This window comes from Desulfofundulus thermosubterraneus DSM 16057 (assembly GCF_900142025.1).
Lineage (GTDB): Bacteria > Bacillota > Desulfotomaculia > Desulfotomaculales > Desulfovirgulaceae > Desulfofundulus > Desulfofundulus thermosubterraneus.
On sequence record NZ_FQZM01000032.1, the window covers coordinates 1 to 44,243 of the forward strand.

The following is a 44,243-nucleotide window of genomic DNA, read 5'->3' on the forward strand; positions in this document are numbered from 1 at the left end:
TTTCAACCCATTTATCTGTGTAAACCTTACCACATGAGGGACAAAATCTGCTTTTGCAAGTAAATGGAACGATCTTTTTTTCTTTGCCCCCGCAATCTAAACACCAGTATTCAGCAAACCCGTTTTGGGGGTCCCCACATCCAAGGACCTTAGTGACAGCTTCCTTTTCGCATTCACGGATAGCCGCTGAATACTTCGCTTCAAACTCAGGCCATTTTAACTTCAGTATTTCTTTAATTTTCGACGAGTACCTCATGTCTAAATATTACCATAATATGGGCTCATTGGGTACCCCTATAAGAGCCCCCCAAAAAGTATACTTTCCTTAACAACAAAAAAGCACACGTATGGCTACGTGTGCCTGCAATCCGTATTTCACCTTCCCGCAATTACGCTGTCTCTTCCTTTTTCTTTTTGCGATCTAAGGCCACCACCAGCGGTTTTTCCTTTTTCAGGATGGTCTCCCTGGTGATGATCACCTTGGCAATGTCTTCCCGGGAGGGAATTTCATACATTACGTCAAGCATGATGTCCTCCAGGATGGCCCGCAGTCCCCGGGCGCCGGTGTTGCGCTTGAGGGCCTCCTGGGCCACCGTCCGCAAGGCGTCGGGATGGAATTCCAGACTCACTCCATCCAGCTCGAACAGTTTTTCATACTGTTTGACCAGGGCATTCTTGGGCTCGGTGAGGATGCGGATGAGGGCCTCCTCATCCAGGGCGTCCAGGGTGACGATAATGGGCAAGCGACCTACAAACTCGGGGATAAGACCGTATTTTAGCAGGTCTTCCGGCAGGATCTGGCTTAAGATTTCCCCAATTTTCTGGTCCCGCTTGCTCTGGACTTCGGCGCCAAAGCCCAGGCCCTTTTTCCCGATGCGGTTCTGGATGATTTTCTCGATGCCATCAAAGGCACCGCCGCAGATAAACAGGATATTGGTGGTGTCCAGCTGGATGAACTCCTGGTGGGGGTGCTTGCGACCGCCCTGGGGCGGCACGCTGGCCACGGTACCCTCCAGGATTTTTAAGAGAGCCTGCTGCACGCCCTCGCCGGACACGTCCCGGGTAATAGACGGGTTTTCCGACTTGCGGGCAATCTTGTCGATTTCGTCAATGTAGACGATGCCCTTTTCCGCCTTCTCCACATCGTAGTCGGCCGCCTGGATGAGTTTTAAAAGGATGTTTTCCACGTCCTCTCCCACGTAACCGGCCTCGGTCAGGGATGTGGCATCGGCAATGGCAAAGGGAACATTGAGCAACCGCGCCAGGGTCTGGGCCAGCAGGGTTTTACCGCAGCCCGTAGGCCCCAGCATGATGATGTTGCTCTTTTGTAGTTCCACATCGTCTATCTTACCACCCAGATTGATGCGCTTGTAGTGGTTGTAAACCGCCACGGCCAGGGTTTTCTTGGCCTGCTCCTGGCCGATGACGTACTGGTCGAGTATTTCTTTAATCTCCTTGGGCTTCGGGATGTCCCCCAGGTCAAGCCCAAGGTCCTCGCTCAGTTCCTCTTCAATTATTTCGTTGCAAAGCTCAATGCACTCATCGCAAATGTACACCCCGGGACCGGCCACCAGTTTTTTGACCTGGTCCTGGAGTTTGCCGCAGAAGGAGCACTTGAGCTGACCTTTGTCATTAAACATAGCTAAACACCTCTTTTATTTTGGCTTGCGATAGGTCAACACCTCATCGATGATACCATATTCCTTTGCTTCTTCAGCGGACATAAAGAAGTCCCGATCAGTATCCCGGGCAATTTTTTCCCTGGGCTGACCCGTATGTTTGGCCAGCAGTTCATTCAAGATATCCTTTATGCGCAGGATCTCCCGGGCATGGATCTCAATCTCCGTCGCCTGACCCTGCACCCCGCCCAGGGGCTGGTGCAACATAATGCGGGCGTAGGGCAAGGCATAGCGCTTACCCTTGGCGCCGGCAGCCAGCAAAAAGGAGCCCATGCTGGCGGCCTGCCCAAGGCAGATGGTGGAAACATCTGGTTTAATATACTGCATGGTATCATAAATGGCCAACCCGGCAGTGACCACGCCGCCGGGGGAGTTGATATAAAAATGGATATCCTTTTCCGGGTCCTCGGCCTCCAGGAAAAGCATCTGGGCAATAACCAGATTGGCCACATGATCGTCTATGGGTCCGCCAATGAAAATAATCCGGTCCTTTAAAAGACGGGAGTAAATATCGTATGCCCGCTCACCGCGGTTGGTTTGCTCAACGACAATTGGCACTAAAGTCGACATGATAATACTACCTCCTGCGTAAAGGATGGATTATTATTACTACAGCGATCACAAGCGGGAACTTATTCCGTCGCCGGTTGCCCGTCCTGCGCGACTATATTAGCCTGATCCACTAAGAACTGGATTACCTTATCCCGCACCAACCCCGTTATGACCGCCTCCAGCTGACCCTGGCCCTCCACCACTTTACGCACTACCGCGGGATCCTGCTGCATTTCTTTAGCCATCCGCTCAATTTCCGCCTGTATTTCTTCTTCGGTGACAGTGATGTTTTCAGCTTTGGCGATGGCATCCAGCACCAGCATGGTCTTCAGGCTCTCCCGGGCATCCGGGCGGAGGCGTTCTTCCATTTCCTCCACGGTGCTGTTTGAGTACTTCAAGTAGTTTTCCAGGGTGAGGCCCTGAACCATCAAGCGCCGCTCCAGACTTTGAAGCATTTCCTTCAAACGGGTTTGAATCATTTCCTCAGGGATGTCAACCTGTGCATTTTCCACCGCCTTCTTCAGGACAGCCTGACGGGTTTCGGCCTTTGCCCTGGCTTCAGCAGCTTGTTTTAATTTATTCTCCAGGTCCGCCCTTAATTCCTCCAGGGTATCAAACTCACTCACGTCCTTGGCAAACTCGTCATCCAGCGGAGCCAGCTCCTTGCGCTTGATGGCCTTCACGGTAACGGTAAAAACGGCTTCTTTGCCCGAAAGCTCCGGCTTGGGGTAGTCTTCGGGGAAACGAACCGTGATCTCCTTCGTCTCGTTGATGGCCATCCCCAAAAGCTGGTCCTCAAAACCGGGGATTAACCCGGCGTTCCCAACTTCCAGGGTATAATCGGTAGCCTGCCCGCCCTCAAAGGGCTCGCCATCCACCCGGCCTTCAAAGTCGATAGTAACCAGGTCTCCTTGCTGCACCGTACCCTCGTCAAGGCTCACCAGCTTGGCATGACGGTTTTGCAACCGTTCCAGTTCTTTTTGTACATCCTCGGGCGTTACTTCCGTACTGGGTTGGGTTACTTCCAGAGCCTTGTACTGGCCCAGTTCCACTTCAGGCTTTACCACTACCCTGGCCTTAAAAACCACCGGCTTACCCTCTTCCACCTGGACCAGCTCCAGCTGTGGCTGGGCCACCGGTTCGATACCCGTATCTTGTACTGCTTTAAAATAGGCTTCCGGAATCAGCATTTCCACTGCTTCATCCAGTAATGCCTGTTTGCCGATATGCCGCTCCAGGATAATCCGGGGAGCTTTACCAGGCCGGAAACCGGGCACGTTAACCTTTTTGGCCAGCTTCCGGTAGGCCCTATCCATTGCCTGGGAAAATTGATCGGCATCTACCTCTACTTCCAGTAAAACAGTATTTTTCTCTATCCTTTCCGCGTTAGCTTTCATCTATGCTCCCCCTTATAAAGCTTTTTAAATAACCAAATTTAGCTCCTTTTGCCATTATAGGCCGAACAGTATTATAGTGTAACCATATTTTAAGGTAAATACTTAATTCTACGGCTCAAGGATATTTCCTCCAGAAAAAAGGCCTTTTATCTCCCAACCCCCAAAAAATTTATGGTAAAAATTTTCCCAAAAAAGCCCTTGTTGGCCCGATATATGCATTGTACACTAGTAAGGTATTTTACCTGAAGAGAGCCAAAACTGCAATATGAAATTCTGTCAAAAATTAAAACACCGAAAAGTCCCGATAGGCTAGAGGTATTGCGGGCTCCGGGCGGCACCGGAAAAGCGGGAAAAAGTATACCTTTCTAAAAACTAAGAGAGCATGTCTTCTGGTATTTAGAATTTTGAATATTCTTTTTAGAAAGGGGTGTTGTATTTCTCTTCTGTATACAATATACTGTTTGTTGAATACAATAAACAAAAATTGGTTATTCTTCAACCGGCTGTTCTCACAAGGTTATTACCGGGGGATTTTAAGCGGGGTTGATGAAAGCGGGAATTTAAAAGCGGGAATTTATAAAAATTAAAAAGGGGGTTAATAAAATGATCGACTGGACTAATGCTGTGGTAGTAGCCATCAGCGGTATTGTTTCGGTGTTTTTGGCCCTGGGCATACTAAGCGCGGTGGTGAGCTTTTCCGGCTGGCTTTTTGCATACAGCGCCAGGAAAAAAGCTGCCGCCCAACAATCCCAGCAGGCACCTGCTCAGGGAAAAACAGTTGCAATTCACTAGGAAAGGGGGTTCTGTAAGTGGCTACTCCGGTCAATTCACCCATGGTGGGCAAGCTGATTTCAGTTGATGTTAAAGTGGGGGATCAAGTGAAGGAGAATGATCCCGTGGCCACTATTGAAGCCATGAAAATGTATGTCAAAATCTATGCTCCGGCCAGTGGTGTGGTCAAGGAAATTAAAGCCAATGCGGGTGACGTAGTCAACCCGGATACGGTAATCTTAACTTTGGAGTAAAAGAAGGTGGAACCTGGCTATGCTGGAGCAGTTGACCGAGGTCATCAACAGCACGGGGCTCCTCAGTTTGACCCCGGGCAATTTAATCATGTGGGCCGTTGCCTTTGGTCTCATGTACCTGGCCATAAAAAAAGGGGTCGAACCCCTCCTGTTGGTGCCGATTAGTTTTGGTATTTTTGCAGCCAATTTTCCCCTCACCGGACTGATGGAACCGGGAGGGCTGTACTACTTGTTCTTCCATAACGGGATCCAGAACGAGTTAATTCCTCCCCTGATCTTCCTCGGTCTGGGAGCCATGACCGACTTTGGTCCGGTAATTGCCAATCCCAAGACTTTACTGCTGGGTGCGGCCGCCCAGCTGGGAGTTTATGCGGCCTTCTTCACCGCCCTGTTATTTGGTTTTAGCGTTGCCGAAGCGGCCGTCATTGGCATTATCGGCGGTGCGGACGGGCCCACCACCATCTTCCTTTCGGCCAACCTGGCTCCGCATCTGATGGGGGCAGTTTCCGTGGCTGCTTATTCCTACATGGCCCTGGTGCCCCTGATTATCCCGCCGGTGGCCAAGTTGCTGACCACACCCAGGGAGCGGGCCATGGTCATGAAACAAATGCGCCCGGTGAGCAAGGGAGAAAAAATCCTCTTCCCCTTGCTGGCCAGCCTGGTGATTATCCTGCTGGTGCCTAAATCGGCGCCCTTAATCGCCATGTTCATGCTGGGCAACCTGTTTATGGAATCGGGTGTGGTCCAGCGCCTCACCGACGTTTCGCGGAATGAGCTGATGAACATCGTAACCATCTTTTTGGGCCTGGGTGTTGGCGCCACCATGTCGGCGGAAACTTTCCTTAAACCCCAAACCATTTACATCTTCATTCTCGGTGTCTTGGCTTTTGCCTTCGCGGCTGCGGGCGGTATCCTGATCGCCAAGATCATGAACTTGTTTACGACGAACAAGGTCAACCCGCTGATCGGTGCGGCAGGAGTATCCGCAGTTCCTATGGCCGCCCGGGTGGTGCACCAGCTGGGCTCGGAAGCCAACCCGCAGAACTACCTGCTCATGCACGCCATGGGGCCGAACGTAGCCGGGGTAATCGGTACTGCCGTAGCCGCCGGAGCCTTCATCACGGCCATCCATTAAGGCGAAAACCCCTTTGGCGCGCCGGGGAACTCAGTGAAGTTTCCCGGTTTTTTTAATTAAGGGACTGGAGAATGTTGATGCCGCAGCAACCGGCGGCTAAGGAAAAGCAGGAACAGTAAGGCCAGGCCGCCGCCCAGGGCGAACCCAGCCGGAGCACCCCAGAGGTGGGCCACAGTACCGCTGAAAAAATTGCCCAGCGGCACCAGCCCGATAAAGACCAGGGAATAAACGCTCATCACCCGGCCCCGCAGGTGGTCGGGAATGTTCATTTGGACGGTGGCGTTGGCGGAAGCACTAAAGGTGCTCACAGCAAAGCCGGCCAGGCACAGCAGCACCAGGGCCAGGGGGTAGTAGCGCACCAGGGCCAGCAATAGCTCGCACAAACAAAAGCCTGAAGCGGCGGCCAGGAGCAATTTGACCCGCGGGCCGCGGTTGCTGAGGTAGGCGAGGGTAAGTGCGCCCATAAAGGCCCCCAACCCCGTAGCAGACATGAGAAAGCCAAAGCCCTGGGCCTCCCTGTGCAGCACCTCTCGAGCAAAAACGGGCACCAGCACGTTAAAATTGATGGCCAGGGTACTCATACTGCCTACCATGGCCAGTACGGTGAACACTGTTGGGTTGGAACGAATATAGGCAAGACCCTCCCGTACATCTTCCCACAGCTTTTTATGCCCCTCCCGGACATCCTTATCCTCCTGTACTTGGATCAACAAAAGCCCGCCCAGCACGAACAAAAAGCTGGCCGCGTTGGCCAGGAAACAGGCCGCAATCCCCACGGTGCTGATCACCAGGCCGGCCACGGCCGGACCAATGATGCGCGCCCCGTTGAATACAGAGGAATTGAGGGCAATGGCGTTCATCAGATCATCCCGGCCTACCAGCTCGATGATAAAGGCCTGGCGTGCCGGCATGTCCAGGGAATGCATGGTCCCCAAAAGAAAAGCCAGCACCGCCACGTGCCAGTACTGCACCACGTTAAAAAGGGTAAGCAGGCCCAGAACAAGAGCAATGAGCATAGACATGCCCTGGGCAAACAGGAGCAGGGGTCGCTTGGGCAGGCGGTCGACCACCACCCCGGTAAACAGGGCGAAGAGGAGCAACGGGATGAACTGCAAGGCCCCCACCAGCCCCAGCAGAAACGGGGAACCGGTCAGTTCCAGCACCAGCCAGGATTGAGCCATATTCTGCATCCAGGTGCCCACCAGGGAAATGCACTGGCCGGTCCAAAAAAGGCGAAAATTCCGGTGGCGCAGGGATGAAATAATGGCTTTAAATCCCGGGCTCTTTTTTTGTTCCGGATATGGGAGTGTTCGCATGTCTTTTGGTGAACCATCCTTAAAATTTTGGCTTTAAATTCCGGCTACAGGTCCAATTCTCTGCAAGCCACCCTTTTCCCTGCCCTTTAAAAATCAGGGGAACTTTTTGCCAGGCTATTTCGCCCGGTAAATAAAAATCAACCGGAGGGCATTAAACTAAAGGGGAGGATAGCTCACAGCAATAACGCTCCCGTGGGAGCGGGTGAAACCACGCCGGTCAAAAGAGCGCTGTACATTGAAAACGTTTTGTGTACCGTCTCGGATCACTTGATTAAAATGAACGACCTCAATAGCTTGAAGGAAATCAACCGGCTCCGGATTGACAAGTGACGTGGCCGGTAAAAAAGCGGGCCGCCCCAAAGGCAGGCCCGCCTTCTCTTTGATTCTCCTTTACTCCAGCCTGAACTGGCTGACCATTTCCTTCATAGAACCAGCTATTTTGTTTAGCTCGGCGGCTGAAGCCGCAACTTCTTCCATGGCCGCGGTTTGCTCTTCCGTGGTAGCCGCCACGTTTTGAACCGCTTCGGACATCTGCCCCGCAGACACAGCCACTTCCTGTGCCTTCTGGCTGAGCTCCTTGACCAGCTCGATAATAGACATCAGGGACCGGCCCACTTCCTCCACCACCCGGCTGCCTTGGACGGTTTTTTCCTTGCCGCTCTCCATAATTCTTACGGCCTGGGCGGACTGTTGCTGCACCTCGCCGATGATGGAGCTTATTTCTTTTGCGGAGCGGGCGGAGTTTTCCGCCAGCTTGCGCACTTCTTCCGCCACTACGGCAAACCCCCGGCCGGCCTCCCCGGCCCGGGCCGCTTCAATGGCTGCATTTAAGGCCAGGAGATTGGTCTGTTCGGCAATATCGTTAATGGCACCTACAAAGAGCACTATTTTTTCTATGGCCTGGATTAACGTTTCTACAGACCGGGCCGCTTCTTGAGACGACTGCTCAATTTCCTGCATGGTATCTATCACCCTGTCGATATTCCGCTGGCTCTGGTCGGCCTGCCGGCCGGCTTCCGCCAGTTGGCCGGAGACGGCTTTTATGTTTTCAGCCACGTTATCCACCGTAGCGGCAATTTCACCAACGGTAGAGGCATTTTCTGTAGCCGCACTTGACGTCTGATCCATCTGGGAGGAAAGTGCCGCCGCGGTGTTGGAAACCTGGGCGCTTCCCTGGCTGATGCCCTGAATCAACTGCCGCAGCCCCTGGCGCATCTGCTCGAAGGCGTGGGCCAGGCGGCCTATTTCATCGCTGGAGCTTATAGATACTGCCGCCGTGAGATCACCCCGGGCCAACCGCTCCGCCGCCACCACCATATCGCTTACCGGCCGCACAAAACGCCGGGCAAAGAAGACTGCAAGCAAAACGGCAAGCACCAGACAGCCCAGAAGCGAAATGACAACCGCCAGCACCACCTGTCCGACCCTTTTCATGGTTTCCTGCCTGATCATGGCCGCTTCCTTCTCGATATCGTCCACATATATGCCGCTTCCAATAATCCAGTTCCATGGGCCGAACAGCTTCACATAGGAAATCTTGGGGTAACCCACCGAGGGGTCTTCACCGGGCTTGGGCCAGTAATAGGCCACGGTGCCCTCGCCCTTTTCGGCACAGAGGCGGTTCATTTCCGCAAAAAGTTTCTTCGCCTTCACCCGCTCCTGGACTTCCGGGGCATCCTTGGTATAGATTTGTCCCTGGTAAAATATGGAGCGTACCAGGGCCAGGTCCTCATCGGCGGCCATGTCCTTACCCTTCAATTCCGGTTTAATGGGGTGCATCAGCATTACCGCCCGTTCCCCCGCGGTGTGGATCCAGAAATAGCCTTGTCCCTCGTCGTAAAGCATGTGGCTGATGCGTTTAAACGCCCGCTCCTGTGCCTCTTCCACGGAAAATTCGCCTTTCTGGGCGCGCTGCAGGTATTCATTGAGAAGGTTATGTGCGCTTTCAACCAGGCTCTTTAGCTTTCCCTCCCGCTCCGCCATCATGTGTTCGCGGGTTTTTTCCATATCGCTTTCCCCAAAACGCTTGATCTGCCACACGCTCAAAGAACCAACGATAAAGGCTGCCACAGTGATAAGGCCGACCACCAGCAGGACCACCTTGCCCTGCATGCTTTGAAAACCCCGGGACATGACCATACCCCCTTCGTCAATTTAAGGGGCTATTTTTCGTCAAAATATTCATAATTTCCTGCTGCAAATTGTCTTGTCGGCTCTCTTTTAACTAGATTTTGTAACAAATTGCCCCCGGCGCGGGTGAAACTGTATATGAAGCCTGATAAATGAAGGTTCTTGACGCAATTCCTTTAAAGGCACTGCAATGTACAGCCTGTATTTTTTAGAAACCTGCCCGGCGGGTCACCCATTTTAAAACTAAAAATTTTTCCCCGGGTTATGATCCCACAAGCTTAAGGAAAAACAAAAAGCCCGTAAGTTTTTTTCGGGCCGCTTGAAATCTCCTTATTTCAAGCTTTCCGGCTGATCCGCTGAAGAATTCCGAGACGAACAGCCTGGTTATCCTGTGTAGCCGCAGCCGGCGCAATTTAATTGAATATATCTTCCAGCTTTATGATCAAATCTTCGAAAATTCCAGGCGTGACCCCTTGCGTGCTGCCATATACTTCTGGCTTTCCACAATCACCATTTTTTTGCAGCCTATAGGTTTCACCCCCTTCCGGGGTAATTTCTGTGCTTCGATATACTTGCGGATGGTTTCAGAGCTTACATTGCCGGCTGTGCCCTGCCGGTGATTACCTTATGTCGTATTTTGGGCAAAACACGATATGGTAATTTATTTGTTTTTCCTCTCATGGTTCAATTATACCATAAAAGCAATGATTGGGCATATTTTTATCGCCCTAACGGGCGATGCCCCTTTCATCTCACGGCACAAGGCCGTGGGTTTTCAGGGGCGGGTTTCTATAAGGTCAAGAGTGCCAGCAGGACAAAGATATATCTTGACCAAAAATCTCCCAAATGTTAAATTCATACCGGTAGCCATACCAGCAAAAGGAGAGGGCGGAAATGTCTGAAGATATGAGGGAATACCTTGAGCCAGTTTTTATTAGAGCCAGGAACCTGCCTGAAGCCTGGTACCTGCTTTTAAAAAAGCTGTTTGTAATTGACGCCTATACATATTTCCCCGAGTGGGGCGGCGGCGCGGACGAGCAGGGCCGGTGCGACAACAGCCGGCGGGAGTTTGATTTCGTAGTCTGCCAGATCACCCACCCCTGGGAGCGGCCGCTCTGCGATATCCTGCCGCCCGGACTAGGTATTCCGGCTCCCCCTACCACGATGGACAAGATCGAGGAGTACTTTGCCACCTATATCCTGAACCCGTACAAGGCGGAAAACGAGACGTACACTTACGGCGAACGCATCTGCCAGCAGGTGGACGACCTGATTCGCTACTACCGCACTTATGGATTTGACCACGTGAAGGGGTGCATAGAAATCGCTTCTCCCTCCGACCTGGCCAGGGGCAAGTCCCTGCCATGCCTCAGGCTGATTGACACCAAAATCCGCATGGATAGAAAGGCCGGCGTTTACCGGATGCACTTTTACGTCTACTTCCGGGCCTGGGATTTGTGGGGCGGCTTCCCGGTTAACATGGGCGGCCTGCAGTTGTTCAAAGAATGGTTGGTTGAGCAGATAGGCCCCCATCCCAAAACGGGGATCCCCCTGGAAGACGGGGAAATGATCGTCATGTCCAAGAGCCTCAATGTGCGCGGCCACATGGAGCCCTACGCACGCGCCAGAGTCGGGCTGTAAAAAATTCAACAGGTGGGTATGCCTTCGCCGGCTTCTTCGATGTATCCCTATGGCTACCCGCAAGGAAAAACATAATGAAAGGAGGGAAAGATCCATGTCCGAACAACTGTTGAAAGAAATACTCGGTGAATTAAAGGCCTTGAATCAACGCGTCGGCAATATGGATCAGCGCATCGGCAACGTGGAGCAGCGCATCGGCGGCCTCGAACAAGGCCAGGAGGAGCTCGCCGGGCGCATGGAACGAATGGAGCAGCGTATCGGCAACGTGGAGCAGGGCCAGCAGGAGCTTGTTAAGCGTGTCAGTGGCCTGGAGCAGGGCCAACAGGAGCTCGTCCAGCGTGTCACCGGCCTGGAGCGGGGCCAACAGGAACTCGTAGGGCGCGTGGAACGAGTGGAGCAGCGTATCAGCAACGTTGAGCAGGGCCAGCAGGAGCTCGTCAAGCGCGTCAGTGGCCTGGAGCAGGGCCAGCAGGAGCTTGTCAAGCGTGTCACCGGCCTGGAGCAGGGCCAACAGGAGCTCGTCCAACGTGTCACCGGCCTGGAGCGGGGCCAACAGGAACTCGTAGGGCGCGTGGAACGAGTGGAGCAGCGTATCAGCAACGTTGAGCAGGGCCAGCAGGAAATCGCCGGGCGCATGGAACGAATGGAAACCCGCATGGAAAATGAAATCATCGATAAGGTCCGCGCCCTCTTCGATGCCCGCGCGGTCCACATGGATTACTTCGTGAGTATCAGGAACTCTGTAGCCAGAATCGAAGAGAGAGTCGAGCACCTTGTACGAAAACAAGTAAAAACTTTTATCAAGCTGGAAGAGCATGACCGGGAAATCAGACTCCTACGCCTGGAATTATCCGGCCATTAATCTTTTTCCATACGGCAAATACAAATATAAAAAGACCGCCTCGGGGCTTGGCCTGAAGGCGGTCTTCTTCTGGCGTCCCAGGAGGGATTCGAACCCCCGACCCACGGATTAGAAGTCCGTTGCTCTGTCCAGCTGAGCTACTGGGACATGACCTGGGGCAGGTTGCCTGCTGCCCCTGTTGTTTCTCAGCTTTGTTTCTCAGCTCTTATATTATATAATACGAAGCATTATACAGCAACAGTCTGCGACAAGCTTTTCAAACTTCCTGTACCTTTGGCTGGATCAGGGGATCAAGGCCGGCTTTTTGCATCAGGCGGCAAAAAAGGCAGGTATCAGCCGTGGTCGGCTGGCCGCATAGGGAACAATTTTTTAATTCCACAGGTAAATCGGTAAAGTTCCTGCGCCCCCTGTCCCAGAAACCGAAGAGGAATCTTTGTTTTGTACCGGGCATTTTCTCTTCCAGGGAGTTAATTAATTCTTTATAAGTTAAAGATGTTGCCCCCCTGGCCAGCGGGCAGTCGTCGGCAAGAAACTCGATACCCTTTAACCGGCAGTACATTTCCGTTTCCAGTTCCCCCAGACGGACCAGCGGTTTAACACGGGCGGGAAGGCGGGGATGAGTGGAGGGCAGGTGTGGATACTGGCGTGCCAGGTATCCTTCCTGCCAGCCAAATAAATTACCAAGCAAAGCCGCTGTTTCGTCGTCCAGATTGTGTCCCGTGGCCACCACCCGGTATCCCTTTTGCTGGACTACAAGGTTCATCAGGTACCTCTTAACCGTACCGCAAACGGAACAACTCACCCGGCGGGTGCGCCGAACAATTTGCTGCATATTGCTGCCGTATGTGTCCACCAGTGAAAGCACGTACAACCTGGCTCCCCGGTGGGCGGCAAACCTTTCACAAACCAACCGGGAACCCCGGGAATATTCGCCTATGCCCAGGTCCACGTGTAAGCCGTCTGCCCGGTACCCCAGCGATAAAAGTGCATCCCAGAGGGCCATGCTGTCCTTGCCGCCGGAAACGGCTACCAGCACCTGCTGGTCTTCGGAAAACATTATATATTTTTTGATGGCCCTGGCTACTTGCCTTAAAAAGTACTCAAGAAAATGCTCCTGACAAAAGGCTGCATTGGTCGATTTGAGATTTATTACCGACTCCCCTTTGCATTTCACACAGCGCCGCATTGTCAACCACCCTCTTTCCTCCGGCAAAAGTGAAAGGGGAGGGAATGGGAATAATCGGGGAGACATTCTGCCGGGTATAGCAAAAAGCATATGATCAAAAACTGGAGCGGGTGATGGGAATCGAACCCACGTACCCGGCTTGGAAGGCCGGTGCTCTACCATTGAGCTACACCCGCTCGAAAAGAAAAAGTATAAATTATCGGCAGCAAGTATATTATAGCGAAAACATCGGTGGAAGTCAAAACAATTATCAGGAAATAAAACATAACTAAACCGCTAAAATCACCAAAACCGGAATTATACGTTCTCTAGAGCACTCAATGCTCCCAGGGCATTAGCGTGGCATCCCTCAAGGCCAAGGTGATGATCATCCGGGTTACCCGGGGAATGCTGGCTGATCTGCGTTAAGCACCGCCGTCTCGCGATGGGATGCTCCTCAATTTTTTAAAGGGGGATGTCACACGGGGGCCTGTTTTTTGCGGCCCTTGCAACTTTTTCTATAACACTGCCGCCAGCCGGCTGATACCAGCGCACAACCCATAGGACAACCCGGCCAGGACTGCAGTCACCGGCAGCGTCACCAACCAGGCCGTGACGATTTTCCGGGCCGTTCCCCACTTGACTGTGGAAAAACGCCTGGCGGTACCGACGCCAATAACCGAAGAAGAGATGACGTGGGTGGTACTCACGGGAAGCTTTAATAAGGTGGCTCCCAGAATCACCAGGGTCGAACTCAAGTCGGCGGAAAAACCGCTGCCGGGCTCTAGCTTGATGATGCGCGTACCCACGGTTTTGATAATTCTCCAACCACCCACCGAGGTGCCCAGTGCCATGGCCAGAGCAGCAGAAAGCTTGACCCAAAATGGAACGTGAAGTGAGCTTTGAAAACCACCGGCAACCAGGGCAAAGGTAATAATCCCCATGGTTTTCTGGGCATCATTGGTACCGTGGGAAAAGGCCTGGAAAGCGGCGGTAAAGACCTGGAGCATGCGGAATCGCCGGTTAATCCGGTGAGGAACGGCGTAACGAAAAACTACCTTGATTAAAGTCATAATGGTGAAACCCGTAGCCACGGCCACCAGCGGGGAAAAGATCAGGGCTTTCAGGATATTAATGAAACCGTGAAAATTTACCGCCGAGAAACCAGCAGCGGTGATCACGGCCCCAGTTAAAGAACCAATCAGGGCGTGGGAGGAACTGCTGGGCAGGCCGTAATACCAGGTGATCAGGTTCCAGACACTGGCCGCCAGAAGAGCAGCCAGCACAATAACCAGACCGTTACTCAAACTAAAAGGATCGGCAATTTTGCCGCCGATAGTCTTGGCCACGCCCGTGAAGGTCATGGCTCCCACAAAGTTCATCACTGAAGCCAGGATGATGGCCGTCCGGGGCGTCAGAGCCTTGGTGGAAATGGAAGTAGCGATGGCATTGGCCGTATCATGAAAACCGTTGATAAAGTCAAAGGTCAGTGCCAGGGTGATTATCACGAAGATGAGCAACAGGTGAGTGTCCAACACCCGTTATTCCCCTTTCTCCCAACACGGTTGGACAAGATCTCCCTCAGTATATTAACACCAATCTCGCTGATTGTTAAGAATTCAACATAAAATTTTTGTCCCTACATACTGATCCCCCTGGACTTTTGGCCATTATAAAGTTTAAAATAGTTCAGGAGACAAATAACGGACATAAGTGGGGGCACTTTTTCCATGGTTCTAAAACGCAGGCACGATATCTTTTTTGAACATTTTATCCTGATTGCGAAAAACCTGAAAGAGGCAGCCAGGCTTTTCCGGGAAAACGTCGAGCTTCTGGAGGATACCGAAACTTACGCGGAAAACATTAAACTTCTGGAAGACCGGGGTGACGAGTATACCCACACCATTTTCAAAGCGCTGAACCAGACCTTCATTACCCCGCTGGAACGGGAAGACATCATGCTGCTGACGGTAAAGCTGGACGACGTGCTGGACGGCATGGAAGCCTGCTCGGACCTGCTGGACATATACCGCATTAATGAACCGGACCCGTACATGCGCCTATTCGCGCGGATAGTGGAAAATTGCACGGATGAAATTGTTGAAGCCGTGCAACTGCTGGCCGCCAAAAAATTGCCTGATATCCGCCGCCACACCTTCCGGATCAACGACCTGGAAAAAGAGGCAGACCAGCTCTACCGAGAAAGTTTGCAGGTTCTCTTCGATGAACATAATGATTTGAAAAAGATTATCCAGCTCAAGGAAATTTACGCAATGATGGAATCCATCCTGGATTGTTGCGAAGACGTGGCCAATGCCCTGGAAGGCATCATCATGCGTAGCTAGACCTGGCAAAAAACCCCTGGCGCTTGAGCCGCCGGGGGCTGTTTATTATTGAAAACCCCCGGGCCTGTCCCGGGGGAAATTCACGGCCCTCTTCCTTAGGGACCAAAACTCGCCTTTACTTCCCGCCCCTCAATTACCAGAAGGCCACATCCCGGGGCGTGTTCTCCCCGGGGGGCGTAACCGCTGCCCGGGTTGAAAAATAAAATGTTCTCGTGCACCTGGCAGTAACGGGTGTGGGTGTGCCCGAAAACCACCACGTCCACCTGCAGTTCCAGAGCCCGGTAGAGGAGCTTCTGCAGGGAAAAATGCACGTGGTACAGATGGCCGTGGGTGAGAAATACCTTTTTCCCTGCCAGTGCCAGCACCTCTTCCCACGAGCCGCCCGTTTCAAAATCGCAGTTGCCGGCCACGGCATGCACGGGCACTTTCAGCGCCTCCGCCAGCAGCCGGCCGTCGTGGTAATAATCTCCGGCATGGAGCAATAAATCCAGTGGTTCTAACTGATTTAATAGTTTTATAGCCCGGTCCACCTTCCCGTGGGTATCGCTAACCACACCAACGCGCATTAATAACACCTGCTTTCCGCTTAACCTGCATCCAGTTCACGGCGCAGACCGGCCAGAATTTCCCGCATGAGGACCAGGGCGCGGCCACGGTGGCTGATCCGGTTTTTCACCGCCGGGTCCAACTCGGCAAAGGTTTTACCGTAGGAGGGTACATAAAAGAGGGGATCATATCCAAATCCTCCCTCGCCCCGGGGTTTGTCTGCAATCACTCCCTCACAGATTCCTTCCGCGGTAAAAACCCTCCCCTCCGGCGTGGCGACAGCCACCACGCATCGGAAGCGAGCGGTACGCTTTTCGGGGGGAACGCCGGCCAAAAGCCTTAAGAGCTTTTCGTTGTTGGCCCGGTCATCATGCCCCGCACCGGCAAAGCGGGCCGAGTGCACCCCCGGCGCCCCCCCCAGATAATCCACTTCCAGGCCCGAATCGTCGGCCAGGGCCATCTGGCCGGTATAGCGGGCCACCGCGGTGGCCTTTTTTACCGCATTATCTTTAAATGTAGCACCGTCCTCAGTTATTTCCGGCATGCCGGGATATTGTTCCAGGGAAACAACTTCGTAACCCAGCGGGGAGAGCAACTGGCTCAGTTCCCTTACCTTACCTGGATTGCGTGTGGCCAGTACCAGTTTCATCACTCATTTCCCCCTTGGGTCCAATTTGGGCGACCAGGGACGGACCCAGAACTTCCTTCTGATAATCCACCAGCAGCCTGATACCTTCCGCCGCCAGGTCCAGCATCCGGTTCAATTCCTCCCGGGTGAAGGAAGCTTCCTCCCCGGTGCCCTGAACTTCCACCAGGCGGCCTTCACCGGTCATCACCACGTTCATGTCCACTTCAGCGGCCGAATCCTCGGCAAAGCACAGGTCCAGAACCAGTTCTCCGTTTACCCGGCCTACACTGGTTGCAGCCACAAAATCTTTCACAGGTAGACAGGGGAGCAACCCTTCTCCCACGAGGTGGGCCAGGGCATCCACCAGAGCCACAAAGGCACCGGTAATGGAAGCGGTACGGGTCCCCCCGTCGGCCTGGATCACATCACAGTCCAGGATCACGGTCCGCTCTCCAAGGGCGTGAAAATCTACCACCGAGCGCAGAGAGCGGCCAATGAGCCGCTGGATCTCCTGAGTGCGGCCCTTGCCCCGGGTAAGATCGCGGGAGGTGCGCACGCCTGTGGCCCGGGGCAGCATACCATACTCGGCAGTCACCCAACCCATACCCGTATCCTGGCGGAAGGGAGGGACCCTGTCCTCCACCGTGGCCGTGCAAATCACCCTGGTATCTCCCACTTCCACCAGCACGGAACCCTCTGCATACTTATTAAAGTTCCTGGTAATCTTCACCGGCCTCATCTGACCGGGGTTTCTACCGTCTACCCTTTCCATAAATCGTCCTCCTGCAATATACGTTATTTTGAATAGCTGCCGTCCTCCAGTGTTTCATAGTATGTCCAGGTTACGTATTAATACAGGAAATATGTATCCCCCTCGGTAGCTAGTTCCACGGTTCCGCCAAAACCCGCCTCGGCTTCAGCCTTTAAAACCGACAGATCGTATTCGGGATAAAAGTGGGTGATGATCAGTTCCTTTACCCGGGCCTGCCGGGCCAGGGTTCCCGCTTGCCGGGCAGTCATGTGCCGGCCCCGCAGGAATTCGGCGTCCTTATCCAGGCCCGAGGCTTCGCAAAGGAAAATGCCCGCTTCCTCAGCCAGGGCGGTCAGTTCTTCGGTAGGTGCGCTGTCCCCGGAATACACAAAATAGCCCGATCCCTCCACCCCCACCGAATAGGCGGGCAGATTGTGGCGGGCCGGCAAAAAGAAAAGCCTTACCGGGCCAACTGACCCACAGCGCGCCTTTATTCCCGGAGATACTTCCTCTTCCGGCAGGGATTCGATGGGCACTACATCAAAGGCATCGGTACAGGCGGAAAACTCTTCAAAAATATGTAGCGGTTCCGAAGGTAAAAAAAGTTGCACTTTACGCCAGCGGTGTTTTTCCCGCAGCCCGGCGGCGGTGGCGTGGCGCAAACAGTGCAGGTCCACATAGTGGTCGGGATGCAGGTGGGTAATCACCGCCGCACGCAGGTCACAATGATGGATGAACTGCACCAGGCGGCTGAAGGTCCCGTGGCCGGCATCCAGCAGGATATTGCCCCCGCCGTCCTGCAGGAGATAGCCGGAACAGGCCCCGCCCGCGGCCGGGTAAGGAGCCCAGCAACCGAGAACAGTGATCCGCATTTCAACACCTCCCACTTCTCACTTCTCACTTCCCAATTTGGCTTCCACGCAGCAGCCTACCGCCCCGGTATACTGGGGATGATCGGGAACCACCACCCGCACCCCCAGCTCTTTAGCTAAAATCTCCCTTAGAGCGGCGTTCTGAGCCACGCCGCCGGTAAAGACCAAAGTGTCGCTGAAAAGGCGCAGCAGCATGGGCCGGATACGTTTGAAGATGGTGTAATTCACCCCGGCGGCCAGGGAAGGAATGGAGTTGCCTTCCACCACCTTGCCAATTAGCTCCGTTTCCCCAAAAATGGCACAGGTAGAACTGAGGTCCACCGGGTTTTCATAATGGCGACTGAGCTCGTCCAGGCTGATGTTGAGCACGGCCGCCATATTTTCCAGGTAGCGGCCGGTACTGGCGGCGCACTTGTCGTTGGTCTGGAAATCAATCAACCGCCCGCCCCGCACCAGCGCCACCTTGCTGTCCTGCCCGCCCAGGTCCAGCAGGGTGAAGTCGGACAACCCGGTAAGGTGGACCGCCCCCAGGATGTGGGCCTTGATTTCGGGGATCACCCTGGCTCCTTTCAGGGCCACAGTCTGGCGGCCGTAACCGGTACTGACCACCACCCGGGGTTTGGTTCCAGCGGGCAGCAGGGCGGATAAATCCACCGCCAGCTGGCCTTCTTCCAACCAGCCGTGCTCCCGGTAAAAAGCGACGGTATCGAATTTGAAAAATTCCAGGCGGCCTTCTTCGTCCATAAGAGCAACTTTCACATTGCGGCTGCCCAGGTCAACGCCACAGTACAAAGGAACACACCTCTTTACTGCAACATTTCAATGAAGGCATCCAGGCGCATGCGGGTGCGGGCATCAAGGCGGTTGGGCTTGTCCCCCTCCAGGGTAAGGATGGGAAGCCTGAGCCTTTGCCTCACGATGAGATCCTCAATCTGGCGGAAGCAAAAACTCTGGGCGTAGTGGATGACACCGTGCACCCGGCGCCTTTCCACTTCCCGGATGATATCTTCCAGGCGGTAAAAGATGCCGTAGGGATAACTGTACAACCGGTAGCGCTCCACCAGATCGTCCGTCTCAAAGGGCAGGGTGAACTGGCGCTGGGTTTCGTTATAAACCACCCGGGCGCCCCGCTCCTCCAGGTAATCGTAAAGATCGTCCATGATCGGCGGCACGCCTATGTATGCCAGGCGGACCTTTTCCCGGCGGGGCTCGGCCCCCTTCAGACGGGCCAAAAAGTCATCCACTTCCCGTTCAAAAGCTTCCGGGTTCCCTTTAAAATCGCTGCAATTGACCTGGTAGAGATGGTTGTCCCACCCGCTCACCAGGTCCTCCTGCCAGGTGAGGCGGTCGATCTCCCATACTTTGCGCCGGATTTGATCCAAACGCTCCCGGGCCCGGTTCGCCGATGCCCAATCTACTCCAAAGCGGTCCATGAGTTTTTCAATTTGCAGGGCTAAGAGATCCCGGTCGCGGTCAAAGGGATAGGCAAAGGGAATCACTTCCACCCTAATCAACTCCAGAGTTTCCATCAGGGCATGGGTATTACTGCAGTCCCCCTGGGTGACCGCCACCAGGGTGCGGATCTCCTGGTGGCGCAGGACGGTACTGTAGAGCCCCTTGATCCAGGCGCAGACATTGCGGGGGTAGCCGGCCAGTTCCGCTTCCTCCACCAACCCTCCGGGGTTGGGATCGGTAATGAACATGTTGTTTAAATCCACCGGGATGCAGCCCGCGGCGTAAATCACCTCCACGGGCACGGTGGTGGTAATGCCTACCCGGCGTGACTTCACCCCGGTTCCCCTCCCGTTGCTCTTGTCAACCATACCATATCACCAAACAACTAAATTTTTCAATGCCGCCGCTGAATTCGACCTTCAGTCAAGTTTCACCTGCTGGACCGACGGGATTTCCTCCCCTAAAAAATAGCGGGCTGCCTTTTGAAACGCCCGGGGATCACCGCTGACAAAATAACGGTGCTGCACCGGATCGCCGCCGGGATTGTTTAACAGCCCCAACCGGTACATCTCCTCCCGGGCGGCCATGATGGTGGCTTCCGCTGGATCAACCAGTTTTACCTCCGGGCCGAGCACCTCCCGAAACTCGGCCTCCAGAAACGGGTAATGGGTGCAGCCTAGAATCAAAGTATCTATACCCGCCTGTTTCAATGGCTGTACATACTCAGATACCGCTTCAAAGGATTCCCAGGTACCAGCCTGACCCGCCTCCACCAGGGGTACCAGGCGGGGGGCGGCCTGGCCGAACACCGCCAGTTCCGGATTTAAAGCCTTCAACGCCCGCTGGTAAGCGCCGCTTTTGATGGTAGCTTCCGTGGCAATAACCCCAATGCGCCCCCCGGTACTCACCCGTACAGCCTGCCTGACCCCTGGCTCGATCAGGCCGATCATGGGTACGGTATAGCGTTTCCTGACCACGGGCAGAGAGATGGAGGAGTTGGTATTGCAGGCAAAGATAACGTATTTTACCCCGCAGGACACCAGAAAGGTGAGGATATCCTCAGCAAAGCCTATCAATTCTTCCGGCTTGCGGGGACCGTAGGGTACATGGGCGTTGTCTCCAAAATAAACGGTGGATTCCCCGGGCATGAGGCGAAAAATCTGCCGTGAAACGGTGAGCCCCCCTACTCCCGAATCAAAAAGACCAATTGGCCTGGGATCGCTCAATTTTAGGCTCTCTCCTTGTCCCTTTTAAATTATGTTCAGGATAGTACCATCTTAATATTTATTCAATGAAGCGTGCTTTTACTCGCTCAAGGATCTTTTTTCCGGTTCAAAAAAGACAGGCCCGTAAAGGACCTGTATCATCATAACATAGATTTTTCCTTCTGGAAAGTAACCAACTGCCGCTTCCTCAGCCCCAGCGCTCGCTTAAATAATCCACAATACCCTGCACAATGCCCTGGGCCGCCTCCTCCATAAACCAGTCCTGGGCCAACAGGCTGGCCTCCCGGGGATTGCTGATGTAGGCTACTTCCACCAGCACCGCGGGCATGGCCGAAGTGCGCAGGACGGCAAAATTGGCCTCTAGAACCCCGTCATTTTCCAAACCGAGCCTTTGTACCAGCCGGGCCTGGATATAACCGGCCAGTTTGCGGCTTTCCTCCCGGCGGCTGGGATCCCCCCCTCCGGCAGAGCTGAGGATGTAGGTAGCGGTACCCTGGACGGAGGGGTCGATGTTGGCGTTAATATGAATGCTGACAAATATTTCTGCCCCCGCCCGGTTGGCCATGTCCGTCCGCTCGTACAGGCCCACTTCATAATCGGCATTGCGGGTAAGCAGGGGGCTGGCTCCCTTGGCTGCAAGCAAGCCGACCACCCGCTGGGCCATTCTCAAGGTTATATCCTTTTCCTTCAAACCGTTGTTCACAGCACCGGGATCCGGCCCCCCGTGTCCGGGATCAATGGCAATAACAACATCCCGCAAAACATCACCGGGATCGGGGATATAAATTTGTATTTCCAGCGTTCTCCCGTCTGCGGACAGGCTGGTCCGGTAGCGCACAGGCCCCATGACGTCAAAGACCAGACGGGTAACATCGGGAGACCGGCTGAACCAGCCCACGCGCAACCTGTTCACCGCCTCCGTTTCTACGGACATTTCCGGCGGCACGTTGCCCGGGCGTATACCCGTTAAATCCACCACCAGGCGATCAGGGGAAGTCAGCTTGAATACATGGTAGGCCATGGACCCTTCGGCCGTCACCGTAACCCGGGTGACTTTACCCGCCGCGGCAACATCCAGCCTGGTTACGGCCGGACTCTGGCTCTGTTCCCCTTCATTATCCGGTAGGGGTTCTTGCGGTTGTTGCCCCGGTATGCCACCCGAATCCTGGCCCTGATTGCCACCATCGCCGGGCTGGGGGCGCCCGCCGGGCACTCCCCGGGAATTTTCATCCCCCGGCACCGGTCCTCCGGGAATGGGGCCGTCCCCCGGATCGGCAGGCTGGCCTTCCTCCCGGACATACCAGGCTACAATCCAGCCCGTTCCTCCACCGGGCAGTTGCACCTGGTACCAGTCGGGAACCTTCCCCAACACCGCCAGACGATCCCCGCGGTTTACCTGTGTCACCACCGCGTGCTGCAGACCGGGACCGCTCCGTATATTTACCCCATTGCCCTGAACGACCACCTGACCCAGGAAACCCGGGTTGGTAGTACCGCCTCCCGTTGGAACAGCAGGCTGGACCAGCACGGTACGGTTTTGCTGGTTCCACTCCACCCTGTAGCCCAAAGCCTCGGCCACATGGCGGGCGGGCAGGTAGCTGCGCCCATCTCTGATCACCGGGGCCACATCTATATCCTTTGCCTGCCCGTTCACCGTTATGGTCCTGCTGCCCACCGTAAGCCTTAACTCAACACCGTCTTTGGTTAACAAGACGGTCTTTGTATTTTTATCCCAGAGGATGTCCTTCTCAGCTACATTCAAGGCCAATGCCAGGTAACGCAAAGGCACGTAGGTGCGCCCCTGATTAATAAAGGGCGAGGCATCCATAATAAAACTTTTTTCATTTACGTAGTAGTTTTTTTCCCCCACTTTAAAAACAACTTCTTGTATCCCACCGGCCAGGGAACCGCCCGGCCCGGAAAGCAACAAAAAACCGGCGGTGAGGCAGGTAACCGCCCCGAGGGATAACGCACGACAGAGTTTCCCTTTCTTCATCCTCCCAACTCCAGCCATCGTTCAACATGATTTGACACACTGGATATAGGGGTTCTACATCAATTCTGGAAATCCTGCCATGGAAAAATCAAAAAAAGGACCACCTGCCTCTGCTGGTCCTTTTCTGGTTAAACTTCATTGTTCTCTGGCCCGTATTAAGCTCGCCTCCCGTTCCAGAGGCCCGCTGGTGTCCAGGTGTCCGGCCAGTGTCTTTAACGGCTCCCCCTCCACCAGGATCTGCACCCGCTGCACGCTGGAAAACTGGGTGAGGGTGTTGACGATGGAATAGACGGTGAGCAGCTCCGCTGTAGACCCGCCCCAGTGTTTTGCTTTAAGCTCACGGCTAAAATCCACAATGGCCAGGCCGTTTTTAATATTGATATCTCTAAGCACCGTGCCCGGGGGAATGGTGGGATTAAGTCCGCTGCCGGGAGCCGGCCCCCGGCAAAGCTCCTGCAATGTGGCCCGGGCAATAGCCTGCGTTTTGGGGATTTCTTTCTTCACCGCCACCAGGTAACCCCGGTTGTCGCTGAAATATAACACCACCGGGATCACTTTCCACTGTTCCCCGGCCCCATGTGTCACACCGGTACCGGCACCAGCTTCCATTCCCGGCACCGAATCCTGTTCCAGGGAATCCGCCAGCCGGGGAAGGGGTTTTTCTCCCCGGGCCTGCGCCGCACAGCCCAGTAAAAACAGTCCCAGGACCAGAATCGCCAGGTACCGGAACCACCACCGTACCCCGTGTCTTTCCATGATCCTTTTTACCCCCCAAGCACTTTTATATCCATTATATAACAGAATTCCCTTATTATGATATTGGTTACGCATAAAAAAAAGCTGGGGGCAAATAAATAAGGTGAGTCCTGCACTAAACGGGGGTGAGTGAGATGGAAAGGAAGTTGTGTTTCCTGTTTACTTTATTTTTATGCCTTTTTTATGCAACCGTTCCGGCCAGCGGGGGAGCAGGGACTTTTGATCTCTGCTGCCAGGAACAGGAAAAAATCCTTCAGATGAGTGGTTCCCAAACGGTATCCGCCGATGTTGGCCACCTGCAACAACTGCTGAACCGGCTGGGGTATTACCACGGACCGCTTGACGGCATCTTTGGGCAGGCCACGGCTGAGGCCGTGAAGGACTTTCAACGGGACCGCAATCTCACCCCCGATGGAGTGGTGGGCCCGGCCACCTGGAACGCCATCGGCCAGACTGCCACCAGGCCAACCGCCAGCCAGCAGGACAAGCCTCCGGCAAAGGATGTAAGCATCCTCATCGATACCACCCGGCGCACCTTGACAGTCTTATTTGACGGCCAGCCCCACCGCCAGTATCCCGTGGCCGTGGGCAAGTTTGAGACGCCCACCCCTTTGGGCAACTTCCGGGTAGTACGCAAGGCCATGCACTGGGGGACGGGCTTTGGTTCCCGCTGGCTGGGACTGAACGTTCCCTGGGGTCTTTACGGCATCCACGGCACCAACAAGCCCTGGGCCATCGGCAGCTACGCCAGCCACGGGTGCATCCGCATGCACAACCGGGACGTGGAGGAACTGTATCCCTGGGTTCCCGTGGGGGCGCAGGTAATCATTATCGGCAATCCCTTTACCTACCGGGAGCCACCTTTCCGGGACCTGCGCCGGGACTTCTGCGGCTCCGACGTTATGGAGGTTCAGCGGACGCTGGCCCGGCTGGGGTTGTTCAAAGGCAAGATTGACGGCACCTGGCGCTGGGACATGGAAGAAAGCGTTTACCGTTTCCGGGCCATGCACAACCTTTCCCGGGACAACGTGATCGACAAACCGGCCTACCGGGCGCTGGGCTTTTAGCTACAGGACGAAGTTGCTCTCTGTGACGGCAGGCACCCAAGATGGATTACGTTTTGATAAAAATAGAGCCCCCGTTTAAGGGGGCTAGGTTTTTTCGCATCCGGCGTCGGCCGGTTCAGCCACCGGGCGGCGGCGACGGGCCGGCCGGCGGGGCTGGTATTTGCTCTTCAAAGCCGGCACCACCCGGTGGACGTACCACCACAGGATGACAAAACCGGCCAGCAGGTACAGGCTTACGTAAAAGTCCGTGAACATCACCGCCACGGCCAGCCCGGCAAAAACCAGCGCGGTGATAGCGGGAACAAATACCCCTCCCTTTACCCGGTAGGGACACTCAGCTTGCGGTTCCTTCTGCCTCAACCGGATCACCGCCAGACCCGCCAGGGCGTAAACCACCGACTCCATGGCGGCCGCCAGGTTCACCAGCACCAGATAACGGTGGGTTGCCAGTACCACCAGAGATATGGTCACACCGGCGGCAAAGACGGTAAGGATGGCCGCCCAGGGCGTAAAAAAGCGCAGGCTCAGGCGGGAAAAGACGGGTGGCAGGACATACTCCCGGGCGGAGGCGTAAATAAAGCGGGAGACGCTGATTAAGCCGGCATTAAAGGTGGTTATAGAGGCGGCAAGGCTTAAAACCACCATCCAGAACACTCCCGCCGGCCCCAAAACGGTGCGGGCAAAAACCATCTGGGGGGCGGGTGAGGCCACCAGTGCCTCCCGGGGGGTTGAAGCGGTCATGGCCACGGTGAAAAGGGCGTAAACCACGCTCAACAATCCAACTGCCAGCAACATACCCTGGGACACCAGGCGGCTTTGGGTGACTTCCTCGGCCAGCGGGGTTACCCACTCGAAACCAACAAAGAGAAAAACCCCAACCGCCACGGCATTGATGAAGGCCAGGACCCCACCCGGGGCCAGGGGTGCTGTGAGCTGAAACCCCACCCTGCCCAGGGCGATAAAGGCCAGCACCAGCAGGGACCCCATGAGTCCGTAGGTAATCAGGTCCTGGAAGGCACCGGCAATCTTAATTCCCCGGATATTCATGCCTGTAACCACCAGGTACATGGTCACAATCCAGACCAGGGGCGGTACCGCCGGCAGGGCGGAACTGAGGACGGAAGCTAAAACGTAGCTTTCGGCTCCCACCACCCCCATCACCACCGCCATATACAAAAGGGAAACGGTCAGGGCCAGCCGGTCGTTAAAAGCCCGGGAGAAATACAGCCGGATGCCGGCGGCGGAGGGGAGGCGGGCGTTTAGTTCGGAAAAACAGGACGCCGCTCCCAGGCACAACAACCCGCCGGTAAGAATAGCCAGCCAGGCGGTATCTCCGGCCAGAAAACCGGCCACCTGTACGGCGGCCACAAAAGAGGAACTGGCCAGGGTGAGGCCAGCGCTGGTTGCAACCACGGTACGCAGGGTGAGCACCCGTTTTAACCCCACTTCACTCACCCCAGATCATCAGGGATATGAAATCAAGACGGACAATATCATCCTCGGAACCGATAATCTTTAGCGTACCGTTCATATATGGTTCGGTAGGGGTAATATCACCGTAAAAAAGATCCGCCAGGGTTTCGCTGTCGGCAATTACCGTCAGGTCGGCCCGGGGCGGCGCCCCTTCCCGCACTGACAATTCCCCGTTCCGCAATTCCAGAGTATGCTGGGAAGGGATGTCGCTGGCCTGCACCAGAACCACCCGGTCCCAGTCCCGGTTCATTATTTTCAACCGCTCGTTCTTGTTATAACCCTCCTGGAAGGCCAGGAGGCTGGCAGTAATTTCTTCGTGACTGGCCAAAGATGCCTACCTCCAAATGAATTCTGCTGAGGTTTCAGCGTAAATACACCACCCGGGGCTTAAAGTCCAAACGACGTAAAAGATCCAGGTAATCCTGGGAAGAGATTTCCTCCCGGGGCTTTTGCAACAAGGCCACCAGTACCGCTTCCATGACATTGGTACCAAAGGAGCGCCCCTGAAATTCGGGCGTGGTGGTCACCAGGCAACCCGTCCCCTTTTCTCTTAAAAAGGCCACGTCTTCAGCGGTGGTGGTATTGGTAATAATAGTCTGCCCGTCAAGCTGGGGCATGTAACGGCGCACCAGGTGATAATCCCCGGCAATTACCTGCGCTTCCCGGTAATAGTGGCCAAATTTTTTTACTTTTTCCTCATCCTGGGTTTCCTGTTTCTTGCCGGTGGGGTAGAGCATGTGAAAGGGTAATTTGGTCATTTCCGGCAGTAGCTTGGCCGCCAGTTCTTCCAGTTCCTTGACCGTGCGAATGGGATAGGGAATGCCCGCCGCGAAAATAAGATCCCCAAAGGTTAGATCACAGCCCAGCTCGGCAAATGCTTCGGCCATCCCGAAGCGATCCACCGCACTGACCATCAGCACCCTGATGCCGGGAGGAAGCAAATCAGTATGCTCCCGCAGGTAATAGACCGTTTCCCTTTCCAGGGTATTTTTCAAACCGCTGCCGTCCACCACCGGGGTCTTTCTGACGGCATCCATAAGCTTTTTGCCGTCGCGGACCACATAGCGGGTCCTTCCGGCGTACAGGTAGACGTCAATTCCGCCCAGCCCGATGGCGTCCACCTTGCCGTCAAGCTCTTTTAACAACTGGATGGCCCGGTCGAAATCTCCGTCGGTACCCCGGCGGGTGATCTCAAATCGTTCACCCAAAAGTTCCACTTCCGCCCGGTGGTCCCGCCGGGAAGAACCCAAGCTGACACTGACTACCCGTTTCAAAAAAAGACCTCCATTTCCCAAACACACTGATCCTTAACCATTGTAACCAAATAAAACTAAAAATACAAGCGCCGGCTTTTCATCTCCTGTTCCAAAAAGCGGCGAACCTCTTCCGGATCCGATAGCTGCAGGGTCTGCAGGGCCACTTCCCGGGCTTCCTTTAAAGTAACCGACCGGATTACTTTTTTAATTTCCGGCAGTGAGCCCGCGGCGGCACTGAACTGATCCAGCCCCAAACCCAGGAGAAGTAAAGTAGCCAGCGGTTCCCCCGCCATCTCCCCGCACATGGCCACCTTCTTGCGGGTGTTACGGGCCACGTCAATGACGTTCTTAACCAGGCGCAGAATGGCGGGATGTAAAACCTGGTTCAGAGGATTAATTCCCGCACTGGCCCGGTCCACCGCCAGGGTATACTGAACCAGATCGTTGGTGCCGATGCTGTAAAAATCAACCTCCGGTGCAAAAAGCTCTGCGGTCAGGGCGGCGGATGGCACTTCCACCAGCAGGCCCACCTCGATCCGGGGGTCGAATTTTTTCCCGGCCAGCTGCAGTTCTTCCTGTGCCTGGCGCAGCATGGCCTTGACCCGGCGCAAATCTTCAACCCGGGAGATGAGGGGGAACATCACCTTTACCCTGCCAAAGGCACTGGCCCGCAGGATTGCCTTGATCTGGGTATTAAAAATTTCCTCGAAGTTCAAATTTAATCTGATACCCCGGCAGCCCAAAAAGGGATTGGGTTCATAGTGCATGGGCTGGAAGAAGGGGCTTGAGGGACCGGCATAGTCAAGGGTACGGATGACCACCGGCCTTCCCCGCATCTTTTGTACAACCTGGACGTAAAACTCAAACTGTTCGTCCTCGCTGGGCATGGTATCCCGGCCCAGGAAGAGATGCTCGGTACGGAACAGCCCGATTCCTTCCGCCCCCTGGGCCAGGGCACTGGTCACTTCCCCGGGATGATCGATATTGGCCAGGAGTTGAACCCGGTAACCGTCCCGGGTTTCCGCCGGGAGATCGGAAAGCATCTGCATTTCTTTTTTACAGGCCAGGTAGGTCTCCCGCCGGTGCTGGTATTCGGCGACCGTAGCCGGATCGGGATTGAGGATGACCGTACCTTTGCTGCCGTCAACGATGATCAGGTCTCCGTTTTGTACCCGGTGTACAAAACGGCCCAAACCCACCACGGCAGGTATTTCCAGGGACCGGGCCAGAATGCAGGCTGTACAGGTCCTGCCTCCCCTTTCAATGGCCAGGCCGAGAATGCGGGAACGGTCCAGTTGCATGCTGTCGGGGGCACTCAAATCCCGGGCCACCACAATGGAATCTTCTTTCAGGCGCGGCACCGGCGTCCACGACTGGCCCAGCAAAATGCGCAACAAGCGGCACCCCACGTCTCTGTAGTCGGCCGCCCGCTCACGCAGGTATTCGTCTCCCGAATCTTCAAACATCTTGACGTAGTTGGTCACCACTTCGCCCACGGCACCTTCCACGTTGACACCTGAACGAATGATACTAATTAACTCGGATTCAAAGGTGGCATCTTCTAAAATCATTAGCTGGGCATGAAAGGTGCCCGCCCGGTCCCGGCCCAGATCCGACATGGCCCGGGCGTAAATGCCGGCCAACTCCTGGTGAGCCTGCCGGAGGGCGTGCTGCAGGCGAACCAGTTCCTGATTAACCTCCTCCGGCGAAACAGTTTTCCGCTCAAATTCCAGTTGTTCCGGGCGGAAGATGAAGGCCCTGCCAATGGCAATCCCCGGTGCCCCGGCAATTCCCTTTAACATTTCGCTACCCCCTTGAACTAAAATTATGTACGGAGAACAAAAATGACCAGCATTTGCTGGCATCATTGACACGATTAGAGCTGCTACTACTTCTAATATATTTAATCTTAACTTCGACGTGACTGACTTTTATTCCTGCCCTTTCGAACAATCAGAAAAAAATTTACCCCCAAAAAACAAAAACGGGAGGATTAAAGCCTCCCGCTTACATTTCATCGCTAATCCCCGGAACAATTTCATTTTTGTCCTGCCTGGCCTGTTCCAGCAAGGCCAGGGCCTCACCGAAGCCCTTTAGATAACCCGAACGCCACAGGGCCGCTTGCGCCGGCGACAATACAGGGGCTTCCACCTTTTCGCGGATACGTTCCACCGCTTCATCAAAGCTTTGCGGTCGTTCAAGGCCGTCCTTTTTTTGGCCATCCATGCCCTACACCCCTTAAACCTGCGCTCCGTGTTTTTCCAATATGTCCACGGCTCCCTGGACCTTGTCTTCACTGGTAACAACCGTTACGAGAAACGCCCGCCCCCCCGCCGTGCCATAGTCATAGGCGGCCATGCCGCTCACCGAAGGATCTGCCGCCTTGAGGACCCGGGATTCGCTGTTGGACAAGCTGTCGGTACCGGCAGAAAAAAGGGTCAACCCGGTAATGGTTTCCGCCCGACCGGCGATGGGATTATTGATTTCCGCATCGTCCTCCACACCAAAGCGGGATACCCGGTCCAGGCTGATGGTATCATAGCCGGCGGATCTCAATTCTTCCATCGCCCGCCGGGCTCTGGTGCTGGAAGGAAAGTAGGCCAGGATGGAGCGCTCTCCTGGAGAAAGTTGCATCACCATCACTCCCGCCTTCTTTCCCGTTATTATGACCGCCGGCCCTGAAGATCATGCGGGGGCAGGATGTACAGATGCCGCTATCCCCGCTGTATGTGCCGGTAAAAAAAGAGCAAAAACCCGGCCGTGGAACGCTGGGCCCGGGGAAGGAGGATGCTCGTGGCCTGGTGGTAACATTCTTCACCGGCGGAAGCCCGGACCAGGGGATAATATTCCCTGGCTTCCCAGGCATTGGCCGCCACCCATTCTTCAGGGGTGTGGCCAAGGTGGTACAGGCCCCCCGAGCTCACGCGGTAGTAATGCTTTCGCCCCCTAACCCACCTTTCATAATCCAGGTGCCCGTCAAAGAGCTGGCAGCAGGCGTGATGGGGCACACAAGCATCCTGCACCAGGTGTACGGCTGCACCCAGCATGAACAAAGACTTGTGATATTTTCCCCGACGCCAGAACAATAGCGCCCTGTTGAAGTACTGCCTGCATTTCTGGGCGGCATTTGCCCACGCCCACACACCCACCCCCCGCCCGGGATCAAAATGATGGGTGGTGCTGCGCAGGCCCCGGTCTGCCCAGGTGACCCCTGCATCCAGTTGGGCAGCAAACCGGTTGATTAACCGGGCACACTCCCTGTAACCGTCATGATAAAGAATAACCCGCCCCTGTTCATTGCAGAAAACATGGGTGTCACTGGCCCCCAGCACCTGTAACGGGAGGTGCAAGGAAAATAAATAGCGGGAGGCAGCAGTCACCGGATGGGTCCACCTGGCAACGTGAACTTTCATTTCCCCACCTCATCGTTATTACCAGAAAGTAACCATATTGATATTCTCCATAAACCGGGAAAACCCCTTTTATCATTTGTGTTAGTTGGCCATCGTAAAGTTTAATTTATGTTAACAATTTTCTGTTGCGGGGAGAACTTGAGATATTTTTCACAAATAAGCTTGCCTTTTAGAAGCCATATGCTAAAATTATAGTTAAGATAATTTTGTTCCGGCATCCCCCCTCCCCCCGGCCAGGGTGGGCAGTGAAAGCGTGGTGAACAACGGAAACGCCAGTACATACATCTTGTAAAAAGGCTAACGTTTCACAATCACCATAAAACGGCTAAATTAGTTCGTTGGGCGCAAGAGAATTTCTTTTTCACCAAGAAGGCGTATGATAAAACTCAAGATACCCCCGTTGGAGGTGGCACCATGGCACTTGTACAAAATTTTAAATCCTTTGCTGAAGCTGGTATTAAGGCTACCCCTGTGCCGGGCACGAGCAAGTACCTTATTCAATTCCAGGACGGCAGCAGCGTTTATGTGAACGAACGCACCTTATTCCGCCTCTTGGACTCCGGGGAAAGTACGGAAAGCATCATCAGGATTCTGCGGGAACAAACTCCTTTCTCCAACTACCCGGAACGCTACAAAAACCTCCTCCGTGCAAACCAACGTTAAAAGACGCTGCTCACCTTCCACGGCTCTTTTTGCCCTTTCAGGTTTACTTAAATTTCCTGTGCCCATGAAATAAGGGAGAGACTCATCCCACCTCTTCCAGTTCCACCCACCCGGCAACAACCACCGGGCGTTTTTCTCTTTTTGCCTTGGTGGAGGCCAAACTGGCTAGATTAATAAGATCTCGCACGTTGTGAGTGCCATTGGGCTCCCCACGCACTCTTGACCGCCGCCCTCCGGCCACACCTGCCGATGCGGTAACCTTTATCCCCTGCGGCCATCTGGCATCGGCAAGCGCCTTTATCATCTGCCAGGACAACTGTTTCGCTTCTTCCAGCGGCCTGACGGTAACCACCGCAAACTCATCGCCCGCATAACGGCACAGGTAATCAAGCCCTTCGGCGATGACACCTTTTAAAATTTTCCCTACCTGCTGCAAAATCTCATCCCCGATAACGTGGCCGAACTCTTTGTCTATCGCCCCGAAGTTGTCCAGGTCTAAAAAAATAACGGTTATCTCCTGCCCGCTTTGCAGCAACTCCGCTGCTTTATGCTGCAGGAATTCGGCCCGGTTCAGGCCTGTAAGGGCGTCCACGTGTTTGCCTATCTCGGCATAAAGCCGGGATTTTGTAATTACGCCCAGCAGTCGCCCATCCCTCACCACTACCAAACGTTCAATCCCATGGCTCTCCATCGTTTCCTTGGCTTCCCAAAAAGAGCATTCCGGCGAAACGGTAACTACATTCCTGCTCATGGCATCAGCCACCAGCCGGTTGGGGTGGGAGTACCTTACATCCCTGGAGGTTATAATGCCCACAAGCCTTCCCCCTTCCACCACCGGAAGACCACCTATCTTGAGCTGGTTCATCAGGGCCGCCGCCCGGCCGACACTTTCAAAAGGATCAATGGTGACTGGATTTTTATGCATAATGTCGCCTGCACTAAACACTATAAATCCACCGCCCTGTTCACCTGCACCACAATGTTTACCTGGGCTTTTACCACTGTATTTTCGTTAGCAACCCTCATCCCCTCTTCCAGGATGACCGGCAGAAATTTCTCCTGGGGGAGAAATTTCAATAATGACCTCTTCAGCACTGCTGCCTCGAAAATTTCGTGGTCAAGGTAAATAATGTCGTACTGCTCCGGCGTCAGGGCATCCACCATCCGTCTTACCGCTTCCGGACCAATGGGTGCCCTTTTCCCTACCAGCAGCACGTCCTGCATGGGCGGGATTTCAAATTCGGATAAACGAATGGTAACCTCAGCTCTGCGAACCGGCTCAGAAGAATGGGAAGTAAAGGAGGCCCTGGAAGACACCTGGTTACACCTTCCTCTCCCTTTCAGGTGAAATATCCCTTCTCTGTATAGTATACAGTACGTTCGAAATTTAACAAGACATATCTACCCGATTCCCCCGATTTAGGTACCCCAGATATTCAAAACAGTAAATATTCAGTGAACACGTTGGATGCGGCCCAACACTCACCAAAATATGACTCCGCTCCTGGTGTTTCAGGTTTAATTGATATATCCGCTTTTAAGAAGAGCTAGTATCCCAGTGAGTGCTGGGTCCCCGCTCACTCAAATGCCCGGCGGAGCCGGGCATTTAAAATCAACTGGCCTAACTTGACACATACGTATCATTGTGTTACAGTAAAAACAGGAATACCATAACCGACGGCGTGGATGCCTCGACCTGCCGAGGTTTTAGGTTACACCCTCTAAACTGCTGGCACAGTTTAGAGGGTTTTTACCTTAATTCCCTGCAGTAGGTGATGAGCACCACGAGGGTGAGCAATTGGATGGTTGCCTGCACGATCTGTATTACGTCTTGTGCGGTAATCATCCCTGCCCCACCCCCCTTCAGAGAAGATTCTCCCCCGGCAGGTGAGGCCCGTCCGATCATGGTATTCCTTGTCTTATTTTACCAAATACTGTTGATTTGGACAAGCGACTCCCTCAAAATCAAGGTTTCCTAAGCCCCGCCTTCTTTTCCATCAACGCGCGTACCTTTAACGGCAAACCGAAAAGATTGATAAACCCGGCAGCATCGGCCTGGTTGTAGATCTCATCCCGGCTGAAGGTGGCCAGTTCCGGATTGTAGAGTGAATAGGGCGAACTAACCCCCGCGGGGGTGCAGTTGCCTTTGTAGAGCTTCATGCGCACCGTGCCGGTTACCGTACGCTGGGTTACCTCCACAAAGGCGTCCAGGGCTTCCCGTAAAGGAGAGAACCACACGCCGTCATACACCAGCTCGGCATAACGGGCGGCCACCAGTTCTTTGAAATGCATGGTTATCCGGTCAAGGCATATACTTTCCAGCTCCCGGTGGGCCAGGTAGAGGATGGTACCACCGGGGGTTTCGTATACACCGCGGGACTTCATCCCCACCAGGCGGTTTTCCACCATATCTACCACCCCTATACCGTTGGCGCCCCCCAGGGCATTTAACTTTTCCACCAGCGCCACCGGGTCCAGGGATTCCCCGTTTACTTTCCTGGGTATACCCTTTTCAAAATAAATTTCCACGTAAGTGGGCCGGTCCGGAGCCTTTTCCGGAGGCGTGGTCAGCAGGAGCACGTCGGCGGGTGGTTCCTTGGCGGGATCCTCCAGGTCCCCTCCTTCGTGGCTCAAGTGCCAGATGTTGCGGTCCATGCTGTAAGGGCGTTCCCTGGTCACGGGAACGGGAATCCCCCGGGCCTGGGCGTAGTCAATGGCATCCTCCCGGGAACGAATGTTCCATTCGCGCCAGGGGGCGATAATCTTGAGGTCGGGATTCAGCGCTTTCACAGAAAGCTCAAAGCGCACCTGGTCGTTTCCCTTGCCCGTGGCGCCGTGGGCCACGGCCTCCGCTCCTTCTCTTTCGGCCACCTCTACAAGCTTTTTGGCAATCAAAGGACGGGCCATGGAGGTGCCCAAAAGGTACTTGCCTTCGTAAACGGCCCCCGCCCGTAAGGTGGGGAAAATGTACTCTTCTACAAATTCCCGCTTTACGTCCTCAATATAGATCTTGCTGGCGCCGCTTTTAATGGCCTTTTCCTCCAGCGGGGCCAGTTCCTCCCCCTGCCCCAGGTCGGCCACCATGGCAATGACTTCGTAGCCGTAATTTTCTTTGAGCCAGGGAATGATGATGGATGTATCCAGACCCCCCGAATAGGCTAATACTACTTTTTTCATACTAACGCTCCTTTCTCCTCAGCCATAGCAAGTACATGACGGCCCAGCCCAGGGTTATGCCGGTAAACCAGGCACCCAGGTGAATGGGCAGGTGGACAAAGTCCCGGTTAATAAAAGCCAGGGCCACAATGCCCGCGCCCCCCAGCAGGGCCAGGATGAGCGGCATGCGCGTAATCCGGAACATATCACGCCATCACCAGGGCCAGCACGGCCTTCTGGGCATGCAGGCGGTTTTCCGCCTCGTCCCAGACCACCGAGTGGGTCCCGTCAATGATCTCAGCTGTTACTTCTTCCCCCCGGTGGGCCGGCAGGCAGTGCAAGAAGATAAAGTCCGGTTTGGCGTGGCGCACCAGTTCTCCGTTCACCTGGTAGAGGGCAAAAACCTTCTTTCGCTGTTCACTTTCCTGTTCCTGTCCCATGCTGGCCCAGACATCGGTGACCACCACATCCGCCCCCGCAACTGCCGCCACCGGGTCGGTAAGAATTTCGATGCGGCTGCCGGTTGACAGAGCGTCGGCCCTGGCCTTCTCCACTATCTCAGCCCTGGGCTGGTAGCCGGGGGGTGAGGCCACGCTGATATGCATGCCTGTTTTGGCACAGCCGAAAAGCAGGGAGTGACAAACGTTGTTGCCGTCCCCGACATAGGCCAGCTTCAAGCCGGCCAGCCTGCCTTTATGTTCCCGGATGGTCTGCAAATCGGCCAGGATCTGGCACGGATGCAGCAGGTCGGTCAGGCCGTTAATCACCGGGATGTCAGCGTAACGCGCCAGTTCCTCCACATCCGCCTGGGCGTAGGTGCGGATCATAATCCCGTCCAGGTAGCGGGAAAGCACCCGGGCGGTATCGGCAATTGACTCCCCCCGGCCCAGCTGCAGGTCGCTGGCATTGAGGTACAGGGCGTAGCCCCCCAGCTGGTACATGGCCACTTCAAAGGAAACCCGGGTGCGGGTGGACGATTTTTGAAAGATCATGCCCAGGGTCTTCCCGGACAGGTAAGGGTGGGGAATACCCCTTTTTTGTTTGGACTTCAAGTCATCGGCCAGGTCAAGGATGGTGATAATCTCTTCCGGAGTGAAATCATGCAGGGAGAGAAGATCCCGGCCTTTAAAATTTTCCTTCACTGGATTATCCCTTCCTTTACAGGTTCGGTTTTACTGAACATTTAACACATAAGGATAACGGAATCACGGTAAGGCCTCACGCTCCCGGGCCAGCATCCCCGCGGTAAATTCCCGCACGCTTACCGGGTCCGGCTCCTCCCCCTGCTTCAGGCACTGCAGCACCGCCGCCAGCGCCCGGGCGGTATCCAGGGACGTCAGGCAGGGCACCCGGTACTCGGCGGCAATGCGGCGCAGGCGGAAGCCGGGCCGGGCGGGGTGCTTACCCCGGGTGGGGGTGTTGATGACCAGGTTCACCGCGCCCGAACGCAACAGGCCCGCCACATCCTCCACTTCCCGCACGGGCATGCCGGCGGCGGCAATGGCCCTAGCCGTTCCTCTGGTGGCATAAAGAGTGTAACCCAGGGCAGCATACTGGCGGATCACGGGCAATGCTTCAATTTTATCCCGGTCGGCCAGGGAAACCAGCACCACTTTTGACGTGGATGGTTTTGTGCCGTTAACAACCGAAAAAGGACTTAAACCGGCAGCCACCATGGCCTTGTAAAGTGCCCCGGGGAAAGTGCGATCCACCCCCATGACCTCCCCGGTGGACTTCATTTCCGGACCCAGGGAAATTTCCACCTCGCCCAGCTTTTCAAAGGAAAAGACCGGCGCCTTCACGGTTACATAATCCGAAGCCCTGCCCAGGCCCGACCCGTATCCCTGCTCAGCCAGCCTTTTGCCCAACATGGCCCGGGTGGCCACCTGCACCATGGGCACGGCCGTCACCTTGCTCAAAATGGGCACGGTCCGGGAGGCCCGGGGGTTCACTTCCAGGACATAGATGCCGTCTTTGGCCACCACGTACTGGATGTTTAAAAGCCCGCACACCTTCAGCGCCCGGCCAATCTGCAGGGTGTAGTCCACCACCTGCTCTATTTGCGCCGGGGTGAGGTTCTGGGGCGGGTAAACGGCCATGCTGTCCCCCGAATGCACCCCGGCCCGCTCGATGTGCTCCATAATGCCGGGGATGAAAATATCCCTACCGTCCCCTATGCCGTCGATCTCCACTTCCCGGCCCCGGATGTATTTGTCGATGAGCACCGGGTGCCGGGGCGAAACCTGTACGGCCGTTTCCATATATTTTAGCAGTTCCGGAGTGTTATGGACAATCTCCATGGCCCGCCCGCCCAGCACGTAGGAAGGCCGCACCAGCACCGGGTAACCCAGACCCTCGGCAATTTGCCGGGCCTGTTCCACGGTAAAAGCAGTGCCCCCCTCGGTCTGGGGAATGCCCAAGCGGGACAAAAGGGCGCTGAATTTTTCCCGGTCCTCGGCGGCGTCAATGGATTCCACTGGCGTGCCGAGCACCTTCACCCCCCGGGCGGCCAGTTCCCCGGCTAGGTTGATGGCCGTCTGGCCGCCAAACTGAACAATCACCCCCAGGGGCTTTTCCTTTTCCACCACGTTGAGGACGTCCTCCAAGGTGAGGGGTTCAAAATAAAGCCGGTCGGCGGTGTCAAAGTCGGTACTCACCGTTTCCGGGTTGTTGTTGATGATGATGGCCTCCACCCCTTCGGCCTGCAAACCCCAGACCGAATGTACCGAACAGTAATCAAATTCGATGCCCTGGCCGATGCGGATGGGCCCCGAACCGAGGACGATCACTTTAGGCCGGGAAGACACCGCAACCTCATCCACGGTATCGTAGGTGGAATAGTAATAGGGGGTGGCGGCCTCAAATTCCGCGGCACAGGTATCCACCATCTTGTAGGCCGGAACAATTCCGCACTCTTTTCGCAACGCACGCACCCGGTCAAAATCCAAACCGGTCAGCCGAGCGATATGGCTGTCGGCAAAGCCGCAGGCCTTGGCCCGCCGCAGCAACCCGGGGGATGGGTTGCCGCCGGCCGCCCGCAGCTCTCCTTCCAGAACCACGATGTTTTTTATTTTCTCCAGGAAGAAGTAGTCTATGGCCGTGAGTTGAAAGATTTCCCGCATGGCCCAGGCCCGGCGGAAAGCTTCGGCTATGGCAAACAAGCGCAGATCGTTGGGACGGGAAAGCAGTTGCTGCAGTTCCATCTCGCTCCAACTGCCCGAACCCTTCCACTGCAGGCTGTCCACGCCAATTTCCAGGGAGCGCACCGCCTTGAGCAGGGCCCCCTCAAAGGTGCGGTCAATGGCCATTACCTCGCCGGTGGCCTTCATCTGGGTACCCAGGGTACGGTCCGCGCTGCTGAACTTGTCAAAGGGCCAGCGGGGTATCTTAACCACCACGTAGTCCAGGGCCGGCTCAAAGCAGGCGCAGGTTTTCCCCGTCACCGGGTTGATGATCTCGTCCAGCCTTAGGCCGATGGCTATCTTGGCCGCCGTGCGGGCTATGGGATAACCGGTGGCCTTGGAGGCCAGGGCGCTGGAACGGCTCACCCGGGGGTTGACCTCAATCACGTAATAGCGGAAACTTTCCGGGTCCAGGGCAAACTGGACGTTACAACCCCCTTCCACCTTCAAGGCCCGGATGATCTTCAGGGCGGCGGAGCGCAACAGCTGGTATTCCTTGTCGGCCAGGGTCTGGGATGGGGCCACCACGATGCTGTCCCCGGTGTGGATGCCGATGGGGTCGATGTTTTCCATGTTGCAGATGGTGATGCAGTTGTCGGCCCCGTCCCGCATCACTTCGTACTCTATTTCCTTCCAGCCGGCCACGCTCTTTTCCAGCAGCACCTGGCCGATGGGGCTCATCAACAGCCCCCGGTGGACGATGGCCTCCAGCTCCTGCGGGCCTGTGGCCATGCCGCCCCCGGTACCGCCCAGGGTGTAGGCGGGCCGGACGATCAGGGGGTAACCGATTTCCCGGGCAAACTCCAGGGCCTGCTCCACGCTGGTGACCGTGGTACTGGGGGGCACCGGTTCGCCTATGGCCAGCATGGTTTCCTTGAACAGCTCCCGGTCCTCTGACCGGCGAATGCTGTCCAGGGAAGTGCCCAGCAGTTCCACGCTGTATTTTTCCAGCACCCCTTGCCGGGCCAGTTCCACGGCCAGGTTCAACCCCGTTTGACCGCCCAGGGTGGGCAGCAGGCCCTGGGGCCGCTCCCGTTCGATTATGCGGGCCACGGTCTGCCAGGTGAGGGGTTCGATATAGATCTGGTCGGCCATGTGGCTGTCGGTCATGATGGTGGCCGGGTTGGAATTCACCAGCACCACCTGAACCCCTTCCTCTTTGAGGGCCCGGCAGGCCTGGGTGCCGGCATAGTCAAATTCCGCGGCCTGGCCGATAATAATGGGGCCGGAGCCGATGACCAGTACTTTTTTGATGTCCTTTCGCCTGGGCATGGGTATCCTCCTGCTGCAAAAGTTACTGTTTCATTTCGGCCAGGACGCCGGCCAGGATTTCCACGGCCTCGTCCACCTCGGCCCTGGTAATAACCAGAGGCGGAATGAAGCGCAGAATGTGGTTATCCACACAGTTGATTAACAAACCGCGGTCCTGGCATTTGCTAACGATCTCCTTGCCTTCGACAGTTAGTTCCATACCCAGCATCAGCCCCAGGCCGCGCACTTCCTTGACGAAGGAAAACCAGCCGGCCAGCTCCAGGAGGCGGTCTTTCAGATAAGCACCCACCCGGGCAGCATTTTCAATGACGCCCTCATTGAGCAGGCATCCCACGGCTGCCAGCCCGGCCGCACAGGCCAGGGGGTTGCCCCCGAAGGTGGAGGCGTGGTCGCCGGGGCTAAAAGCGACGGCCACTTTTTCCTTCGCCACCATGGCCCCGATGGGGAACCCGCCGCCCAGGGCCTTGGCCAGTGTAAAAATGTCCGGCTCCACGCCGTAATGCTGGTAGGCCAGGAACTTGCCCGTGCGCCCTAGGCCGCACTGCACTTCGTCAAAGATCAATAGGGCATTGTAACGGTCACAGAGCTCCCGGGCGGCCTTTAAGTATTCGGGCGTGGCCACGTTCACCCCGCCCTCGCCCTGCACCGGCTCTAGCAGCACCGCGCAGGTGCTGGGGTTTACGGCCCGGGAAAGGGCCTCCACATCATTGAAGGGAACGTATTTAAACCCCGCCGGAAGGGGTTCAAACCCCTTCTGGTACTTGGGTTGGGCCGTGGCAGTGATGGCCGCCAGGGTGCGCCCATGGAAGGACTTCAGGGCGGTGATAATTTCGTATTTCTCCTGCCCGCCGTGAATTTTACCGTACTTCCGGGCCAGCTTGATAGCCGCCTCGTTGGCCTCGGCACCGCTGTTGCAGAAAAACACCCGGTCCCCGCAGGAATTTTCCACCAGCAATTGGGCCAGTTTCGCCTGGGGTTCAATATGGTACAGATTGGATACATGCATCAATTTCCGGGCCTGGGAGGCTATGGCCTCCACTACCGCCGGGTGGCAGTGGCCCAGGGAGCAAACGGCCAATCCGGCCACAAAGTCAAGGTACTCCTTACCTTCCGCGTCCCAAACCCGTGCCCCCTGCCCTCTCACCAGGGCCAGGGGCAGGCGCCCGTAGGTACGCATTACATATTTATCGGTAAGCTCGATAATTTCCGCGCTGGTCATGTCCATTCCCCTCCTGCTTCACCGGACCACCATGGTGCCGATGCCTTTATCCGTGAACACTTCCAGCAAAATGGAGTGGGGCACCCGCCCGTCCAGAATGTGGGTGGTGTTGACACCGCCGTAAAGGGCCCGGGTACAGCACTCCACCTTGGGAATCATGCCGCCGTCAATAATGCCCCGGGCAATTAAATCAGGCACATCGTCCGCCCGGATCACTGAAATCAGCGAATTCTTGTTTTCCCTGTCTTCCAGAATGCCTTCCACGTCGGTAAGGATAATTAATTTATCCGCCCCCAGGGCCACCGCCAGCTCCCCGGCGGCGGTATCGGCGTTGACGTTGTAGCTTTCCCCTTCGGGGCCCACCGCCACGGGAGCCACCACGGGAATATAGCCCTCATTGATCAGGGTATGGACGATGGCCGGGTTGACCTTTTTCACCTGCCCCACGCAGCCGATGTCCACCATTTCCACCGTCCCGTCGGGCTGGTATACCTTGCCGGGTTTCTTCACCGCCTGAAGCAGGCAGGCATCCTTGCCCGAAAGGCCCACCGCCTTGCCGCCAATGCGATTGATCAGGGAGACGATTTCCTTGTTCAGCTTGCCCGCCAGGACCATTTCCACTATTTCCATGGTTTCCTCGTCGGTGACCCGCAGGCCGCCCACAAAGCGGGATTCGATACCCAGCTTCTGGAGCATGGCCGTAATTTCCGGTCCCCCGCCGTGGACAATTACTGGGTGGATGCCCACATACTTCATCAGCACCACATCAGTAAGCACGGCCTTTTTCAGCCCGCAGTCCACCATGGCGTGGCCGCCATACTTGATGACCACCGTCTTGCCGTAGAATTTCCTTATGTAAGGCAGGGCCTCCACCAGGATGGCCGCCTTCTCCTGTGCGCTGAGCAATCGGATACCTCCCCCGGTTTACTTATCCTTAAAAACCCAGGATACAGGATAACAGGCCGTTATGTCCGGTAGCTGGCGTTAATGTTCACATATTCGCCGGTCAGGTCGCAGCCCCAGGCCGTGGCCTCATATTCTCCTGACTTTAAATCCACCAGTACCCGCACCTCACGGCCCGCCAGCACGGACGAGGCTGCTTCCTCGTCAAAGGGCAAAGCCACCCCGTCCCTGGCCACCATTATGTCACCCAGGTATATATCCACCCGGTCGGGATCAAAGTGCGCACCCGAGTAGCCGGCAGCGCAGATGATCCGCCCCCAGTTGGCATCCTGACCGTATATGGCCGTTTTGACCAGGTTGGAAGCTACCACTGCCCGGGCGGCCAGGCGGGCATCCCTTTCGCTGGCGGCATTGATCACCTTCACTTCCAGCAGCTTTGTGGCCCCTTCGCCATCCCTGGCCACTGCCCGGGCCAGCCGGGTGCATACCTCGGTGAGGGCGTCCCGCAACAGGTGATAATCTTCATTTTCGGCGGTAATTTCCGGGTTGCCGGCCCGGCCGTTGGCCAGGGCCAGGACCATGTCATTGGTGCTGGTATCCCCATCCACACTGATCATATTAAAGCTCCGGTCCACCGCATGACGCAGCATTTCCTGCAGGCAGGGCGCAGATACAGCCGCATCGGTGGTAATAAAGCAGAGCATAGTGGCCATGCTGGGGTGAATCATTCCGGAACCCTTGGCCATACCCCCGATGGTTACCGTGTGCCCGCTTAGGGTGAGAGAAAGGGCCGTTTCTTTGGGCTCGGTATCGGTGGTCATAATGGCCTCGGCGGCAGCCGCGCCCCCACCGGAGCTCAACTCCCGGGCCGCAGCGGCAATACCCGGCAAAATGCGGTCCATGGGCATGGGCTGGCCGATGACCCCGGTGGAGGCCACCAGGACATCCTCCTCGGGAATATTCAATACCCGGGCCGTTTCCTGCGCCATGGCCCGGGCATCCCGGATACCCTGCTCCCCGTTGCAGGTATTGGCATTACCGCTGTTCATCACCACCGCCCGGGCCCGCCCCCTGGCTATACGCTCCATGGTGACCAGCACCGGGGCACCCTTCACCAGGTTGGTGGTGAACACCCCGGCAGCGCGGGCCGGAACCTCGGAAAAAATTAAGGCAATATCCCGTCTTCCTTTGTACTTCACCCCGGCGGCCACTCCCGCGGCCAGAAAACCCTGCGGGGCAGTGACACCGCCGCTTTTCTCTTCCCATGTTCTGGCCAAGCCAGCATTCCTCCTTATCCACTACGTCGTTAAAGCTATTTTTACATCTTCTACGGATATACCCCCGGACCGTAAAGCCCCGTATCCTCCGCCAGCCCGAACATTATATTCATATTCTGGACCGCCTGGCCGGCGGCTCCTTTGATCAGGTTATCGATGGCGGAAATGATTACCACCCTGCCGGTACGCCGGTCTACCACCAGACCTATGTCACAGTGGTTGGAGCCGGCCACCATTTTGGTCGCCGGCAGCATGCCGGCGGGCAACACCCGGACAAACTTCTCCTGCCGGTAAAATTCCCGGTAGAGGGTTAAAATTTCCTCCGTGCTCTTCAGCCGGGTCAGCCGGGCGTAGATGGTGCTTAAAATACCCCGGATCATGGGCGTCAGGTGGGGGGTAAAGGAAACCAGCACCTTTTCGCCAGCCAGGGCGCTTAATTCCTGCTCGATCTCAGGGGTGTGGCGGTGCACGGTCACCCCGTAGGCCTTGATGCTCTCGTTAACCTCGCAGTAATGGGTGTTTAGGGACAACCCCCGCCCGGCCCCCGAAGCGCCGGATTTGGAATCAATGATAATGGAGCCGGTTTCGACCAGGCCTTCTTTTAACAGGGGAGCCAGGGCAAGAATTACGCTGGTGGGATAACAACCCGGATTGGCCACCAGCCGGGCACCACGAATGTTTTCCCGGTGAATTTCCGGTAGACCATACACCGCTTGAGGCAACAGCTCCGCGGCCGTGTGTTCGACCTTATACCAGTCCTGGTAAACTACAGGGTCGCGGAGGCGGAAATCCGCTCCCAGATCCACCAGGGCTTTTCCCCCACCAATAACTTCCCGGGCCACAGCCATGGCGTGGCCGTGGGGCAGGGCCGTAAATATAACGTCGCTTCTGTCCACCAGGGCCGGCAAATCCTGCTCCTCGCAAACCAGGTCCACATACCCGTAAAGGTGGGGGTAAACCTCCCAGAAAGCCCTACCGGCATAACTCTGGGTGGTCAATCCCACCAGTTCCACCTGCGGGTGGGCACTTAACAACCTGACCAGTTCGGCACCGGCATAGCCGGTGGCCCCGATAATGCTTGCTTTAATAACCATAATCGTCAGGTGCAAACCCGGGCGGCCTGAAGGCCGGGGTTTCTGGTCACCCTCTGAGGCTCCTTTCTATAAGGGAATGCTTTATAATTATACAATTGATTGTATAAAAATACAATCTCAAAGACAAGATAAAAATTACCCGGTTGGATCAATTTCTGCACAGGCGCGTAAAATCCCCTGTACTAGTTATAGCCAGTTTTTTTTATTACTGTTATTATCGGGATCGGCATTAGATGGGGTACGGGCTTTGTAGTTTTGCCACCAGAGCGGCAAAGGCCGGGGACAAGCCCAAGGCCACCGGGCTCAAGTCGAACCCAAGCTTGTCACCGTTAAAACAGGGTTTACCTTTCTTCAGGTAATTTTTAAGCCATTGCCAGTAAATAAATGGCGGGGCGGTGAAAAACCGCCCCTTACTGGTTTTGTTCCGCCCGTATTTTTTTAAACTCCTGGGTAAGCAGGGGCACCACCTCAAAGAGGTCACCCACAATCCCGTAATCGGCCACCTTGAAAATATTGGCTTCCGGGTCCTTGTTGATGGCCACAATCACCTTGGAGGAACCCATTCCCGCCAGGTGCTGGATGGCCCCCGAAATGCCGCAGGCAATGTACAGCTGCGGGGATACGGTCTTACCAGTCTGACCCACCTGCATGCTGTGCGGCGCATAACCCGCATCCACAGCCGCCCGGGAGGCTCCCACCGCCGCCCCCAGCACATCCGCTAATTCTTCCAGTATCTTGAAGTTCTCCGCCGATTTCATCCCCCGCCCCCCGGAAACAATGATGTCCGCTTC

44 protein-coding genes and 2 tRNA genes are annotated in these 44,243 nt (G+C 55.5%); 9 read left to right on the forward strand and 37 right to left on the reverse strand.

Annotated elements, in window-relative coordinates:
• The 4 genes from BUA65_RS12045 to tig form a co-directional block, all read right to left on the reverse strand.
• Positions 1–256, reverse strand: a 256-nt coding sequence (locus tag BUA65_RS12045; RefSeq protein ID WP_207543897.1) for a transposase zinc-binding domain-containing protein, incomplete at its 3' end; no start/stop codon positions are given.
• 133 nt (positions 257–389) lie between these two features.
• Entirely contained in the window at positions 390–1,640 is a 1,251-nt protein-coding gene (gene clpX, locus BUA65_RS12050; RefSeq protein ID WP_072869979.1) for an ATP-dependent Clp protease ATP-binding subunit ClpX, read from the reverse strand.
• 15 nt (positions 1,641–1,655) lie between these two features.
• A complete protein-coding gene (gene clpP / locus BUA65_RS12055) occupies positions 1,656–2,249 on the reverse strand; it encodes an ATP-dependent Clp endopeptidase proteolytic subunit ClpP (protein WP_013821536.1) in 594 nt (197 codons plus the stop codon).
• 62 nt (positions 2,250–2,311) lie between these two features.
• Complete coding sequence (tig, locus tag BUA65_RS12060; protein ID WP_072869980.1) at positions 2,312–3,628, reverse strand: trigger factor; 1,317 nt, start codon at positions 3,626–3,628, stop codon at positions 2,312–2,314.
• A gap of 603 nt (positions 3,629–4,231) precedes the next feature.
• Between tig and BUA65_RS12065 the strand changes: the two genes are divergently transcribed.
• Genes BUA65_RS12065 through BUA65_RS12075 form a run of 3 tightly spaced genes read left to right on the forward strand, consistent with a single transcriptional unit; the run spans position 4,232 to position 5,788 of the window.
• Positions 4,232–4,420: an OadG family transporter subunit gene (locus BUA65_RS12065; RefSeq protein WP_072869982.1), complete on the forward strand. Its 189-nt coding sequence runs from the start codon at positions 4,232–4,234 to the stop codon at positions 4,418–4,420.
• A 17-nt stretch (positions 4,421–4,437) separates the two neighbouring features.
• Positions 4,438–4,653, forward strand: coding sequence for a biotin/lipoyl-containing protein (locus BUA65_RS12070; protein ID WP_084062355.1), 216 nt, complete (start codon positions 4,438–4,440; stop codon positions 4,651–4,653).
• Positions 4,654–4,672: 19 nt separating this feature from the next.
• On the forward strand, positions 4,673–5,788 hold the full coding sequence (locus BUA65_RS12075) for a sodium ion-translocating decarboxylase subunit beta (RefSeq protein ID WP_072869984.1): 1,116 nt from the start codon (positions 4,673–4,675) through the stop codon (positions 5,786–5,788).
• Positions 5,789–5,844: 56 nt separating this feature from the next.
• Here the strand turns inward: BUA65_RS12075 and BUA65_RS12080 are convergent, their stop codons facing one another.
• Positions 5,845–7,104, reverse strand: coding sequence for an MFS transporter (locus tag BUA65_RS12080; protein ID WP_072869985.1), 1,260 nt, complete (start codon positions 7,102–7,104; stop codon positions 5,845–5,847).
• A 150-nt stretch (positions 7,105–7,254) separates the two neighbouring features.
• On the opposite strand from BUA65_RS12080, the gene BUA65_RS19225 reads away from it, so the two are divergent.
• A complete protein-coding gene (locus BUA65_RS19225; RefSeq protein WP_369332853.1) occupies positions 7,255–7,434 on the forward strand; it encodes a hypothetical protein in 180 nt (59 codons plus the stop codon).
• A gap of 60 nt (positions 7,435–7,494) precedes the next feature.
• Here the strand turns inward: BUA65_RS19225 and BUA65_RS18305 are convergent, their stop codons facing one another.
• Positions 7,495–9,237 carry a methyl-accepting chemotaxis protein gene (locus BUA65_RS18305; RefSeq protein ID WP_072869987.1) on the reverse strand — a complete coding sequence of 581 codons (1,743 nt, stop codon included), beginning with the start codon at positions 9,235–9,237 and terminating at the stop codon, positions 7,495–7,497.
• Between the two features lie 891 nt (positions 9,238–10,128).
• Here BUA65_RS18305 and BUA65_RS12090 point away from each other — a divergent pair.
• Positions 10,129–10,875 carry a thymidylate synthase family protein gene (locus tag BUA65_RS12090; protein ID WP_072869988.1) on the forward strand — a complete coding sequence of 249 codons (747 nt, stop codon included), beginning with the start codon at positions 10,129–10,131 and terminating at the stop codon, positions 10,873–10,875.
• 49 nt (positions 10,876–10,924) lie between these two features.
• The gene (locus BUA65_RS12095; RefSeq protein WP_131821493.1) at positions 10,925–11,737 is read left to right on the forward strand and encodes a coiled-coil domain-containing protein; all 813 of its coding nucleotides are present in this window, start codon (positions 10,925–10,927) and stop codon (positions 11,735–11,737) included.
• Positions 11,738–11,807: 70 nt separating this feature from the next.
• On the opposite strand, the gene BUA65_RS12100 is transcribed toward BUA65_RS12095, so the two are convergent.
• The 4 genes from BUA65_RS12100 to BUA65_RS12115 form a co-directional block, all read right to left on the reverse strand.
• Positions 11,808–11,884: transfer RNA gene (locus BUA65_RS12100), tRNA-Arg, on the reverse strand.
• Between the two features lie 109 nt (positions 11,885–11,993).
• On the reverse strand, positions 11,994–12,923 hold the full coding sequence (locus BUA65_RS12105) for a PP-loop family protein (RefSeq protein ID WP_072869992.1): 930 nt from the start codon (positions 12,921–12,923) through the stop codon (positions 11,994–11,996).
• A gap of 102 nt (positions 12,924–13,025) precedes the next feature.
• Positions 13,026–13,099 (reverse strand) — tRNA-Gly (locus tag BUA65_RS12110).
• Positions 13,100–13,420: 321 nt separating this feature from the next.
• On the reverse strand, positions 13,421–14,437 hold the full coding sequence (locus BUA65_RS12115; RefSeq protein ID WP_072870040.1) for an inorganic phosphate transporter: 1,017 nt from the start codon (positions 14,435–14,437) through the stop codon (positions 13,421–13,423).
• 195 nt (positions 14,438–14,632) lie between these two features.
• On the opposite strand from BUA65_RS12115, the gene BUA65_RS12120 reads away from it, so the two are divergent.
• Positions 14,633–15,247, forward strand: coding sequence for a DUF47 domain-containing protein (locus BUA65_RS12120; RefSeq protein ID WP_072869993.1), 615 nt, complete (start codon positions 14,633–14,635; stop codon positions 15,245–15,247).
• A 95-nt stretch (positions 15,248–15,342) separates the two neighbouring features.
• On the opposite strand, the gene BUA65_RS12125 is transcribed toward BUA65_RS12120, so the two are convergent.
• The 9 genes from BUA65_RS12125 to BUA65_RS12165 all read right to left on the reverse strand — a co-directional run bounded on the left by BUA65_RS12125 (position 15,343) and on the right by BUA65_RS12165 (position 23,477).
• Positions 15,343–15,813 carry a metallophosphoesterase gene (locus BUA65_RS12125; RefSeq protein ID WP_072869995.1) on the reverse strand — a complete coding sequence of 157 codons (471 nt, stop codon included), beginning with the start codon at positions 15,811–15,813 and terminating at the stop codon, positions 15,343–15,345.
• 20 nt (positions 15,814–15,833) lie between these two features.
• Positions 15,834–16,442, reverse strand: coding sequence for an XTP/dITP diphosphatase (locus BUA65_RS12130; protein WP_072869996.1), 609 nt, complete (start codon positions 16,440–16,442; stop codon positions 15,834–15,836).
• Positions 16,408–17,193 (reverse strand): ribonuclease PH, encoded by a 786-nt coding sequence (gene rph / locus BUA65_RS12135; protein ID WP_072869998.1) that lies wholly within the window; start codon positions 17,191–17,193, stop codon positions 16,408–16,410. The genes BUA65_RS12130 and rph overlap by 35 nt, the downstream gene beginning before the upstream one ends.
• Before the next feature lie 77 nt (positions 17,194–17,270).
• Positions 17,271–18,044: an MBL fold metallo-hydrolase gene (locus tag BUA65_RS12140; protein ID WP_072870000.1), complete on the reverse strand. Its 774-nt coding sequence runs from the start codon at positions 18,042–18,044 to the stop codon at positions 17,271–17,273.
• A gap of 18 nt (positions 18,045–18,062) precedes the next feature.
• A complete protein-coding gene (locus BUA65_RS12145) occupies positions 18,063–18,836 on the reverse strand; it encodes an acyl-CoA dehydratase activase (protein WP_072870002.1) in 774 nt (257 codons plus the stop codon).
• 14 nt (positions 18,837–18,850) lie between these two features.
• The gene (locus BUA65_RS12150) at positions 18,851–19,834 is read right to left on the reverse strand and encodes a 2-hydroxyacyl-CoA dehydratase family protein (RefSeq protein ID WP_242656322.1); all 984 of its coding nucleotides are present in this window, start codon (positions 19,832–19,834) and stop codon (positions 18,851–18,853) included.
• A gap of 84 nt (positions 19,835–19,918) precedes the next feature.
• Entirely contained in the window at positions 19,919–20,725 is an 807-nt protein-coding gene (gene murI / locus BUA65_RS12155) for a glutamate racemase (protein ID WP_072870004.1), read from the reverse strand.
• Positions 20,726–20,912: 187 nt separating this feature from the next.
• Entirely contained in the window at positions 20,913–22,721 is a 1,809-nt protein-coding gene (locus BUA65_RS12160; RefSeq protein WP_072870005.1) for an N-acetylmuramoyl-L-alanine amidase, read from the reverse strand.
• Between the two features lie 135 nt (positions 22,722–22,856).
• Positions 22,857–23,477, reverse strand: coding sequence for a GerMN domain-containing protein (locus tag BUA65_RS12165; RefSeq protein WP_072870006.1), 621 nt, complete (start codon positions 23,475–23,477; stop codon positions 22,857–22,859).
• A gap of 134 nt (positions 23,478–23,611) precedes the next feature.
• Here BUA65_RS12165 and BUA65_RS12170 point away from each other — a divergent pair, with 134 nt between their 5' ends.
• Complete coding sequence (locus BUA65_RS12170) at positions 23,612–24,544, forward strand: L,D-transpeptidase family protein (protein ID WP_207543898.1); 933 nt, start codon at positions 23,612–23,614, stop codon at positions 24,542–24,544.
• Between the two features lie 84 nt (positions 24,545–24,628).
• Here BUA65_RS12170 and BUA65_RS12175 read toward each other — a convergent pair whose 3' ends face one another.
• From BUA65_RS12175 to BUA65_RS12205, 7 genes are all read right to left on the reverse strand, one after another.
• Positions 24,629–25,990 carry an APC family permease gene (locus BUA65_RS12175; RefSeq protein WP_072870010.1) on the reverse strand — a complete coding sequence of 454 codons (1,362 nt, stop codon included), beginning with the start codon at positions 25,988–25,990 and terminating at the stop codon, positions 24,629–24,631.
• 1 nt (position 25,991) lies between these two features.
• Positions 25,992–26,345, reverse strand: a complete 354-nt coding sequence (locus BUA65_RS12180; RefSeq protein ID WP_072870012.1) for an SCP2 sterol-binding domain-containing protein — start codon at positions 26,343–26,345, stop codon at positions 25,992–25,994.
• A 34-nt stretch (positions 26,346–26,379) separates the two neighbouring features.
• Positions 26,380–27,291: a DUF8754 domain-containing protein gene (locus tag BUA65_RS12185; RefSeq protein ID WP_072870014.1), complete on the reverse strand. Its 912-nt coding sequence runs from the start codon at positions 27,289–27,291 to the stop codon at positions 26,380–26,382.
• Positions 27,292–27,347: 56 nt separating this feature from the next.
• On the reverse strand, positions 27,348–29,075 hold the full coding sequence (gene ptsP / locus BUA65_RS12190; RefSeq protein WP_072870015.1) for a phosphoenolpyruvate--protein phosphotransferase: 1,728 nt from the start codon (positions 29,073–29,075) through the stop codon (positions 27,348–27,350).
• Positions 29,076–29,280: 205 nt separating this feature from the next.
• A complete protein-coding gene (locus BUA65_RS12195; RefSeq protein WP_072870017.1) occupies positions 29,281–29,499 on the reverse strand; it encodes a hypothetical protein in 219 nt (72 codons plus the stop codon).
• Between the two features lie 12 nt (positions 29,500–29,511).
• Positions 29,512–29,907 carry a hypothetical protein gene (locus BUA65_RS12200; RefSeq protein ID WP_072870042.1) on the reverse strand — a complete coding sequence of 132 codons (396 nt, stop codon included), beginning with the start codon at positions 29,905–29,907 and terminating at the stop codon, positions 29,512–29,514.
• Between the two features lie 80 nt (positions 29,908–29,987).
• On the reverse strand, positions 29,988–30,686 hold the full coding sequence (locus BUA65_RS12205; protein ID WP_072870019.1) for a zinc dependent phospholipase C family protein: 699 nt from the start codon (positions 30,684–30,686) through the stop codon (positions 29,988–29,990).
• A 414-nt stretch (positions 30,687–31,100) separates the two neighbouring features.
• Here BUA65_RS12205 and BUA65_RS12210 point away from each other — a divergent pair, with 414 nt between their 5' ends.
• On the forward strand, positions 31,101–31,349 hold the full coding sequence (locus BUA65_RS12210; protein WP_072870022.1) for a hypothetical protein: 249 nt from the start codon (positions 31,101–31,103) through the stop codon (positions 31,347–31,349).
• Between the two features lie 82 nt (positions 31,350–31,431).
• Here BUA65_RS12210 and BUA65_RS12215 read toward each other — a convergent pair whose 3' ends face one another.
• The 11 genes from BUA65_RS12215 to BUA65_RS12265 all read right to left on the reverse strand — a co-directional run.
• Complete coding sequence (locus BUA65_RS12215) at positions 31,432–32,274, reverse strand: CBS domain-containing protein (protein WP_072870043.1); 843 nt, start codon at positions 32,272–32,274, stop codon at positions 31,432–31,434.
• A gap of 20 nt (positions 32,275–32,294) precedes the next feature.
• Positions 32,295–32,666 (reverse strand): hypothetical protein, encoded by a 372-nt coding sequence (locus tag BUA65_RS12220; protein WP_072870024.1) that lies wholly within the window; start codon positions 32,664–32,666, stop codon positions 32,295–32,297.
• Between the two features lie 648 nt (positions 32,667–33,314).
• Positions 33,315–34,526, reverse strand: coding sequence for an argininosuccinate synthase (locus BUA65_RS12225; protein ID WP_072870025.1), 1,212 nt, complete (start codon positions 34,524–34,526; stop codon positions 33,315–33,317).
• Between the two features lies 1 nt (position 34,527).
• Positions 34,528–34,710: a hypothetical protein gene (locus BUA65_RS12230; protein ID WP_072870027.1), complete on the reverse strand. Its 183-nt coding sequence runs from the start codon at positions 34,708–34,710 to the stop codon at positions 34,528–34,530.
• A 1-nt stretch (position 34,711) separates the two neighbouring features.
• Positions 34,712–35,647, reverse strand: coding sequence for an ornithine carbamoyltransferase (gene argF / locus BUA65_RS12235; RefSeq protein WP_072870029.1), 936 nt, complete (start codon positions 35,645–35,647; stop codon positions 34,712–34,714).
• A gap of 63 nt (positions 35,648–35,710) precedes the next feature.
• Complete coding sequence (gene carB / locus BUA65_RS12240) at positions 35,711–38,959, reverse strand: carbamoyl-phosphate synthase large subunit (RefSeq protein WP_072870030.1); 3,249 nt, start codon at positions 38,957–38,959, stop codon at positions 35,711–35,713.
• A 22-nt stretch (positions 38,960–38,981) separates the two neighbouring features.
• Complete coding sequence (locus tag BUA65_RS12245) at positions 38,982–40,178, reverse strand: acetylornithine transaminase (RefSeq protein ID WP_072870032.1); 1,197 nt, start codon at positions 40,176–40,178, stop codon at positions 38,982–38,984.
• Positions 40,179–40,196: 18 nt separating this feature from the next.
• The gene (gene argB, locus BUA65_RS12250; RefSeq protein ID WP_072870034.1) at positions 40,197–41,084 is read right to left on the reverse strand and encodes an acetylglutamate kinase; all 888 of its coding nucleotides are present in this window, start codon (positions 41,082–41,084) and stop codon (positions 40,197–40,199) included.
• Positions 41,085–41,143: 59 nt separating this feature from the next.
• Complete coding sequence (gene argJ / locus BUA65_RS12255) at positions 41,144–42,358, reverse strand: bifunctional glutamate N-acetyltransferase/amino-acid acetyltransferase ArgJ (RefSeq protein WP_084062365.1); 1,215 nt, start codon at positions 42,356–42,358, stop codon at positions 41,144–41,146.
• A 50-nt stretch (positions 42,359–42,408) separates the two neighbouring features.
• Complete coding sequence (gene argC / locus BUA65_RS12260; RefSeq protein ID WP_072870045.1) at positions 42,409–43,452, reverse strand: N-acetyl-gamma-glutamyl-phosphate reductase; 1,044 nt, start codon at positions 43,450–43,452, stop codon at positions 42,409–42,411.
• Positions 43,453–43,862: 410 nt separating this feature from the next.
• Positions 43,863–44,243: electron transfer flavoprotein subunit alpha/FixB family protein (locus tag BUA65_RS12265; protein WP_131821495.1), on the reverse strand; the 381-nt coding region annotated here is incomplete at its 5' end.

Coding starts and splice junctions, on each gene's coding strand:
- clpX (WP_072869979.1), bottom strand. CDS start 1,640: ATGTTTAATGACAAAGGTCAGCTCAAGTGCTCCTTCTGCGGCAAACTC.
- clpP (WP_013821536.1), bottom strand. CDS start 2,249: ATGTCGACTTTAGTGCCAATTGTCGTTGAGCAAACCAACCGCGGTGAG.
- tig (WP_072869980.1), bottom strand. CDS start 3,628: ATGAAAGCTAACGCGGAAAGGATAGAGAAAAATACTGTTTTACTGGAA.
- BUA65_RS12065 (WP_072869982.1), top strand. CDS start 4,232: ATGATCGACTGGACTAATGCTGTGGTAGTAGCCATCAGCGGTATTGTT.
- BUA65_RS12075 (WP_072869984.1), top strand. CDS start 4,673: ATGCTGGAGCAGTTGACCGAGGTCATCAACAGCACGGGGCTCCTCAGT.
- BUA65_RS12080 (WP_072869985.1), bottom strand. CDS start 7,104: ATGCGAACACTCCCATATCCGGAACAAAAAAAGAGCCCGGGATTTAAA.
- BUA65_RS18305 (WP_072869987.1), bottom strand. CDS start 9,237: ATGTCCCGGGGTTTTCAAAGCATGCAGGGCAAGGTGGTCCTGCTGGTG.
- BUA65_RS12090 (WP_072869988.1), top strand. CDS start 10,129: ATGTCTGAAGATATGAGGGAATACCTTGAGCCAGTTTTTATTAGAGCC.
- BUA65_RS12095 (WP_131821493.1), top strand. CDS start 10,925: ATGGCTACCCGCAAGGAAAAACATAATGAAAGGAGGGAAAGATCCATG.
- BUA65_RS12105 (WP_072869992.1), bottom strand. CDS start 12,923: ATGCGGCGCTGTGTGAAATGCAAAGGGGAGTCGGTAATAAATCTCAAA.
- BUA65_RS12120 (WP_072869993.1), top strand. CDS start 14,633: ATGGTTCTAAAACGCAGGCACGATATCTTTTTTGAACATTTTATCCTG.
- BUA65_RS12125 (WP_072869995.1), bottom strand. CDS start 15,813: ATGCGCGTTGGTGTGGTTAGCGATACCCACGGGAAGGTGGACCGGGCT.
- BUA65_RS12130 (WP_072869996.1), bottom strand. CDS start 16,442: ATGAAACTGGTACTGGCCACACGCAATCCAGGTAAGGTAAGGGAACTG.
- rph (WP_072869998.1), bottom strand. CDS start 17,193: ATGGAAAGGGTAGACGGTAGAAACCCCGGTCAGATGAGGCCGGTGAAG.
- BUA65_RS12140 (WP_072870000.1), bottom strand. CDS start 18,044: ATGCGGATCACTGTTCTCGGTTGCTGGGCTCCTTACCCGGCCGCGGGC.
- BUA65_RS12160 (WP_072870005.1), bottom strand. CDS start 22,721: ATGAAGAAAGGGAAACTCTGTCGTGCGTTATCCCTCGGGGCGGTTACC.
- BUA65_RS12165 (WP_072870006.1), bottom strand. CDS start 23,477: ATGGAAAGACACGGGGTACGGTGGTGGTTCCGGTACCTGGCGATTCTG.
- BUA65_RS12170 (WP_207543898.1), top strand. CDS start 23,612: ATGGAAAGGAAGTTGTGTTTCCTGTTTACTTTATTTTTATGCCTTTTT.
- ptsP (WP_072870015.1), bottom strand. CDS start 29,075: ATGTTAAAGGGAATTGCCGGGGCACCGGGGATTGCCATTGGCAGGGCC.
- BUA65_RS12195 (WP_072870017.1), bottom strand. CDS start 29,499: ATGGATGGCCAAAAAAAGGACGGCCTTGAACGACCGCAAAGCTTTGAT.
- BUA65_RS12200 (WP_072870042.1), bottom strand. CDS start 29,907: ATGCAACTTTCTCCAGGAGAGCGCTCCATCCTGGCCTACTTTCCTTCC.
- BUA65_RS12205 (WP_072870019.1), bottom strand. CDS start 30,686: ATGAAAGTTCACGTTGCCAGGTGGACCCATCCGGTGACTGCTGCCTCC.
- BUA65_RS12210 (WP_072870022.1), top strand. CDS start 31,101: ATGGCACTTGTACAAAATTTTAAATCCTTTGCTGAAGCTGGTATTAAG.
- BUA65_RS12215 (WP_072870043.1), bottom strand. CDS start 32,274: ATGCATAAAAATCCAGTCACCATTGATCCTTTTGAAAGTGTCGGCCGG.
- BUA65_RS12225 (WP_072870025.1), bottom strand. CDS start 34,526: ATGAAAAAAGTAGTATTAGCCTATTCGGGGGGTCTGGATACATCCATC.
- BUA65_RS12230 (WP_072870027.1), bottom strand. CDS start 34,710: ATGTTCCGGATTACGCGCATGCCGCTCATCCTGGCCCTGCTGGGGGGC.
- carB (WP_072870030.1), bottom strand. CDS start 38,959: ATGCCCAGGCGAAAGGACATCAAAAAAGTACTGGTCATCGGCTCCGGC.
- BUA65_RS12245 (WP_072870032.1), bottom strand. CDS start 40,178: ATGACCAGCGCGGAAATTATCGAGCTTACCGATAAATATGTAATGCGT.
- argC (WP_072870045.1), bottom strand. CDS start 43,452: ATGGTTATTAAAGCAAGCATTATCGGGGCCACCGGCTATGCCGGTGCC.